Below are 57,370 nucleotides of genomic sequence, written 5' to 3'. Positions count from 1 at the left end.
GTACGCAGCGGTACGGCCAGAGCCACCGTCTTCCACGCTCAGGGGTTCCGGTGAGCCGATCAGTCCGTTGCTTTCGTCTTGGTCCGGCAAGTTGTTGGACTCGAAGATCTTCATACCGGCAATGCGAAGGCCGGTGTCAGCGTTACCGTTGGACTTGTCCTCACCGGTCTGACCCAAGAAACGCTTATCCAGCCATGCCATGTTGCCAAGGTCACCTGCCGCATTGGTCAGGGCCTCGAAGTCGTCCGGCTTCAGGACACACACAGGGATACCTGGGACGCTTGCCTTACGGAACTCGGTGCGGGCACGGTAGATGGCGTCCACGATTTGTTGACCACGGGTCATCGGACGGCCTGCCGCATCGGTTGCTCGCAGGGTAATGTTCTCGGTGAAGGTCTCGTCATCCAGTACGCCGTTCTCACCGAATTGAGCGATAGCCAGCTCTTTGTTGGTAATGAAGGCAGCCTTGGCGATGGTCCGGAAGACGTTCTTGTCGATCATGTTCGACAGCTCATAGGCCAGCTCACGGGCATAGTGAGAGCGGACCTCGAAGGTGCTCAGGTCTTCGTCTTGTTCTGCCACGAACACAGCAGCCACAGCGACGTCATCGACGGTGACAGTGCGCAGGACGTTCTTGATGCCACCAGCTTGGATCAGTTCGCCGGGCTTGTGGTACTTCGCATTGTGGCTCATGCCAAGTACAGGGAAATCGAATGCTTTGCCGCCCTTCAAGGTCATCACTCGGGTGGTGCCCAAGGAGACGCATTGATTGCGGAACATCGTCAGGACTTCACCAGCGAACAGCTTCATGAATAGGGCTCGGGTATCGCCTTGACCGTTGTTCTGACCTACATGGGTTACGTTTTGAAAAGTCGGGAAAGTGCCGTAAGCAGACATAGTTGTTTTTCCTTGTTGATAGGTGGATGGCCCTTCGGCCAAAGAGAAAGAGGGAAAGGGAGTCAGGACGTAGAGAAAGGGAGCCCGCAGGTTTCCCCACGGGCTGGTCCTTGAGTTACGCGCTTTGGAGCGTCCTCATACGTTCTTAGGTCAGGGAAATCCGGAGGGAGGCGAGAGGGGGATCGAGAGGGTGCAAATTTTGCGGATTCCGCATTTTTGGCAGGGGGATCGAGAGGGTGCCCGATTTTACGGAATCCGCATTTTCGGGCAGGGGGATCGAAAGGGTGCCCGATTTTCCTGATTCAGGATTTTCGGGCAGGTGGACGCTGGGTGTGTAGTTCCCCTGATTCAGGATTTTTACACAGTGCGCAAGGATGTCCTCGGGTCTGGCGTCGGGTGAGTAATTTGGCGGAATCCGCAATTTTACACAGTGCGCAAGGACGTCCTCGGGTCTGACGCGGGGGTCCCCAAAAGACAGACTCTCTTTTCAGGACCCCCTGTTAATCACTCGGTCTCCCAGGAATGAATGATCGCTTCCCGCTGCTGCATCACACGGGCGCTATAGACTGCCCAGCGACGGGCGTCCCAGACCATCACACGGCCTTCTGGTAAGTCGTGGTAGCTGATCACCTTGTTCTTCTTCAGGGTGTCGAAGAATGGCTGCCATGCTCCACGGGCTGCTTGCTCCACCAAGTCATAGATGCCGCTGATTCCAAAGGCGTCCAACAGCCCTAAAAGATCGACGCGACGGTGAAAGGCATTTGCTGCGAGTGTGTAGAGCGACGGCTTGTTAAACGACACGATGAACCAGCGGCCAGAATCGCTGCGTGCCTTTTTCAGCGTCTTGAATACCCCTGAAGGGTTCTTTTCGTCGAAGGCTTTCCGGATTGCCGCCACGAAATCAAGGTTACTTACGACGGCACCACCTGGGGCCTTGCTCTCGGGCCTGAAGTGTTCCTCTACATCTCCATGCACTACAAAACTTCCCTCGTTGCTGACTTCAATGGCATGGTAGATCTCCGTCGATCCTTTCGCTCCTTGTACTGTCAGCAGCACTCCTTTTTTCTCAAGGGCTTTCACTGTACGGTATACGTTCTGGCGTGGCGTCCCGTGTACTCGGCGCATGAAATCGAGCAAGTCTTTCATCGAGGGCTGCCAGTTATCGGATAGGAACCACACGATGTCGCGCTGGAGCTTTCCAGTCAGGATCTTGTCTTTCCCCTCGGTAGTGAGCACAGTACCAGCGGGTAGAAGGCGTGGTTGCTTTTTGGTCATTTGATGACTTCTCCTTATGGTTGTGACATCTATTGATTTAAATTAAACCAAAGCGGCATGTGCGACGCAATACTTGATGACACCCATAAGGCAGTGTCATCAACTCTTGGTGTGCGCAGATTTGTCCTTGGACCATTTTTGCGCAGACACACGCTGGGGTGAGGAAATTTGTCCCAAGGGCATTTTTCCGCAGGCAGACGCAGGGGTGAGCGGTTTTGCCCTCGGGCCATTTTCGCTCAGGGTCACATGGGGCTACCGGATTTGGGGATTCCCCATTTTCGGTAAGGGTCACATGGGACTACCGATTTTCCGGATTCCGGATTTTCGGTAAGGCAGACGCAGGGGGACTACCGGATTTGCCCTCGGGGCATTTTCGGTAAGTGGACGCAGGGGGGGGGGGGGCGCAGATTCCCTGATTCAGGTTTTTCGCGCAGGCAGACGCTGGGCTATCCTCGGGACAACATAGGGACTGACCTAGGGTGTGGGTGATTTTCGGGAATCCCGATTTTCAACCAGTGCGTCTTCAGGCCGTCCTCGGGGGGTTGGGATTTTTGCCTCAAGGGCATTTATCCCAAGGCGGCTTCAGGTCGTCCTCGGGCACCGCCAAATGCCGTTGGGACATTTCGCGGTCGTCCTCAGGACCTCTTCCGGTTTTCCCTGATTCAGGATTTTCCGGAACCTGAAGGATGGGCCTCGGGAATACGCCGGATTTGCCTCAAGGGGCATTTTCGGCGTATCGCAAGGCAGACCTCGGGGCGGTGCTAAAAGACAAACTCTCTTTTGGCACCACCTCCAGACGGACCTCGGGGGTGTCCAAAGGGAAATCCACCGTTTGGACACGGCTGGGCATACCTTTGGGGGAAGTGCTAAATGTCGTCACAGCATTTCGCACCACCTCCGGACAGACCTCGGGGGTAACATTTTCCTGATTCAGGATTTTTGTACCCCTCCGGACGGACCTCGGGGTGTCCAAAAGCCGTTGTGGCGTTTGGCTACCCCTCCAGACAGACCTCGGGGTACAGTTTTGGGCTTCAGCCATTTTTGTACCCCTCCAGACCCCCTTCCGGATTTCCCTGTGCATAGGGGCCACAGGATAAGTACCTACAGATTACCTCTAGATAACTCCCTCTCCTTCCCTTGCTTGGATGGACAATGTTGATAGGCGATAAAGGGCAGAGCGGAGGGAGACGCTGGGAGGTGTCCGGATTTGGGCTGGGACCATTTTCGGACAGTCCCAAGGTCAGACGCTTGGTGGTCGGATTCCCTGATTCAGGATTTTCGACCGGTCCTCGGGTCAGTCGCTGGGAGGTGGCCGGATTTGCCCTCGGGGCATTTTCGGGCAGTCCCAAGGTCCATCGCTGGGTACTCCATTTTTGCCTTCGGGGCATTTTTGGAGTAGTCCCAAGGTCAGTCGCAGGGTGCTGCATTTAGCGGAATCCGCAGTTTGCAGCAGGTGATCCTCGGGTCAGACGCTGGGTGGAGATTTTTGCCCATAGGCCATTTTTCTCCAGCCCCAAGGTCAGTCGCTGGGTTGTGCAATTTGCCCTTGGGACATTTTGCATAAGGTCATCCCTTTGAGCCTCATAAGGAACTTGCTATGTTCAACCTACGGATACTCTCGCTTGATCATCCTTACTAGCTATCTGTCCTTGTGTTGTCACTCGGTTGTCCTGGGGATGGTCAGTGGGAAGTCTGGAGGAAGCGACAACAGGACAGCCCGTGGGCCATCCTGAAGGAGTCGATTGGTAGACCTTGGATAGTCCTAGTGTGTCCTCGGGTAGTCTTAAAGATACCTATAGTAAGTAGTGTATAGAGAGATAGTATCTAGGGTATCTAATAGATGTCTTATAGATAGTCTTAGGGACGGGCGGAGGGAAGGAGAGAGAGGGGACCGGTCTTTCATTTCATTCAATGGTCAGGGTTTATTGTCTGCTAAAAGATGGTATCTTTTCGAGATAATCATCCGCCGCATTTGTGTTTATTAGAGATTTTAACTGCTGGTTGTATGCCGGATGTAATCGGTATGTGTTCCGTTGGTTATCGTCGGGATGGTCGTCGGGAATGCTGGCCTCGGGATGGACCTCGGGGAGTCGTCGGGTAGTCCTCGGGACAACAAACAGGGGCACTCAGACGAACAAGCCCAGAGTCGGCCCCAGCGTCTCCAAACGAAAAACCCCCAAGGTGTCGCGGTGAACAGCCTCGGGGGTCGATTGAAAGATTCGATCAAAGTGGGTCACTCGATCAGTTCTTTCTATTGGTCAGGGTAAATTAGCTTTCCCTAATGTACGTTGGGACAGCCCCAGTGATTGATCCTTTCGATGGTCCCAGGCTCAACCGATAGACACACTCGATCAACTCAGCTCCCCATCCTCTCGCATCCTTGTTGATAGGCGATGGACAGTTGCTCGGCTGACTCCATGAAGCGTAGCGATTTCCCGTAGGGACTTGCCGCCTTCCAGCAGGGTCGCCTTGATTGCATCCTCGTCGATACTCTTGGGCCTGCCTGTGTACTTCCCCGCAGCCTTAGCTTTGGCGATCCCTTCCATCTGGCGCTCCTTGCGTAGAGCCGTCTCAAACTCAGCAAAGGCACCCAGCATGGTGAACATCAGCTTCCCTTGGGCTGTCGTCGTCTCTAGGTTCTGGTCCAGTACACGCAGGGTCACGCCCTTGGCTTCCAGTTGTTCCGTAATGTCCAGCAGGTCAGCGAGAGAACGGCCCAGACGGTCCAGCTTGGTGATCACCACATCGTCCCCCTCTCGGACATACCGCAGGAGTTCGGCTAGTTGCTCACGGCCATCTGTGCTGGTCCCTGATACCTTCTCTTGGTACACACGCTCACAACCGGCCTTTGTCAGCTTATCCAGTTGAACATCCAGCGATTGACCGACAGATGACACACGCGCATAACCGATAACCTGTCCCATCACTCTCTCCTACTCAATCCACCAATGCCCAAGCTGTCATAGGGACTTTCCCCGCGTCGTAATGCTTTCCAGCAGCTATCTCTGCTTGCCGGTGGTCAATCGCTGCGATGACCTTCAGTTCCTCTTGGAAGCCCGTAGCAGCAGCCTTATCAAGCATCCTTGGGGCGACTCTATCCAGTGACTTCCTGTCCTTGAATCGGCGAAGCCTGATAACCAAGTCATTCATGCGGAAATCTCCTTCATCTTCTTCCTATTGCTTCAACGTGAGTCTTGTCGGTGTCACGCTGTCACATTAATGTCTAAATCCTATGAGACTTAGATTATGAAACATAAATGAGACAGTCAATACCCCCGTGTGAAAGAAGTTCATTAGGGTATACCTCAATGGGACGAAGAGGCGGGAAGAGAGACACAGCAGGAGGCAATAGGAAGACGCAGATGCTCGCCTGTGTGTTAGCAATAGGATGGTTTGGGGCAGGGACAAGGAGAGGGGCAGGCAGGCGCTCGGACGGAGAGAGAGAAAGAGGACGGGAAGGCTGTCTAATGGCTGGTTCTTGTGGGGGGGGGGGGGACGGGGGGAAATCGCGGGCGTTAAATCACTGAAGAGGGCGTTCAGATTTTTTCCAGAATTTACCGAAGGATCCTGCCCCACATGCAAAATGTGACCAGAGCCTCAAAGGTTCTATTGCTACGTCTTCTACTGTCACGTTCGGATTTGTCCGTGTGGCTTCATTTAAGCCCCTCCCTGTAGTGTGTTCTGCTCCCCAGTAGTTAAGGCAGGAAGTTGAACATGCAAAATGTAATTCAGAAGGGCGCTCCCACGACAACGGGCGGGGTTGTCTTGGAAGGCAATGATGGGATCTTGGTCGAGGGTAAAATCTTCACCTCAATAGGCCAGATGGCTAGTTGCCCCCAATGCAAACAAGGCCAAGGCCCTATAGTTCCTGATGGCCCACGCACAATAGATCTCCCCGCTGGCCCTGCTGCCTTGCATAACGATGTTGTAGCTTGTGGGTGTCCACCTGGCAGCAACAGAGTGATAGCCATGCAAGGTAGTACCTTCGGTGGTGCTCAAGGGGGCGGAGCTTCAGCAAGAGCTGCTAGCGCGTCTCCCGTTTCATCCGCGACTTCAACTCCAGCCTCTCCCAGTTCAGCCCCGACAATTGATGCTGCTAACGCCTATTGGCCCCCGTATGATTTCGCCCAAGGCAAAGAGCTTGAGGTTGTTTACACCCAAAACGTGATTGATGTAGCGATCATGAGCTTGCATGAGGCCAATGAGTTCTACACGAATTTGTGGGTCGAGAAGAACGGAAAAGACACTCTGAGCTACGGCAAGACCGGTTACGACATGGTTAAGTCCACCTTTGAAGGCGTTGCTCTTGCCAAGGGACTTGGAGGTCTAGGGGTTCAGGCTTACACCAAGAACATCAAAGGGGTGGATTACGTCATTATCAAGGGCTACAAGAAGCACTTAAAAACACTTGTAGCAGGCAACATTTGGAAAGCTAGCAATCCCAATGTGATCCGGCTTGGTCTTGGCACACATGGCACACGTTCTGTCATCAAAATGGGTGTCGTGGTAGACGTGACATTCGCTATTGCCAGTAACGCAGTGGATACGATAGTCAGGGATGATGCGGATTTCAGGGACTTCATTGGCAACACATCATCCGACATAATCAAAGCCCTGATTGTTACTGGGATCATGTTGGTCGCGGCTCCTCGAATAGCATCAGCAGTTCCCGCAGTTGCAACAGGTGTGACATTTGTCGCGGTATCTTTTGGTCTTGGTGAAGTATTAAACGTTATCGACCAAGAAATGCGGTTCACGGAGAAATTCAACGAATGGGTGAAGGAGAACATCAAGCATGAGCCATAAAGGGCGTTTAAGGGCTCTGCTGGTATTGTCGATCTGGGGTGTAGTGCTCTACTGCTTCAGCATCTTCGGTATGTGGAAAATTCTACTGGCCCCGTTCATGCCACTAGAAGAGAAGATCGCATTGAGGTCTTACTTCGCATACTCGGGGATCTTAGTTTTGGTGCCATTCTGTTTGTGGCACTCGGTTCACTTGATTCGGCAATTGTTAGCTGGTGTGGAATCTCCCGTACAAAGTAGCTGGGGTATGTTGGTTCCTGTGAGCGTCATTACATTATTCCTGCTTGGTTTTGCTCCCCGCTACTACCTGAGCAAGCGTCTTGATGCCGCAGGGTATGTTGAGTGTGCAAAAGAGTACCAATCAGGCTATAGAGGTGGGGCACATGTTTTTGCCGCAACCCCTGAGCTATGTAAGGAATAACTAGCCGCGCTCCTGCTTGAAATCTTGGCCCTTGTGGTAGAGATAGACCTTAAGATTTCACGTAGGAGCGCTTTTCGATGTGCATGGATCAGTAGACATAGCCAAACCTCGGGCCTGTCCTCCAGCCCTGAACACGGCCAGACCGCTTGTTCACCTTCCGGTACTCACCGCCCAGCAGTATCTCCCACACGCACCCATTCTCTCCCAGCACAGGAAATTCCTGGCCTTCAGCTACCCCTAGCCCAGCCTCCACGCACACCAGCATTTTACGCTCGGTCATCATTTCCGCTTACTCCGCTTGATACGATTCGGCCTTGGCTTCCGCTTCTTCTTCGGTGCCCGTGTGTCGTCAATGAGGACGCAGTGATTGGAACTCCCAGCCAGCTCTAGGCAAGTGGACAGCACTGCCAAATCAATGTAATCCAGTCCGGATTGCTTGGGGTTCGCTAGGGCTTCCTGTATGCGCTCAACGTCGAACGTGATCTTCATGGTTGCCCCCTCCCGAACAGAGCCTTCAGCTTCTCTAAGGAGCTCCTGTTGTGCTCTTGGCTGGCCTTCTGGCTGGCTTCCCACTCTTCCGGTGTCTTGGTGACTCGCTTGCGGTCGAACATGGTGAACTTACCCACAGACGAAGAAACGGGAGCGTGATCCTTGTTACTTTGTTTCTGTTTAGAAGAAGTCAAAGACTTAGCCGGACGCTTGGTGCTGGGGGTACGGAAAAGGGCTAGGAGTGCCGACCCGATGCGGTACACAGAGGCCAGATTCCAGTTGGCTATCTGGTCGTGCCTCCGGAACTCTGTCTTGAAGAAGCCGATGGACTCCAGACGGCGGAGGGAGTTGCGGACTGTGCGGGTGGTGCAACCGATACCCTTAGCGATGGTCCGCAGGTAGAGACTCGCAGCCCAGCCTTGGGCCTTGTTTAGGTGTCGTGCGATGAAGAGGGCGACTTCCTTGGTGTAGTGGGTCCCGAAGGTGGACACCGGCTGCTTGGCTATGGTGGCGACAAGCTGATCGCTGTGTTGTAGAATGGGGGATGCCATTTGGTCTGCCTCATGGTATGAAAAACACTATGAGCAGTCACTTAACCAATTGATTTATAAGGTTTTACGTAAATGGTAGTGGATCAGCAAGACCAAATCCGCCAGGATCAAGCCCATCTCGAGGCCGTGGTTGCCGAAGCCCTGGAGATAGCCAAAGGACTGGGCGCCTCGCTGGCCGAAGTCTCCATCAGCAAGCAGACCGGGTTGTCGGTGAACACCCGGGGTTGTGAACTAGAAAGCATTGAATTCAATAAGGATGGCGCCCTCGGCATCGCCGTCTATCGCGATGGTTGCAAGGGATCTTCCTCGACCACCGATCTGAGCAAACCCGCCATTCGTGCCGCCGTTGAAGCGGCCATCGAGATTGCCCGCCACACCTCGGCGGATGATTGCGCCGGTCTGGCGGACGCCGAGCTGCTGGCCTGGGATGCCCCCGACCTGCAACTGTGTCACCAAATCGAGCTGGATCCCCAGCGCGGCATCGATCTGGCCATCGAGTGCGAACGACTCGCTCTGGGTCGCGATATCCGTATCAAGCACTCCGACGGTGCCGGTTTCTCCAGCCATCTTGGCATCAAGGTCTATGGTAACAGCCACGGCTTCGTCAAAGGCTACGCGGCGTCGCGTAACTCCCTTAGCTGCGTGCTGATCGGCGAGCAGGATGGCGACATGCAGCGGGATTACGGCTACTCCTCCAGCCGTTCCCTCGACGGGCTCTGGAGCGCGCAGCGCATCGCCGACGAGGCGGTGGAGCGTACCGTCTCCCGTCTCGGCGCCCGCAAGATTTCTACCCGCCATGCCCCTGTGCTGTTCCACCCCGATACTGCCTCCGGCCTGTGGGGCCATCTGGTGATGGCCATCAGCGGTGGCAACCTCTATCGCAAGTCGAGCTTCCTGCTCGACAAATTGGGCAAGCAGATCCTGCCAGAGTGGCTCACCATTCAGGAGTTCCCCCACCTGCTGGGCGGGCTCGCCAGTACCCCGTTCGATGGCGAAGGGGTGCGTACCCGCGACATGGATATCATCCGTAACGGCGAGCTGATGAGCTGGCTGCTTACCTCCTACTCTGCGCGCAAGCTGGGGCTGACCACCACGGGTCATGCCGGTGGCATCCACAACTGGCAGGTCTCCAATACCGGCCAGGATTTTCAGGGCATGCTGAAAGAGATGGGTACCGGTCTGCTGGTGACCGAGCTGATGGGGCAGGGGGTCAATATCGTCAATGGCGACTACTCCCGCGGCGCTGCCGGTTTCTGGGTCGAGAATGGCGAAATAGCCTATCCGGTCGAGGAGATCACCATCGCCGGCAATCTGGCCGAGATGTTCAGTCATATCGTGGCGGTGGGTAGTGACGAGGATGAGCGCTCCAGTCTCAAGACCGGCTCGGTGCTGGTAGAGAATATGAAGCTGGCGGGTCACTGATCGCCGCTGCAGCGAGATCGATATCCATAAAAAGAGGGCCGCAATCGCGGCCCTCTGTCTTATTTGCCTGGCGGATTAACCGGCCTTGACGCTGCGGCGACGCTGCAGCCAGACGATCACCCCGAACAGCAGGAAGCCCGGGATCCACATCCACTCCTTGCGCCAGCGATCGGTGGGCGCCTTGACGGTGAGGATCTCCTGATCGAACTCCAGCCCCATGGTGGCGGCCGGGCTGCCAAAGGCGACGTTGTCGATCAGCGTCTTGCCATCCTGCTCATAGAGGCTCAGCCCCAGATTGGCCAGCCGCTCCTCGCCATTTGCCCCATCCGGTACGGCGACCAGCAGGGTGAACTTGCGTGGCTTGCCCACGGCATCTTCACCGAGGATCCGCAGCCGCAGGGTGCTCTCCGCCTCCACTTCACCCATGGTTTGGGCCAGCTGGGCAGGCGGGGTCTCGCGATAGGGGTCGTGCACCATGTCCATCCAGAAACCCGGGCGGAACAGGGTAAAGGCGACCAGCAACAGCAGCACGCTTTCGTACCAGCGGCTCTTCACCAGGAACCAGCCCTGAGTGGCGGCGGCGAAGATCAGCATGGCGATGGTCGCCACGATGAAGATCAGCACCCCGTGGGCGAAGTCCACGTCGATCAGCAGCAGATCGGTGTTGAAGATAAACAGGAACGGCAGCGCCGCGGTACGCAGGCTGTAGTAAAACGCCGTGATCCCGGTCTTGATGGGATCGCCCTTGGAGACAGCGGCAGCCGCGAAGGAAGCCAGCCCCACCGGCGGCGTCACATCCGCCATGATGCCGAAGTAGAAGACGAACAGGTGCACCGCGATCAGCGGCACGATCAGCCCGTTTTGCTGCCCCAGCGTCACCACCACTGGTGCCAGCAGGCTGGAGACCACTATGTAGTTGGCAGTGGTCGGCAGCCCCATGCCAAGGATCAGGCTCAGCAGAGCGGTTAGCAGCAGCATCAGCAGCAGGTTGCCCATGGAGAGGAACTCCACCAGATCCGCCAGCACCAGACCGACCCCTGTCTGGGAGACCGCACCCACGATAATCCCCGCGGTGGCGGTGGCAATGCCGATACCGATCATGTTGCGGGCACCGGCGACCAGCCCTTCCCGCAGATCCACCACGCCGTCAGCGACGGTGCCGTAGTCGTGCTTGCCGTCCTTGCGCAGCCAGTTGAGCAGCGGGCGCTGGGTCAGCAGGATGATCACCAGCATCACGGTCCCCCAGAAGGCCGACAGCCCCGGCGAGAGGCGTTCCACCATCAGGCACCACACCAGTACCACCACCGGCAGCAGGAAGTGCAGGCCGGAGAGCAGCACGGCGCGGGTGTTGGGCAACTCGGTGAGCGGCTTGTCGGGATCTTCAGCAGGCAGCGGTTCATTGCTGGCAGCGATCTTCAGCAGGGCCACATAGGCGGCAGCCAGCAGTACCGAGATCCCCGGCAGGGCGTAGTCACCCAGAGCAGGTTTGAGCCAGCCGAGGCCATAGTAGACCGCCAGTGACAGGCCGCTGATGAGGGCTGCGCCAAAGGCAAAACCGGTCAGGCGACGCAGCCAGGGTTTGGGTTGATGGTTGCCGATGGGCTGCATGCCCAGTTTCAGCGCCTCCAGATGGACGATGTAGAGCAGCGCTATGTAGGAGATGGTGGCAGGCAGGAAGGCGTGCTTGATGATCTCCACATAGGGGATGCCCACGTATTCGACCATCAGGAAAGCCGCAGCCCCCATCACAGGTGGCATGATCTGGCCGTTGACCGAGGAGGCCACTTCCACCGCCCCCGCTTTCTCTGAACTGAAGCCCACCTTCTTCATCATCGGGATGGTGAAGGTGCCGGTGGTCACCACGTTGGCAATCGACGAGCCGGAAATCAGACCGGTCAGGCCGGAGGCGACCACTGCTGCCTTGGCCGGGCCGCCGCGCAGGTGACCGAGCAGGCTGAAGGCGAGCTGGATAAAGTAGTGACCGGCACCGGCACGCTCCAGCAGGGCGCCAAACAGCACGAACAGGAACACGAAGCTGGTGGAGACGCCAAGGGCAATGCCGAACACCCCTTCGGTGGTGATCCACTGGTGGTTGGCCAGCGCGGTGAAACCTACCCCGCGATGTGCCAGCAGTCCCGGCATCCAGGGGCCCGCCAGGCTGTAGATCAGAAAGACGATGGCGATGACCGCCAGTGCTGGCCCCAGGGCGCGGCGCGCCGCTTCCAGCAGCAGCGGAATGCCGATGCAGGCGGTCACCAGATCGGCGGTGGTGAGGGTGCCGGGACGCAGCGCCAGCGCTTCATACATCACGAACAGGTAAGACGCGGCGCCTGCGGCGATCAGACCGAGGGCGATATCACCGAGGGGGACCCGATCCCGCGGCGAGGAGCGAAACGCCGGGAACACCAGAAAAGCGAGCAACAGGGCAAAAGTGAGGTGAATGGAGCGGGTTTCGGTGTCATTGAGTACGCCAAACCCCACCATGAAGGGGAGTGGCGAGGCGATCCAGAGCTGGAACAGGGACCAGGCCAGCGCCAGCGTGGTGATGATCCAGCCCAGCGGGCCCAGCGGCAGGCGAGCGCCCACATCCTGGGCGATCAGTTCCTCGGTAGATAGTTGTTTATCTTGCATAGGGTTAACTTGTGCCAACGAGTACAACAAGAGCGACACCCGCCCCCGCAATCAGGCGGCAGACGGGTGTCGAAGAGAGTGACAAAGGCCCCGGGGCCTTTAATCAGAGCCAGCCGCGCTCTTTGTAGTAGCGGGCAGCCCCTTCATGCAGCGGTGCAGAGAGACCCACCTTGATCATGTCGGCCTCTTTCAGGTCGGCAAAGGCAGGGTGCAGGCGCTTGAAGCGATCCAAGTTGTCAAACACCGACTTGACCAGCTGATAGACCACTTCCGGATCGGTTTTGGCGCTGGTGGAGAGCACCGCTTTGCCACCGATGGAGGGGGTCGGCTTGTCGCTGCCCTTGTAGATGCCGCCCGGGATCTCGGCCTTGCTGTAGTAGCTCTTCTCGGCCAGCAGCTTGTCGATGTCGGCACCGGTCACAGGTACCAGTACTGCATCTGTGGTGGTGGAGGCTTCCTGAATGGCGCCGTTCGGGTGACCGACGAAGTAGCTCATGGCGTCGATGTTGTTGTCACCGAGGGCGGAGGCCTGTTCGGCCGGCTTCAGCTCGGAGACCAGACCGAAGTCACCCTTCTTCCAGCCTTTGACCGCCATGATCTCTTCCATGGTATCACGCTGGCCGGAGCCCGGGTTGCCGATATTGACGCGCTTGCCTTTCAGGTCGTCGAAGCTGGCGATCTTGGCATCGCGGCGAGCCAGGATGGTGAACACCTCGCTCTGCAGGGAGAAGACGGCGCGCATGTCGTCCATGGCCCCTTCGGCCTGGAACGGCGGCAGCCCCTTCATCGCCTTGAACTGGTGGTCGGATTGCATGATGCCGAAGTTGAACTCACCGCTGCGGATGCCGTTGACGTTGGCAACACCGCCGCCACTGGCCGGGGCGTTGCACTTGATCTGGTGATCGGCGGCGCCGCGATTGAGGAAGCGGCAGATGGACTGGCCAGCGACATAGTAGACGCCGGTCTGACCGCCGGTGCCTATGGTCACGAAGCGCTCCTGCGCTTGCACCGGACCACCGAATGAAACACCGACCAGAGCCGCCGACAGGGCGCATGCCAAAGTTAATCCTTTCATTTTTTCTCCCTTTTCTTTGATTTTGTTTATCCGATCCCCGGATAAATTGATGGCAATCCCGTTCTGCGCCGGGCTTGCCCGCTCTTCTCGTTGCGCGAAAGCGGGGGAGTTGATTGCCCCCTTTTCCGGCGGTCACCCTCATCCTGTGGTGAGGCTACCGACCTCCTGTCGGTCGAAGATAAATTGGCCCCTGAGGGGCCAAATAAAAAGTTGCAAGCACTCCGATTAAGCACATTCACCCAACATAAATCAAACGAAATGGCAAAATCACGGAGTTTAATCTTGAGAAACATGACCTCGATCATTCATTTTCTTGCCGAAGATTAATTTGATATGGAGGGAAATGGAAGAGGGAAAAACTGCGAGAGGATTCTTATGCGGCCCTTGAATGACAAGGGCCGAGGTCATAATGGATCAGTTGGCCGGGGTGGCCAGATCCAGGATAAAGGCGTATTCCAGCGCGATATCCTCGTAGGCTTTGAAGCGGCCCGACTTGCCGCCGTGGCCGGCGTCCATGTCGGTGTTCAGTAACAACTTGTTATCATCTGTCTTCAGTTCGCGCAGCTTGGCGACCCACTTGGCGGGCTCCCAATACTGCACTTGCGAGTCGTGCAGCCCGGTGGTGACCAGCAGGTTGGGGTAGGCTTGCGCCTTGACCTGATCGTAGGGGCTGTAGCTCTTCATGTAGTCGTAGTAGCGCTTCTGGTTCGGGTTGCCCCACTCGTCATACTCCCCGGTGGTGAGGGGAATGGACTCGTCCAGCATGGTGGTGACCACATCGACGAACGGCACCTGCGCCACCACGCCGCGATAGAGTTCGGGCGCCTGATTGATGACGGCCCCCATCAGCAGACCACCGGCGCTGCCGCCCATGGCGTAGACCTGATCCCTGGCGCCGTAGCCTTGCTCCACCAGCGCCTTGGTGACATCGATGAAGTCATTGAAGGTGTTCTGCTTTTTCAGCAACTTGCCATCTTCGTACCAGTGACGGCCCAGCTCCTCGCCACCCCGGATATGGGCGATGGCGTAGACGAAGCCGCGATCCAGCAGGCTCAGGCGCGAGCTGCTGAAGTCGGGATCCATGCTGGCGCCGTAGGAGCCGTAGCCATAGACCAGCAGCGGATTCTTGGGCGCATCGGCCTGCTCTTTCTTGAACTTGTCCTTGCGATAGACCAGCGACACCGGCACCGATACGCCGTCGCGGGCGGTTACCCAGAGCCGCTCGCTGGCGTACTGGTCGGCCTTGAAGCCGGCCACCGGCTGCTGCTTGAGCAGGGTGCGCTTGCCGCTCGCCATGTCCAGCTCATAGGTGGAGGCGGGGGTTGTCATGGAGGAGTAGCCATAGCGCAGGGCGCTGGTATCCGGCTCCGGGTTGTAGGCGAGCCAGGTGACATAGGCGGGATCATCGAAGGCGATCTCCTTCTGCTCACCGCTCTGCCAGTTGACCTGACGCAAGCGGGTCAGCCCCTTGTTGCGCTCTTCCAGTACCAGCCAATCCTTGAACAGGGCGTAGCTCTCCAGCAGCACGTCCGGATTGGGGGCGATCACCGCCTTCCAGCGATCGACCGGGCTCTCTTTGGTCTCGTAGAGGCCGAAGTTCTTGCCATCCTTGTTGGAGCGGACATAGAAGCGGCCGCGGTAGTGATCCAGGCTGTATTCGTGATCCACCTGACGGGGCAGGAACAGGCGGGGGGCGTGCTCCGGCTGGTTGGCATCGATCAGCCGTGCTTCGCCTGTGGTGGTGCTGGAGAGGGCGATGACGATGAAATCTTCCGAGGTGGTGGCGTAGAGGCTGATGTAGAAGGAGTCATCCTTCTCCTCGTAGACCAGCTTGTCCGTGGCCGGATCCGTCCCGAGCGTATGGCGATAGACCTGATAGGGCAGCAGGGTCTGCGGATGCTTGCGCACATAGAAGACGGTCTTGTTGTCGTTGGCCCACACCAGATTGCCGGAGGTATTTTCCAGTTTGTCGGTGGCCCACTGGCCACTCTCCAGGTCGAGGAACTGGATCTGGTACTGACGGCGGGAGAGGAAATCTTCCGCCACCGCCAGCCAGCGGTTGTTGCGGCTCACCTCAAGGGCGCCGAGGGCATAGAACTCGTGCCCTTCAGCCCGCAGGTTGCTGTCGAGCAGCAGGCTCGCCTGCTCTTCACCGAGCTTGGTGCGCGAATAGATCCCGTACTCCTTGCCCGGCTCATAGCGGGTCTGGTAGCGGTAGCCGTTCTTCACATAGGGCACCGACTCATCCTGCTGGGGGATGCGGGCGACCATCTCTTTGTAAAGCTGTTCGCGCAGGGGTTGGGTCGGCTTGAGCATGGCCTCGGTATAGGCGTTCTCGGCCTTGAGATAGTCCAACACCTCGGGCTTCTGCCGCTCGTCGTCACGCAGCCAGTAGTAGTTGTCGATGCGGGTATCCCCGTGTTTTTTCAGAGTGCGGGGATGTTTGGCGGCCACGGGCGGCTGGATTGGATGTTCGCTTGTCAGCATGGCGGGCTCTTCATTGGCATAAGTGGGGGGGAGAACTGTCAGAAAGGCTAGCAGCAGAACTCCTCGGGAAAAGGTAAACATGTCGCATCCTTGGCGCTGGAAAGGGTTGGTAGACCTGAGCATCGGCTCCATGAATTGGCGTTAAATCTGCCCCTTGTTGCCGGTGGTTGCAAGCAATCCCTTGTTATTGCAGGAAATGTAATCAAAAAAAGCCGCTATCTCGCGATAGCGGCCCTCTTTCTGGCCATGAGCGGCAAGAGTCCGCTCAGGTGTGCCTCACATGATATGGGAGTGCCCTCTCATGGCCAGTTTTCGTCAGCCTGGGTAGCTCGACCAGCGGTTGGTCGCGCCCTCGTTGCTGATACTCAGTACCTCATAGGGATGGCCCGGAATATCCATGCCCGGCGCACTCTGGGGCATGCCCGGAATGGTCAGGCCCCGGATCGCCGGTTTTTCCCTGAGCAGCTTCTGCACATCGGCGGCCGGTACATGCCCCTCGATCACATAGCCATTTACGATACCGGTATGGCAAGAGGCCAGTTCCGGCGCGATACCGTATTGCTGCTTCACTGCGCCGAGCTGTTCGGTTTCGATGACTTCCAGTTCGAAGCCATTCTGCTCCATGTGCTCGTTCCAGCTTTGGCAACAGCCACAATATTTGGATTTGTAGACGGTCATCTTCTCGGCCGCGAGAGCCGAAAAGCTGACGGTACCGGCCAGCATGGCCAGTAACAGGGGTTTGTACATCACTCACCTCAGATTGAAAGAAAAGATGCCCGATACGGGATGCGTTTCAGGTCCGGGTGCGTGGGGGACGTTCGAGCCGCTCGCACGGAGCGTCCGGCATAAAGAGAGAGGGGGAGGCGAAGTCGGGGGTATCCGGTTCCAGCACGGCGACCGTCAGGCTGTCGCTGCCTACCAGCGTCATCGAGAGGGCGGTGGTAAAGCTGCCGCAGGGCATTGCTTTTTCCAGGGTTCGCTCGCTCTGGCTGCAGTGGGTGGTCAGGGTACAGAGGTCGGTTGCGGCCCGACTGCCAAACGACATCAACACCAGCACCAGACTCCACAAGGGGAGCCAGCGACGGGCGTGAGCGAGTTGGCGACGGGTGAGAACCATGGAATGACTCGAAAATAACAAGGGGCACATGGTAACCCTGTGCCCCGGGGGAGGGTCAAGCCCTCCCCATAGAGTCAGTCAGCCAGGATTAAGGTTGCTGACGGGTCGCCGCCAGCACGATCTCGCGCACGCAGACGTTGGCAGGCTGGTTCCAGGCGTAGAGCACGGCATCGGCGATCACTTCCGGTGCAATGACGCCGCCCATCTGATCTTTCCAGTCGTGGTAACCGGCCTTGATGCTCTCGTCAGTGGTGTGGCTGAGCAGCTCGGTCTCGACCGCACCCGGGGCAATGGTCACCATACGCACGCCGACATCGGCCACCTCTTCCCGGATGTTCTCGGTCAGGGCGTGCACGGCGAACTTGGTGGCGCAGTAGGCAGCATGGTTCGGGAAGGTCTTGCGACCGGCGATGGAGCTGATGTTGATGATGGTGCCGCTGCGGCGCTCCTTCATGCCTGCCAGCACTGCGTGGACGCCGTTCAGCACCCCCATCACGTTGATGTTGAGCATCTGCTGCCATTCGGCGGGATCCTGCACATCTGCCTGACCCAGCAGCATGACGCCGGCGTTGTTGACCATGCAGCCGACCGGGCCAAATTTGGCTTCTGCCTGCTGGACTGCGGCCTTCATGGCGGCGGTGTCGGTCACATCGACCCCGATGCAGAGGGTATCGGGCAGGTTCAGCGCCTGCATCGGCTCGACCCGGCGGGCCAGCAGCAGCAGCGGATGACCGGCGGCAGAGAAGGCACGGGCGATGGCGGCACCGATCCCGGCGGAGGCGCCGGTGATCACGACGAGAGATTTGGACATGGGTCTTTCCTTCTGATTCAAGAGTCGGTTTGAGCAAACAGGTGGCTGGCCAGCACGGAACCCAATCACTATAGTCACTGTATCTATAAGTGATAAATATTGTTTTCCGCTGGTTATCATCTGAAAAAACTATGGTTGGTTTATGCTGGACTTGAGATTGCTGCGTTTCTTCATCGCCATCTATGAAGAGAAGAACATCACGGCGGCGGCCGAGCGCTGCCACGTCAGCCAGCCCTCCCTCTCGGCGGGACTGCGCCAGCTGGAAGAGGCGCTCGGTGACAGCCTGTTTGTCCGGGGCAAGAAAGGGGTGGTGGCGAAAGATCCGGCCCACTATCTCTATCCTCACGCAGTCAAGCTGGTGGAGGAGGCGCGCCGTCTGCCGGAGCTGTTTCGCCAGAAAGCGACGCGTGCGAGGCTCAATATCGCCATCATGCCGGACTTGAGTCGCCGCCGGGTGGCCGGGCTGCTGCAGCAAGTACAGCGCGTGCTGCCGCAGCTGGATCTCACCCTCTCCGACTACGCTACGCCCGCCGATTGCCGCTTGACGCTGGATGTCCTGCGCCGGGAGGACGAGATCTTTCTGCCGCTGTGGGAGGAGGATTACGTGCTCTGCGTGCCGGTCGATCATCCCCTGGCCAGTCGCGAAAGGATCGAGTTGGCCGAGCTGCAACATTATGATTTTATTGAGTGCCCGCCCTGCGAAGCCCATCAGCAGACTATCGGCCTGCTGGCCTGTGACCGGCTTACCCTCAATCTGGTGGCCAAGGCCGAGAGCAAGGGGCTGGTGATGGCGCTGGTGCTGGCGGGGGTCGGCATCAGTTTTCTGCCGGACGGGCTGGTCGAGGATGAGGCGGGGCTCTGTACCCTGCCGGTGAGCGGGCCGCGGATGTTTCGCCGGATCGGGCTCTGCTATCCCGCCCACCAGACCCTCAATCCGGCGCTGCGGGAGCTGATCCCCGAGTTGGCAGGTTATGGCGCTTCCTGATAAGGTCGCTTTCCTGTGCACCTTTACGATGCAGCTCCCCAGACTCCCCTTTTCTGTTTACCGTGCCTTGCACTGCAAGGCTTTGTTCGGGTGATGTGGTCATGAAACGCATTCTGGTAATTTTTTCCCATCCCGCTCTGCAGAGCTCGCGGGCCAACAAGCAGCTGTTGCAGGCGATTGAGGGGCTGGAGGGGGTCACGGTTCACGACCTCTATCAGCACTATCCCGACATGTTCATCGATGTGAAGCGGGAGCAGGCGCTGCTCTGTGAGCACGATATCATCGTCTTCCAGCACCCGTTTTACTGGTACTCCTGTCCGGCCATCATGAAGGAGTGGATGGATCTGGTGCTGGAGTATGGCTACGCCTACGGCCCCGAAGCCCACGCCCTCAAGGGCAAGCAGTGGCTGAGCGCCATCACCACCGGCGGGGCGCCGGAGTCCTACTGCAGCGAGGGTTACAACAGCCGACCGCTGCTCGATTTTCTGCTGCCATTTCAGCAGGCTGCCACCTTGTGCGGCATGAACTGGCTGCCCCCCTTCGTGCTCCACTCCTTTCACAAGATCAAGGATCCCGCCGCCCTGCGCCGCTGTGGACAGGATTACCGCCAGCTGCTTTGCGCCTTGCGTGACGATCAGCTGACTCCAGAGCAACTGGCCGGGCGCCCTTATCTGCGCGACTTGCTGGAGGTGCTCTGATGAAACACGGACAGCTTGTTGGCCGAGCTTATGAGCCGGATCTGATGTTCACACGGAGGGCTGACTGATGGGCCACGGGATCCTGTTTGATGCCTTTATCTATCTCTCTGCCGCCGTCATCGCGGTGCCGCTGGCCAAGCGCTGGGGGCTCGGTTCGGTGCTTGGCTACCTGCTGGCGGGGATCATCATAGGCCCCTTTCTGCTGGGGTTGGTGGGGGAGCAGAAGGATGTGATGCACTTCGCCGAGTTTGGCGTGGTGCTGATGCTGTTTCTGGTCGGTCTTGAATTGCGTCCGGCCCTCTTGTGGCAGTTGAAGGGGCCGATCCTCGGCACCGGCGGCCTGCAGGTGCTGCTCACCACGGCGGCACTGACCGGCGTGGCGCACCTGATTGGTCTGCCGCTGCAACAGGGGCTGGCCATCGGCCTCATTCTGGCGCTCTCCTCCACCGCCATCGTGTTGCAGAGCCTGCAGGAGCGCAAGCTGATGCAGAGCGAGAGCGGTCGCTCCGCCTTTGCGGTGCTGCTGTTTCAGGATATTGCGGTCATTCCGATCCTGGCGATCCTGCCGCTGTTGGCCATGGCGCCGGTCGCTAGCAATGGTGGCTCCGAGCTGGCGGGTTGGCAGCATGGTCTGCTGGTGGTCGCGGCCATCTCCGGCATCGTGCTGGGTGGCCACTATCTGATGCGGCCGGTGTTTCGTGCCATCGCCCAGTCCCATATGCGGGAGATCTTCGTCGCCGCCGCCCTGCTGCTGGTGATCGCTATCGCTGTGCTGATGGAGTCGGTGGGGCTTTCGCCTGCACTTGGCTCCTTCCTCGCCGGTGTGGTGCTGGCCGACAGCGAATATCGTCATGAGCTGGAGGCAGACATTGAGCCGTTCAAGGGCTTGCTGCTCGGCCTGTTCTTTATGTCGGTGGGGGCGGGGATCGACTTCGGGCTGTTTGCCGAGCACCCCTTCCTGATACCCACTCTGGTGGTTGGCCTGATGGTGCTCAAATGGCTGGTGCTGATGGCGCTCGGCTTCATTATCCGCATCTCGCCGAGCCAGCGCTGGACCTTCGCGCTGGCGCTCGCACAGGGGGGCGAGTTTGCCTTCGTGCTCTTTTCGTTTGCCGCGCAAAACAGGGTGCTGCCCGGTGAGACCATCTCGCTGCTGACGCTGGTGGTAGCGCTCTCGATGGCGCTCACCCCACTGCTGCTGATCCTCAATGATCGGGTGATCCAGCCCTGGTTCGATTACCGTAACCAGAGCGATGCGCCGCAGCATGAGCAACCTGAGCTGGTGGAGCATCCGGTGATCATCGCGGGCTTCGGCCGCTTCGGTCAGATCGTGGGGCGTCTGCTGCATGGTCACGGCATCGGCACCACCATCCTCGAGCAGGATGCCAGCCAGATAGAGACCCTGCGCAAGTACGGCTATCAGGTCTTCTATGGCGATGCCAGCCGGATCGACCTGCTCCATGCCGCCGGGGCGCACAAGGCGAAGCTGCTGGTGCTCTCCATCAACGATCCGGCTACCTCGCTGGCGGTGATCGAGATGGTGCAGAAGCACTTCCCGCACCTGAAGATCCTGGCGCGAGCGCTGGATCGACCCCATGCCCACGAGATCCTGCGCCACGGGGTCGAGAGCGTACACCGGGAAACCCTGGGCTCGGCGGTCGATCTGGGGGTGGAAGCCCTGACCCAGCTCGGTTTTCGTGCCAACCAGGCCTGGCGGGCGGGGCAGACCTTCAAGCAGCACGATAACTGGCTGTTGCGCGAGCAGGTCAACTATCTGGACGACGAGCACACTTATATCAACAAGAGCCTGCAATACCGGGAGATCCTCTCCGATCTGTTGCAAGACGACGAGGAGGGGCAGGAGCGTATCCATGCCCATAACTGGAACAGCGGGTTACCCGACGACGACAAGGAAGCAAAATGATTGCCTATTACCCCATGTTTAAACACCTGCATATGACGCTGGCGCTGGTCAGTCTGCTGCTCTTTATCTATCGCTGGAGTCTGGCGCTGGCCGGCAGCGATCGGTTGCAGCAGAAGTGGCTGAAGATCCTGCCGCATATCAACGACACCTTCCTGCTGCTGTTTGGTGTGTTGCTGGCGGTGGCCTTGCAGTTGAGCCCGGGTCAACAACCCTGGCTGATGGCCAAGCTGATTGCACTGGTGCTCTATATCGGTCTGGGTGTCATGGCGCTCAAGCGCCCGGCCCGCGGTCAGAAGCTGGTGGCCGGTGTGGCGGCACTGGCGGTGTTTGGCTACATGGTCGGTGCGGCCATCACCAAGTCAGCCTGGTCGTGGCTGACGTGATTTGGCTGGGAGGGAGGATTGCCTCCCTCCGGCTATCTCAAAAGAATAGATTCAGAAAAATCCTACGCCCCTCTATGTTAGCCTGCCTCTCCACTTAGTTTTCTTCGATACGCTTAGCTTGTCTGAAAACGTCAAGTTAGCTGTGTTTATCCATATTTTTTCTTATAAATCATATATATACGTAGTTTTGTATGAAAATGGCGACAGTTGTCGCTACAAAACTTACGACATAGACTGTCGCAAGTTGCGACTAGCATACAGTCAACGCTAAACCAGTGAAGGCATGCACCATGAGTAAGAAGCTGTTACGACAACTGACCTTGGCGCGTTGCATCCCGCACCGCCCTTACAAGCTGACCGCCAGCCAACTTCAGGTAAAACTGGAAGAGGAAGGCATCCATGTCAGTCTGCGTACCGTGCAACGGGACCTGGAGGAGATGTCCGGCATGGGACTGTTCGACCTCACCTCGGACGAGCGCAGCAAACCCCATGGCTGGTGCTTCGAGCGCCACGGCCTCAACGACTTTGCCAATATCATGCCGCTCTCGCTGGCGGTGGCCCTGAAAACCTGGAGTGATCAGGCGAGCCAACTGTTGCCGGCGAGTGTACTGACTGAATTGAATCCGCTGGTCGACAAGGCGAGCCAGGTGATCCGCGACAGCCAGAGTGAACTGGCCGAACGCTGGCTGGAGAGTGTCCACCAGTCACCGCGCCCGTTTGCCGGCAACCCGGAGATCCGTCGCAGCACCCTGATCCGCGATGCGCTCTGGCGTGGTCGCAAGTTCAGTGCCGAGATCCAGCGCGTGATCAAAGAGCGCACCGTGTGGCTCTGCTACGACCGTATCAACCCGCTCGGCATTCTCAATCAGCCGGACGGGCCGATCCTGCTCTGCACACTATCCGAGCTGGATCCCAAGGTTTACGGCATCCCGTTTGACCATATCAAGAACGTGGAGCTGACCAACTTCAGCGCCACCCAGCCGAAGGATTTCAATATCCAGAAGCTGATCCGCGATCAGGGCTATCAGGATGTGAGCGGCCCGATCCGCTTCGTCGGCCGGATCGATGCCAACAGCCAGTCGCTGGTGGATAACCAGATCCCCGGCAACAATCCGCGCATGACCCGCTATGACAAGCGCAGCGTGGTGGTGGAGACCGAAGTGCAGGACACCCCGGAGTTTCGCAGCTGGTTGAACAACATCGGCGGTGAACTGGAGGTGCTGGCACCGGAATCGTTGCGCAAGGCCTATCTCAATCCGGCCAACCGCTTGAGCTGATTAAAAAATTGGAATGTTGAAGAGTCGAGCCTGGTCTCGGCTCTTTTTTTGCGGTTTTTTTAAGCATATTTATTCAACTAATTTTTAAGTCTTAACGTCAGGATTGAACCGTTTTCCTGCCCCGTTTTTGGGGGCGAAACCCGTGTAAGAGATCTGCCATAGCGACTGTAAGAGGCTGGCGCTTTGAGCCGTACGCGAAGCCATGCCAGAATGATCGAACTTTCCCGTGAAACTAAATAAATAACTGATATTAAAGGGTTAGTTTTTAAGTTTGTTTTTTGGGATGAGAGCTGCATCGGATCTTTATCATCGGATGGCCCTTGTTCGGGGGGCGCATTTCCTTAGTATGGGTCTCACAAGGACGGAGCTGGTCCGGCAGGATGCAGGGCAGCGCATAAAGATGGAATATTCCGCAGGATGTGGACAAGGAACACCGCGGGATGCGGCAGGACACTCTCGGGATGGGAGTAGAACGAACGGAACCTCGTTCTTCAGGATGAACAGGACCTCGCCGGATGCGAGAGGAATACTTCAGGATGAAGTGAGATAACCCGGATGGTTATCTGTCAGGAAGACGCAAGGAACCCCACAGGACGTGGTAATGGACACCTCCAGGATGGAGACAGGGAAGCAGTTCAGGATGAATTGCCAGGCCAGGAACGCCGCAGGACACGCCAACGGATTGGAAAGGGGATATTCCAAAGGATTAGGATAACGTCAGGGATTGCAGGGAGCATTGCAGTTCTACGGACAGGACGACACGACTCTAGGGGACGGCTACCGCCGTCCCCTTTTCTTTTATGGTTTGTCCGAGAGATTGCCGCGCTGGGCGGCGTTGACGATCTCTTGCAAGCGCTGACGAATGTCGACCATGCCAAACACGCCAAATATCAGCACAGTGACAAACTCGGCCTTGGTGACAGCGAAGTAGCGTTTGCAAGCTGCCTTGATCATGCTGGCCTGCAGCCAGTGCAGCAGGGCGACGATCACGCCGCAGACCGGCAGAAAGCCGTTGAGTTTGCCGGGCAGCGGGGCAATCAGGCTCATCAGCACACCAAACCAGAAGAACAATATCAGCCCCATCGCCAACAGATTAAAGACTCGCTTCATTGTTTACCTCTCTTAGATAGAGTTGATAGCAGACCTGACCTGCTTGTTTGTCCTTGAGTAGTTGCCAGCTGGCGGGCAGCGCCAGATCGGCCATCTCCTTCTCCCGCTCCAGATAGATGAGGGCGTCCGCTGCCAGCCAGCCGCGCTGCTCCAGCAGTTCGCACACTTGCGGCAGCAGCTCGCGGCGAAACGGCGGATCGAGGAACACCAGATCAAACGGCGTGGCCGGGCCTTGCAGCCAGCTCACTGCATCTGACTGGATCACCTGACCCTGACTGCTGCCGAGAGCGGTCAGGTTCTTCTTGATCTGGTCGGCGGCCCCTTTGTCCATTTCGATCAGGGTCACCTGCTCGGCATAGCGCGACAGCGCCTCCAGTCCGAGTCCGCCGCTGCCGGCAAACAGATCCAGGCAGCGGGTGCCGCGAATATGGGGGGCCAGCCAGTTGAAGATGGTTTCCTTGACGCGATCCGTGGTGGGTCTGAGCCCCTCCACATCCTTGACCGGCAATTTGCGGCCTCGCCACTGGCCGCTGATGATTCTTACAAAGCCCGATTTTCCTTGCGGGGCAGGACTCTTGCTCGGGTTGCTACGGCTGGATTTCACTCTGGGCATCGCGTTTCATCGTCAGAAAATAAAGTGGTAGTATAAGGCGGTTCATTTTTATGCCGACCCGCCAAGGGACGGCTATCTTAGCAGTCAGCCTTTGATGTGAGTATTTTTAGATGGCAAAAGGTTTGTTTTCCTGGCTGGGTTTCGGCCGCAAGAAAGAAGAGGCTGAGGCTGTCCAACCACAGACACCCCAAGCCACCCCCGTTACCGTTGAGCCCGAGGTCACTGCTACCCCCGCTCCCGTTTCCGATACCACTGTTTCCGATAGTACGCCGGCCGTTGCCCCCGAAGTGCCTGCCAGCGCCGAAGTGCCTGCCAGCGCACAGAATTCCGTTTTGCAAGATGATTGCTGCCTGCCGACCGAGCTGGACGACCACGGCCCACTGGTGGTGGAGGAGTGCGCTTCCGATTTGGAGCCGGTGATCGTCAACGAAGCGCTGATCGCCGAAGAGGAGCGTGCCGCTGAAGCCGCTCGCTCTGCCGCAGAAGCGCAAGCCGCTGAGGTCAAGGCAGCCGAAGAGGCTCGTATTGCTGCCGAAGCTCGCGCTGCGGAAGAGGCACGTATCGCTGCCGAAGCCCGCGCTGCAGAGGAGGCTCGTATTGCTGCCGAGGCTCGCGCTGCAGAAGATGCTCGTATCGCCGCCGAGGCTCGCGCTGCAGAAGATGCTCGTATCGCCGCCGAAGCTCGCGCCGCAGAAGAATCTCGCATTGCCGCCGAGGCTCGCGTCGCGGAAGAATCTCGCATTGCCGCCGAGGCTCGCGCTGCAGAGGAGGCTCGTATTGCCGCCGAAGCCCGTGCTGCGGAAGAGGCTCGTATTGCCGCTGAAGCCCGTGCGGCTGAAGAGGCTCGTATTGCTGCTGAAGCTCGCGCTGCGGAAGAGGCTCGTATTGCTGCCGAAGCCCGTGCTGCGGAAGAAGCTCGCATTGCTGCTGAAGCTCGCGCTGCGGAGGAGGCTCGCATTGCCGCTGAAGCTCAGGCTGCGGAAGAAGCCCGTATCGCCAAAGAGGCCCAGCGAGCGGAAGATATGCGCCTGGTCGCCGCGATGGAGGCTGAGGCTGCCGCACTGGCTGCCCTGCCGTTGGCCGCCAAGGTGGACGACGACACCCAGGACAAACCGCAGCGGGAGGGCTTCTTTGCTCGCCTCAAACGCAGTCTGGTTCGCACCAAGGAGAATATCGGTTCCGGTTTCTTCGGCCTGTTCCGTGGCAAGAAGATCGACGATGAGCTGTTTGAAGAGCTGGAAACCCAGCTGCTGACCGCCGATCTCGGTGTGGATACCACCACTCGTATCATCGAGGGGCTGGTGCAGCACGCGGATCGCAAGCAGCTCAAGGATGCCGAGGCGCTCTACGGTTTGCTCAAACAGGATATGGGCGAGATGCTGGCCAAGGTGGAGCAGCCGCTGGTGATCGACACCAGCAAGAAGCCTTACGTGATCCTGATGGTCGGCGTGAATGGCGTCGGCAAGACTACCACCATCGGCAAGCTGGCCAAGCAGTTCCAGGCTGAAGGCAAGAGCGTGATGCTGGCAGCGGGTGACACCTTCCGTGCCGCTGCGGTCGAGCAGCTGCAGGTATGGGGCCAGCGCAACAACATTCCAGTGATTGCCCAGCATACCGGTGCCGACTCCGCCTCCGTTATTTATGACGCCATCGAGGCCGCCCGCTCCCGCGGGGCTGACGTGCTGATCGCCGACACAGCCGGTCGCCTGCAGAACAAGAGCAACCTGATGGAAGAGCTCAAGAAGGTAGTACGGGTGATGAAGAAGCTGGATGAAGAGGCCCCCCACGAGATCATGCTGACGCTGGATGCCGGCACCGGCCAGAACGCCCTGAGCCAGGCCAAGCTGTTCAGCGAGGCGGTTGGCCTGACCGGCATCACCCTCACCAAGCTGGATGGCACCGCCAAGGGCGGCGTCATCTTCGCGGTGGCCGACAAGTTCCAGATCCCGATCCGCTATATCGGGGTGGGCGAGGGGATCGACGATCTGCGTCCCTTCGTTGCCAACGATTTCATCGAGGCGCTCTTCAGCCGCGATGAGTCAGCTCAGCCGTGATGATTAAGTGTTCCATACCCCGACTTCGGTCGGGGTTTGTCAATGTCAGGGAACCGTTATGATTCGTTTTGACAAGGTCAGCAAGGTATACAGCGGCGGCCATCAGGCGCTGCAAAAGGTCAGCTTTCACCTGCGCAAGGGAGAGATGGCCTTTCTGACCGGGCACTCGGGGGCGGGCAAGAGTACCCTCCTCAAACTGATCAGCGTGATGGAGCGTCCGACCGATGGTCGCGTCTTCTTTCATGGTGATGATGTCAGCCATATCCAGCGCAGCCAGATCCCCTATGTTCGCCGCCAGATCGGGATGATCTTTCAGGATCACCGCCTGCTGATGGACCGCACCGTGTTCGACAACGTAGCGCTGCCGCTGGTGATCGATGGTTACAGCCATGCGGACATCAACAAGCGGGTGGCGGCGGCATTGGACAAGGTAGGGTTGCTCGGCAAGGAGCGTTACCAGCCGCGGATGCTCTCCGGGGGTGAACAGCAGCGGGTCGGCATCGCCCGTGCCATCGTCAACAAGCCGCCGCTGCTGCTGGCGGATGAACCGACCGGCAACCTGGATCCCCAGCTCTCCATGGATATCATGCGGCTATTTCAGGAGTTCAACAATTTTGGGGTCTCTGTACTGATTGCTACTCACGATCTGGGGCTGATCGCCCGCATGCGCTATCGCACCCTGACCCTCAAGGCGGGTCGCATGTATTCGGCCGGGGAGGAGCTCTGATGGCTATTGTTCGTCATAAACAACCACCGCTGCGTCGTCTGATGATGTACGGGGTTGACCATGTGCGGCAGGCGTTTGCCAGTCTCGGGGAGCTGTGGCGAAATCCGCTCGCCTCCCTGATGACGCTGGCGGTGCTCGGTGTCAGTCTGGCGTTGCCCTCCTGCTTCCACGTATTGTTGAAAAACGCCGAGGTGGTGGAGGGGAGCTGGCAGAACAGCTCCCAGATCTCCCTCTATCTGCGCAAGGATCTGCCGGAGCAGAGCATTCTCGATCTGCAGCACAGGATCCTGCTCTATCCCGAGGTGGATTCGGTCACCTACCTGAGCCGTGACGATGCGTTGCGGGAGTTTCGCGAGATCTCCGGTTTCGGCGATGCCCTCGATTATCTGGACAGCAACCCGCTACCGCCGGTGCTGAGCGTCATTCCGGATCCGCGCTGGCAGAATCCGGAAGGGGCCGCCGAGTTGCTCGGCAAGCTAAACAATGAGGATGGGGTCGAGCAGGGCAAGCTGGATCTGCAGTGGCTGACCCGCCTGCAGGGGATCATGAACCTGCTGCGTCACACCATTACCGGTATCGCCGTGCTGCTGCTCTCCGCCGTGCTGCTGATCGTCGGCAACACCCTGCGTCTCAACATCCTCAACCAGCGTTCAGAGATCGAGGTGCTCAAGCTGGTGGGGGCAACCGATGCCTTCATCCATCGCCCTTTCCTCTATACCGGCATCTGGTTCGGGGTGATCGGCGGCATGCTGGCATGGTGGCTGACCGAGGTGATGGTGATCTGGAGCGAAGGGGTGGTGAAGGAGCTGGCGGGCTTGTATAACAGTAACTTCCGGCTGGTTGGCATGGGTCTGGTAGATGGGGTGAACCTGATCCTGCTGGGGGCCTTGCTGGGGCTGATTGCTTCCTGGTTTTCGGTTCATCGTCACATTCGAGATATAGAGCCATCCTGATTAATTTATTATCAAAGTAAATCGCTGGATTTTGAGAGGTGGATCAAGTAAAAGAGGCTCCGTTTCTGGCTTGACCCCCTTAGTCAGAGTATTCTGAATAGCGGCGATCTTCCGGATCTTTGCTGGATCCGTGGAACCTTCTGATTTATAAGCAGTCTATTAAGCTGAAGCATTTATACGAGTGTGGCCCCTCTGCCTTGCTCGTCAGACTTGGCAAGCATGTGAAGGTTGCGAGCTCCGCAACAATGGACTTAGCATGCTACTTTTCGGGGGTCCTTCATTGTGACCCCCTTTTTTTGACTGTTCATTCATGATTCATCCTGCAGGCTTAAGATAAGCCGGTCTAAAACTGGGCATGTTCTTTGATACACGCCGCAGAATGGCATCCGGTCAGTAGACAGACCCTCTCAGGGTGTTAGACTGATTCGATTGAAAAGTAAGAGGTAACAGATGGGAACTTCATTGCAGCGCACTATGGCTCTGATTCCGCAAGGTAGTCTGGAAGGCTATATCCAGGCAGTAAACTCTATTCCTGTGCTGAGCGCAGAGGAAGAGCGTGAACTGGCTGAGCGTTTGCAGCAGGATGGCGATCTCGAGGCTGCTCGTCAGCTGGTTATGTCGCACCTGCGCTTTGTCGTTCATGTCGCCAAGAGTTATGCCGGTTACGGCCTGCCTCAGGCCGATCTGGTTCAGGAAGGCAACATCGGCCTGATGAAGGCGGTCAAGCGCTTCGACCCGACGGTCGGCGTGCGTCTGGTCTCCTTTGCAGTGCACTGGATCAAGGCCGAAATCCACGAATATGTCCTGCGCAACTGGCGCATGGTCAAGGTGGCGACCACCAAGGCCCAGCGCAAGCTCTTCTTCAACCTGCGCAAATCCAAAAAACGTCTGGGCTGGCTGAACCACGAAGAGGTTCAGGCCGTGGCGGCCGATCTCGGCGTCTCTGCCGCTGACGTGACCGAGATGGAAGCGCGGATGGCCAACTACGATCAGGCGTTCGATCTGGTTGGTGATGATGAAGAAGAGGGCGGTTTCGCTCCGGTTCACTATCTGGAGGATAAATCCTCCGATCTGGCCGCGACCATCGAGAATGACAACTGGGACGATCATGCCACCCGTCGTCTGAGCTCTGCCCTCGCCACCCTGGATGAGCGCAGTCAGCACATCATCCGCGCCCGCTGGCTCGATGATGACAGCAAGACCACTCTGCAGGAGCTGGCCGATACCTACGGCGTCTCTGCCGAGCGTGTGCGTCAGCTTGAGAAAAACGCACTCAAGAAGCTGAAAGATGCCATGGAAGCCTGATGCTTCCTCTCATAAAAACAGGGCCTGATGGCCCTGTTTTTGTTTCGCAAGGATCTGGTCGGCCTTGCTTTGGTTACCCTTGAGTGTGTTATGTTGCCGCCACTGCCACATTAGGGAGAGCAGAAGTGAAACTGTTGAACGACCTGTTTACCAACAACCGTGAGTGGGCCGAACGGATCAAAGCCGAAGATCCCGCTTTCTTTGCCACCCTTTCTGCCCAGCAGGCCCCCGAATACCTCTGGATCGGTTGTTCCGACAGCCGGGTCCCCGCCAACCAGCTGATGGGGTTGCTGCCGGGGGATGTCTTCGTCCACCGCAACGTCGCCAATCTGGTTGTACATACCGATTTCAACTGCCTCTCCGTGCTGCAATACGCGGTAGAAGTGCTCAAGGTGAAGCACATCATCGTCTGCGGTCACTATGGCTGCGGCGGCGTCAAGGCCGCGATGCAGAATCAGGAGCTGGGTCTCATCGACAACTGGCTGCGCAACATCAAGGATGTCTACTTCAAATATGGTGAAGAGCTCGAGGCCATCGAGGATGAGCACGAGCGCTTCGACTACCTGTGCGAGCTGAACGTGGCCGAACAGGTCGCCAACGTCTGCCACACCACCATCATCCAGAACGCCTGGCGCAAGGGGCAGGAGCTGGCGGTGCATGGCTGGATCTACGGGATCAAGGATGGTCTGCTGCACGATCTCGATCTCTGCATCAGCGGCCCGGATCAGATCCCCGACGTCTACCGCGCCTGGCCGGATATGCGTCCGCCCCACCGTCGGCGCTAGGGAGCTTCATGGTGGCGCCAGCCCTCTATCTGCAGATCAAGCAGCACATTCTGGACGGAATCCGCGAACGCCACTATCAGGCGGGGGACAGGATCCCGACCGAAGCGGCCCTGTGCGAGCAGTTCACCGTGAGCCGGATGACGGTCAACCGGGCGTTGCGGGAACTGGTGGCTGAGGGGTGGCTGGTGCGTACCGCCGGTTCCGGCAGCTTCGTGGCGGACAGGCGAACCGAATCGCCGTTGCTGGCCATTCGCAACATCGCTGACGAGATCGCCGAGCGTGGCGGCGAGTACAGTGCCCGGGTGATCCGGCTGCAGCGGCTGGCCGCCGACGAGAAGGTGGCGGTACAACTGGGGCTGCGGGTAGGTGCTCCTATCTTTCACAGCCTGATCGTCCATCAGGCTGATGGTGAGCCGTTGCAGCTGGAGGAGCGCTTCGTCGATGCCGGGCGCTTGCCGGGCTATGGCGAGCAGGATTTTACCCAACAGACCCCCAACCGCTATCTGATGGATGTCTGCCCCCTCTCCGAGATGGAGCACGTGGTGGAAGCCGTGTTGCCGAGCGCCGGTGAGGCGGGATTGTTGCAGATCCGCGTAGATTCCCCCTGCCTGTTGTTGCACAGACGCACCTGGTCGGAGGGGCATCTGGTCTCCTACGCCCGTTTGCTCTCCCCCGGTTCCCGTTACAAGCTAAGCTCCAAGACTCAGCTGGAGTAAATGTCTATACAACTTGATTTTGCAAAGCCCACCTCCTGGTGGGCTTTTTTGTGCTTAAACTCTAAGTTTGATGCTGTTATCAGGATGTGAATTTCGCTCTTTCTTTCGTCATAGAGATCGACTATAAGAATATGTATATACATTTGAGGTCGCTATGAACAAGGAACTGTTGAACTGCGAGCGGGTCTGGCTCAACGTGACGCCCGCTACCCTGAATGATGAGCTGGCCGACTACGGCCTGCTGCCGCTCCACGCCATCGGCGTGAAGGATGGCAAGATCCACGCGCTGGTGCCGATGGCCGAACTGAAGGGGTCGTATCCCGCTCACTGGCAGGATATGCGGGGCAAGCTGGTCACCCCCGGCCTTATCGATTGTCACACCCATCTGGTCTTCGCCGGCAGCCGTGCCGAAGAGTTCGAGCTGCGTCAGCAGGGAGTGCCCTATGCCGAGATCGCCCGTCGGGGCGGTGGCATCATCAGCACGGTGCGTGCCACCCGTGCCGCCAGCGAAGAGCAACTGTTCGAGCTGGCGTTGCCGAGGGTGGCATCCCTGATCCGCGAAGGGGTCACCACGGTGGAGATCAAGTCCGGCTATGGCCTCACTCTGGCTGATGAACTCAAGATGCTGAGGGTGGCCCGCCGACTGGGAGGGGCGCTGCCGATCCGGGTCAAGACCACTCTGCTGGCGGCCCATGCGGTGCCGCCGGAGTATCGCGACGATCCCGATAGTTGGGTCGAGACCATCTGTCAGGAGATCATCCCGGCCGCCGCCGAGGCAGGCTTGGCCGATGCGGTGGATGTCTTCTGCGAGCACATCGGCTTCTCGTTGGCCCAGACCGAGCAGGTCTATCTGGCGGCGGATCAATACGGCCTGCCGGTGAAGGGGCATATGGATCAGCTCTCCAATCTCGGTGGCAGCACACTCGCTGCCAACTTTGGCGCCCTCTCGGTGGACCATCTGGAGTATCTGGATCCGGAAGGGATCCTGGCGCTGGCCCACCGTGGCGTGGTCGCCACCCTGCTGCCCACCGCCTTCTACTTCCTCAAAGAGACCAAGCTGCCGCCGGTCGCCGCGCTGCGCAAGGCGGGGGTAGCGATGGCGGTCTCCTCCGATATCAACCCGGGTACGGCCCCTATCGTCTCGCTGCGGATGGCGATGAACATGGCCTGCACCCTGTTTGGCCTGACCCCGCTGGAGGCCATGGTCGGGGTGACCCGTCACGCCGCCAAAGCACTTGGCGAGCAGGATCGTCTTGGTCAGCTCAGGGTCGGCATGGCGGCCGATTTCCTGATCTGGCACTGCGCCCATCCGGCCGAGCTGAGCTACATGGTCGGCGTCGATCAGCTGGCAGGCCGCATCTTCAACGGCGAGGAGACCCTCCATGGATAAGTTCAACCCGATCGACATGTCGCTCTGGCAGGGGCGGCAGGATCCGGAAGATGGCGAACTGGCCCTGCGCTGGCACGACAAGGTGCTGCCCTGGACCGCCGGAGCACAAGACTCTGCCGGTGTAGTACTGCTTGGTTTTGCCTGCGATGAAGGGGTGCGCCGCAACAAGGGGCGCATTGGTGCTGCCGGGGCGCCGCTGGCGGTGCGCAAGCTGCTGGCCAACACTGCCTGGCACCTGAACCGTCCCGTCTACGATGGCGGAGATGTGAGCTGTACCGATGGCAATCTCGACGCCGCCCACGGCCATCTGGCCGAGCGGGTCGCTGCCGCGCTCGATTTGGGCCACTTCCCGCTGGTGCTGGGGGGCGGTCACGAGGTGGCCTTCGGCAGCTGGAGCGGCCTCAACTTGCATCTGGCGGGTCAGGGGCGAGTCGGCATTATCAATTTTGACGCCCACTTCGACCTGCGCATGAAGCAGGAGCAGGCCAGCTCTGGCACCCCCTTTTTCCAGATTGCCGAGCAGTGCGCCGCTCAGGGCACACCGTTTCACTACGCCTGCCTTGGGGTGGCCGAGACCGCCAATACCCAAGCCCTGTTTGCCCGTGCCAAGGCGCTGGGTGTGTGGCATGTGCTGGACGAGGCGATGACCCAGACCGAGCTGCCAGCCTTGCTAAGCGGGCTGGACGCCTTTATCGCCGATTGTGATCACCTCTATCTGACCATCGATCTCGACGTGCTGCCCGGCGCCGTTATGCCGGGAGTGAGCGCTCCCGCCGCTCGCGGCGTGGAGCTGGCGGTGATCGAACCGCTGATCGCCCATATCCGGGCCAGCGGCAAGCTCAGGCTCGCCGATCTGGCCGAGTACAACCCGACGCTGGATCAGGACAACCGCAGTGCCCGCGTGGCCGCGCGACTGGTTCATCTGTTGACCCGTTAACCCTTTTGGCCGCCCGTCGCCGAAGGCACCCTATTGATACAACAAGGAGTGTGTATGTCTGTGCAACAGCAGGATCCCCGTCATGATCCTAACCGCGTGATCCGTGCCCCGCGCGGCACCGAACTGACCGCCAAGAGCTGGCTCACCGAAGCGCCGCTGCGGATGCTGATGAACAACCTGGACCCCGAGGTGGCCGAGCATCCCCAGTCGCTGGTGGTCTATGGCGGCATCGGTCGCGCCGCCCGCAACTGGGCCTGCTTTGACAAGATCGTCGAGGTGCTGACCCGGCTCGAGGAGGATCAGACCCTGCTGGTGCAATCCGGCAAGCCGGTCGGGGTGTTCCAGACCCACAAGGATGCGCCGCGGGTTCTGATCGCCAACTCCAATCTGGTGCCGCACTGGGCCAACTGGGAGCACTTCAACGAGCTCGATAAGAAGGGCTTGATGATGTACGGCCAGATGACCGCGGGCTCCTGGATCTACATCGGTACCCAGGGGATAGTGCAGGGCACCTACGAGACCTTCTTTGCGGTGGCCAATCAGCACTTCAACGGCGAACCCAAGGGGCGCTGGATCCTGACCGGTGGTCTCGGCGGCATGGGCGGCGCCCAGCCGCTGGCCGCCACCATGGCCGGCTTCTCGATGATCGCCGTGGAGTGCGACGAGACCCGCATCGATTTTCGTCTGCGCACCCGTTATGTGGACAAGAAGGCTCACAGCCTGGATGAGGCGCTGGCCATGGTCGAGGAGGCCAAGCAGAGCGGCAGCGCCATCTCCATCGGTCTGCTCGGCAACGCCGCCGACGTGTTCGCCGAACTGGTGGCCCGTGGCATCACCCCGGACGTGGTGACCGACCAGACCTCCGCCCACGACCCGGTGCACGGCTACCTGCCGCAGGGCTGGTGCGTGGCCAAGTGGCGCGAGCTGCAGCAGAGTGCCCCGCAGGAGGTTAATCTGGCCGCTCGTCGCTCCATGGCCCGCCAGGTGGAGGCGATGCTGACCCTGCAGGAGCGCGGCGCGGCGACTCTGGATTACGGTAACAACATCCGCCAGATGGCGCTGGAGGAGGGGGTGGCGAACGCCTTCGACTTCCCCGGCTTCGTCCCCGCCTATATCCGCCCGCTGTTCTGCGAGGGGATTGGACCGTTCCGCTGGGTGGCCCTTTCCGGCGATCCGGAAGATATCTACAAGACCGATCAGAAGGTGAAAGAGCTGATCCCCGACGATCCTCACCTGCACAACTGGCTCGACATGGCCCGCGAGCGCATCGCGTTTCAGGGGCTACCGGCTCGGATCTGCTGGGTCGGGGTCAAGGATCGGGTACGCCTCGGTCTGGCCTTCAACGAGATGGTGAAAAACGGCGAGCTGAAAGCCCCCATCGTCATCGGCCGCGACCATCTGGATTCCGGCTCGGTGGCGAGCCCGAACCGCGAGACCGAGTCGATGATGGATGGCTCCGATACCGTCTCCGACTGGCCGCTGCTCAACGCCCTGCTCAACACCGCTGGCGGCGCGACCTGGGTGTCGCTGCACCACGGCGGCGGGGTCGGAATGGGCTTCTCCCAGCACTCCGGCGTGGTGATCGTCTGCGATGGTTCCGATGACGCTGCCAAGCGCGTCGGTCGGGTGCTGCGCAACGATCCGGCCACCGGGGTGATGCGCCACGCGGATGCCGGCTACGAGATTGCCATCAACTGTGCCCATGAGGCGAAACTGGATCTGCCGATGATTGACGGCGCCAACGGTGTCAAAGGAAAGGTGTAACACCATGTTTGAATTGACTATTACTCCGGGCGAGCTGGATCTTGCCACCCTGCGCCGCGTCAGCCGCGAGCCGGTACATGTTTCACTGGATCCGGCCGCGCTGCCGGGGATCCACGCCTCAGCTGCTGTGGTTACCAAGGTGATCGAGCAGAACCGGGTGGTGTATGGCATCAACACCGGCTTTGGCCTGTTGGCCAACACCCGCATTCCGGTGGAGCTGCTGGACGAGCTGCAGCGATCCATCGTGCTCTCCCATGCGGCAGGGATTGGCGAGTACATGGATGACGCCACCGTGCGGCTGATGATGGTGCTCAAACTCAACTCGCTGGCGCGGGGCTTCTCCGGGATCCGGCTGACGGTGCTTGAGGCCTTGATGACCCTCATCAACGCCGAAGTCTATCCGGTGGTGCCGAAGAAGGGATCCGTCGGCGCCTCCGGCGATCTGGCGCCGCTGGCTCATATGAGCTGCCTGCTGATCGGGGAGGGCAAGGCTCGCCACAAGGGCGAGCTGATCGACGCCGCTACTGCCCTGAAAATTGCCGGGCTCGAGCCCATCGCGCTGGCGCCCAAAGAAGGATTGGCGCTGCTCAACGGCACTCAGGCCAGCACCGCCTTTGCGCTGGAAGGGCTGTTCCATGCCGAGGATCTGTTCGCTGGTGCCATCACCATCGGCGCCATGAGTGTGGAGGCTGCGCTCGGCAGCCGCAGGCCGTTCGATGCTCGCATCCACGCGGTGCGCGGTCAGCGTGGCCAGATCGACGCGGCCGCCTGCTATCGCCACCTGCTGGTGGATGGCAGCGAGATCGGCATGTCCCATCACAACTGCGAGAAGGTGCAGGATCCCTACTCATTGCGCTGCCAGCCGCAGGTGATGGGGGCCTGCCTGACCCAGATCCGTCAGGCCGCCGAGGTGCTGGTGTGCGAGGCCAACGCGGTCTCCGACAACCCGCTGGTGTTTGCCGATGATGAGGAGATAATCTCCGGCGGCAACTTCCACGCCGAGCCGGTGGCCTTTGCGGCCGATAATCTGGCGCTGGCCATCGCCGAGATAGGTTCCCTCTCCGAGCGGCGGATGGCGCTGCTGATTGACTCTCGGATGTCCGGTCTGCCGGCGTTTCTGGTCAACAACGGCGGGGTGAATTCGGGCTTTATGATCGCTCAGGTCACCTCGGCGGCGCTGGCCTCCGAGAACAAGACCCTGGCCCATCCCGCCTCGGTGGATAGTTTGCCCACTTCCGCCAATCAGGAGGATCACGTCTCCATGGCGACCTTCGCCGGTCGTCGATTGGCTGACATGGCGGAGAATACCCGCGGCATTCTGGCAGTCGAACTGCTGGCGGCGGCACAGGGGCTCGATTTCCGCGCGCCGCTGCGCAGTACCGAGCTGATCGAGCTGGCCAAGGGACGACTGCGGGCAGAGGTGAGCTTCTACGACAAGGACAGGTACTTCGCGCCGGATATCGAAGCGGCCGCCGCCCTGCTGGGCCGTGCCAGCTACAACGACCTGATCCCGGCCGGGGTGCTGCCCAGCCTGTAAGCCTTGATCACCCTTCTCCCCTGGCGGGAGAAGGGTGGGGGATGAGGGGGAAGCCGCTTCACTGGCACCGGTGAGAGCCGGGAGCAGATGACAAAAGACCGCCCAATCGGGCGGTCTTTGCGTTTCTGACGTTGGTTGAACGCGGTTATTCGTGTTCGAACATCAGGAACAGATAAACCACGAACAACACCAGATGGGTCGCACCATGGAGCACATTGGTGCGGCCGCTGCTGAAGGTCACTTTACAGACCATCAAGGTCGTGACCAGCAGCACCATATCGGCGGGGGAGAGGCCGAGGCGTACCTCCTGACCCAGCATGGAGCCGATAAAGAGCACGGCAGGCACGGTGAGGGCGATGGTGGCCAGCACCGAGCCGAAGTAGAGGTTCATTGCCCGCTGCAGCTGGTTGTTGAAGGCGGCCTTGATGGCGCCGACTGCTTCGGGAGCTAGCACGACACATGCGACGATAAAGCCGCCCAGTGCCGCGGGCGCGTCCATCACATGCACCCCGTAGTTGATGGGGATGGCCAGGGTCTTGGCCAGCAGGATCACTACCAGCAGGTAGGCGAGCAGCAGGATGGTGTGATAGACGTTGCTCTGCAGCGGGCCGTGGTGCTCCTCGTAATCCTCGTGATCGCTGTCGACGAAGAAGTGGCTGTGGCTGCGGGTCTGGATCAGCAGAAAGACCCCGTAGAGCAGGATCGAGATGATGATCAGCATCCACGACATGGCGCGCGACATACTGCCGATTGCACCACCTTCGGTGAAGTTGGGCAGCACCAGACAGAGCAGGGCCAGCGGGATGATGGCCACCAGATAGGATTTGACCCCGTCCAGATTAAAGCTCTGGGTGTGGTAGCGCCAGCCGCCAAACAGCAGGGTGAAGCCCACCAGACCGGTACTCACCAGCATCACTACCGCAAACATGGTATCGCGGGCCATGGTGGGGTTGGGCTCGCCGGTCAGCATCACCGAGGAGATCATCACCACCTCCAGCGAGATGACCGAGAGGGTGAGGATCAGGGTGCCGAAGGGCTCGCCCAGCTTGATGGCGAGGGCATCGGAGTGGCGCACTACCGAGAAGATAGCCCAGGTGACGATGGCCAGTAGTGCCGCCGAAACCGGAAGATAGATCCCGAGCGGAGTTGTCTCTGTCAGCAGGTCGCTCCCGATCGTCTTGAAAAAGAGCAGGGTCAGCAGGCCGACGGGCAGGGCAATCTCTTGCCGGATAAATGTCTTCATAGGCAATGGTTCTCATCTCGGGACGGCGCTGGCCGACAGGGATTGATGGGAGGCGTGCGTGAAGGTGCTCACGGTAGCCGAATGCTTATGATAAGGGTTCCATCCTCTCAGGGGCAGATCATTTTGTTGCTGAATGTAAATGGTGGTTCAAGGGCGATGAGCCAGGTCGTGGCAGAGGCTTTGGGAGTGTCAGCCTCTGTGCAAAAGGGTGCGTGTGCTCCCGGTGGGGGGAGCCCTGCCAGCGCTGGCCTGTGCAATATCGGTGTCAGCTCTCTTGCGAATATTGTGGAGGCCATGTCTGCTGCCAGATGGCAAGATCTGCCAGCGCCATGGGCCTGCCAAAGACGTAACCCTGGATCAGATAGACGCCGTGTTGCCGCAAGTAATCAACCTGTTCCCGCGTCTCAACCCCTTCCGCAATCATCTCCATGCCTGATTCCAGGCCAAACGTGATGATGGCATCCAGCACGCTGCGTTTGAGGTCGTTGGTGCCTATGGTATCGACGAACATCTTGTCGATCTTGATCTGGCGGATCCCGAGGCTCTGCAGGTAGGCAAAACCACCGTAGCCGGTACCGAAATCATCCAGTTTGAAGTGATATCCCATCTGCTGCAACAGGGTGATCTCCTCGGTAGCGGCTTTGATGTCGAGGATCGGCTTGCGTTCTGTCAGCTCGAAGGTAAGGCGCTCGGGCGAAGGGTTATGGTGTTCACTCAACATGTTGCGCAGCAAGGGTTGTTCGATATGGGTGGCCATCAGATTGACACTGATCCACTGCTCTGGTGGCAACAGCGGCAGATCCGTGATCACCTGCTCCAGCAACTGCCTGGTGATAGGCAGGATAAGTCCCTGATCTTCAGCATATTCGATGAAAGCGCTCGGGGGGATCAGCTCGTGTCCACGTTGCCAGCGTAGCAGCGCCTCAAAACCGGCAACCTGCCAGGTTCGAAGATCCACCACGGGTTGATAGAAGGGGATGAACTCCTGGCGCACCAATCCGGCCTGCAATAGCCCCTTGAGCGAGCGGCGATAGTTTCGCAGCGACCAGTAAGCGGTCACCAGCAGCAGGCCCAGGATAGTGCCGCTCCAGAGTGCGATTCGTCTGACTTGCTCGCGAGCATACAGGTCCAGTGCAGAACCGGCCCAGATGGTTTGTCGGGTCAGTTTGTCCTGATCAAAGAAGCTCAGGCTGCGGCTGCCCTCTTCCAGCTTGATGGTCCGGTCACCGCGCGGGAAGCGGGGGGTCATCGCTGCGGGATCCCGCTGGCTGAACTCCAGATAGAAACAGTCACTGCAGGGGAGCTGTAGCAGATCGTGGCTCCAGCTGTTATCGAGCACCCAGTAGGCAATGTTGCCGCCGTTTTTGTAGTAGGCAACCATCTCCTGTTCCGTATTGAAACTGGCCGTTGTAGCAGTCAGCCCCAGTTTGTCGGGGAGGGCGCCATCCTGGTTGGCGTTTTTGATGAGCGAAATACCCACACCCAGGCTTGAGCAGCTTTTCCCTGATGCCAGTTCCAGCCCCTGCAGACGAATATGGGTGTTGTAAAAGCGGGGATCCCGCAGCAGTGCCATGTCGTTGGCACCACAATCGAAATCAAACAGCGTCAGCTGCTCGCTCATGGCCTTGTCCAGCGTGTGATGGCGTATCGCCATGGCTCGCTTTATCTCGGCCACCTTCTGCTCAAGCAGGTGGTTGGCCATCGGTTTTGTTAGCCACAGACCGACGGACTGGCTTGCCAGGATGGGCAAGAGCAGTAGCAGTACAGTGATCCAGAGGGGGGGGATGCGTAACAAGGGCGCCTGCCAGTTTCACGAGACACAAATGGGTCAAGCCATCATAGTGCATTAGTACAATCAATTTGAGATCTACTTGTCACACTTATTGGATGATTTTTTAAATGTATGATTTTAAATGTTTTTATTATTAACCTTGAAAAGATTCAATCGCTGACCTGTCATAAATGACAATTGCTCAACTTATCCGAACTGCTTTAGAGTACCCCTGCGGTTTGACTCACCGTGTGTTCAATACTCCTGTATCTGTTTTTTGTCAGTAGCACAGAGTGTTAGTTTTGATATGAGTGTTCCTTTTGGTCCCTTTTGAGGGACCATTTTTCTGTCTGCTATCTTCCCCTGCTCCACCTGTGTACCTTCCTTGGTATTCTCCCGCTGCTTTGGGTATGCTGCCCCGCTTAAATTACAGAAGCGGGATCCCCGTCCATAGTGATGGCCACAGCGCCACTGCTACCATGAACTCCAATGGATGATGCCGGGCACACGGAAAGGCACATGAAACTCACAACACATCTTGTCTCGTTTATTACCTTGTGCGTGATCGCTGCCATGGCGACTGTGCTGATTGGCGGGGTGTTCAGCTTTCGCGAGCTGGGCATGGAGTTGCAGCAAAAGAAGGTCGATGCGCTGGTCGAGGTGATCGACAAGCAACTCGACGTTGCTCACGGTATGGAGGATATGAGCCGCTGGTTGCCCACCTTGCTGCGGGCGGCTCATGTGGTGGAGCTGGAGGTGCGCCAGAATGACCAGCGGGTCTACTGGTTCCGTGACGTACAGCGTCCGGTTGATGAACCGCTGCTGGTGCCATACAGCCATCCGCTGCCCCATCAGGCTGGCATGCAGGCTAGCTTCAAGCTGGAGCGCCCCTTCAAGGAGGCGGAGTACTCCATCAAGGCGATGTCGGGCATCTCGTTCGGGATCTTCATCGTGGTGTTCGGTCTCTGGTACTCCATCCGCTGGTTGCGTCAGCAGTTGCGCGGCGCCGAGCTGCTGGGCATTCGCGCCCAGCTGATCCTCGATGACAAGCTCTCCAAACTAAGCCATGATCCCGCCGAAGAGTGGCCGGTGGCCGCCAGTCAGGCCCTCGATCATCTGCTCGCCGAGCTGGCGGATGCCCGCAAGGAGCGCAGCCGCTTCGACAACTTCATTCGCAGCAACGCCTTCGTCGACAAGATGACCGGCATCGGCAACCGCCTCTTCTTCGATAACCGGCTCGAGAGCGCTATCATGGAGGCGAGCGTGATGAGTGGCGGTGTCTTGCTGATTGAACTCGCCTGTCTGGAAGAGCTGGAAGCGGAGCAGTTCGAGCTGCAGGGGCATGATCTGCTGCTGGAGGCGAGCGCCGTGATCAGTGCTTTTGTGCGCAAGCATAACGGTGCCTTGCAGGCTCGTTATGCCGGACATGTCTTTGCGGTATTGTTGCCCAACATGTCGGAGAGCGAGATGGTGGACAGTGCCAGCCAGCTGCTCAAGAGTCTGCAACGGCTACACTGGCCGCAGCAGGTCAATCCGGAGACGGCCATCTATATCGGGGCTGTCTGCTACCAGGCGCAAGACACTCTGCTCAAGGTGCAGGAGGAGGCCGAGCTGGCCCTCAAGAGTGCACGTCTGCAGGGGCACAACGGCTGGTTCCTCTACGAGAAGCAGCTGGACGAGGAGCAGAGCAGCAAGGGGACGGTGCGCTGGCGCACCCTCATCAGTCGCCGTCTTGAAGAGCAGGGGATCGATTTTTATACCCAACCGGTCCAGCAGGATCGGGATCAGGTGGTACTGCAGCAGGATCTGCTCACCTATATCCACGATGAGCAGGGGCGGGAACTGCAAGCAGGGATCTTCATGCCAATGGCGGAGAAGGTGGGCCTGCTGCTGCAACTGGATCGGCTGGTGGCGGAGCAAACGCTGGTGTTGCTGCGCCAGCGTTCCGAGCAGAGCTGTCCCATCACTCTGACCCTGAGTGCCCAGAGTCTGCTCAACCGCGAGTTCCAGCGCTGGCTCTTCTTCGCCCTGTTCCAGCTGCCGCGCAGCACCAACGAGCGGTTGATCCTGCAGCTCTCGGAGGCTCAGGTCACACGCCACTTCGAAGCACTCAAGCGGCCGCTGCGCTCCCTGCGGATGCTGGGCTGCCAGCTGGCCATCGATCATGCTGGCCAGGATGTGGTGAGCACCCAGTACATCAAGGAGTTCGAGATCAACTTCCTCAAGCTGCACCCCAGCCTGGTGCGGGAGATTCACGCCCGACAGGTGAACCAGATGGCGGTCCGCAGTCTGGTAGGCGGCTGCGCCAATACCCGCACCCGGGTGCTGGCTGTGGGGGTGGAGAGTGGCGACGAGTGGAAGATGCTGCGCCACCTCGGGGTGCATGCCGGGCAGGGGCCCTGGTTTGCCGAGCCCCAGCGGCTGGTGCTGGAACCGGCTGGTGATTGAGATAAACGAGAGAGGGTCGCCTTGGGGCGACCCTCTGTTGTTTGCGGTTGCCGTCAGGCGGGGATCACAGTCGCCCCTGCTCCCGCAGCCCGGCGAGCCCTTGCATGCCGCCAGTGTGGATAAAGACGATTTTGCTGCCGGAGGCGATGCGGCCCGCCGCCAGTTCGCGAAACAGCCCCCACATCGCCTTGCCGCTGTAGATGGGCTCAAGGGGCAGATCGGTCGTGGCGCTGAAATCCTGTACCCACTGCCAGAGGGCCGGGCTGAATTTGGCGTAGCCACCGTCGTGGTGATCGAGCGCGATGCGCCAGCTGGGGATATGGGCAGCGGCGGGATGGAGGCGACACACCTCGTCAGCGATAAAGCCGCCTCCTTTCAGTACCGCAATGGCGAGGATCTGCTCCCGGTCCTGTTTGCCAGCGATTAGGCCTGCCAGGGTGCCGCCGCTGGCACAGGGCAGTACCCAGAGATCCGGCGAGAAGGGTACCTCGCCGACCAGTTCGGCAACCCCGGGGATAGCCAGCGGGCTGCTGCCCCCTTCCGGCACGATCAGGGTATCGGGTGCATCGAATTGGGCCAGCCAGTCGGGATCCTGGCGACGGCGGTAACTCTGGCGGTCGACGAAAACGAGATCCATACCCCAGCGTCTGGCATCCCTCAGGGTGGTATTGCTGACGGCATCAGATTCGCCCCGTATGATACCGGTAGTTCGAAGGCCAGATTGGCACCCTGCTGCTGCCAGTGCATGGATGTGATTGGAGTAGGCGCCGCCAAACGAGAGTAGATGCCGTTTGCCGTGCTCTCTGGCATGAAGCAGGTGGTATTTGAGCTTGCGCCACTTGTTGCCGGAGATGGTCGGATGGATCAGATCATCCCGCTTGCACCAGAGTTCGACGCCGTAGCGGGTCAGCAACGGGTGGTGGAGGGGGTGCAGGGGGGAGGGCAGGATAGCTGACCCCTCTGGCTCGGCTGGAAGGCTGGCTTGCAATGGTGAGTCCGTCTTTTATATAGAGGCTAATCTGCTGTTTATGTTAATATTTCATACATTTAATCACTATTGATGGGCGGGCTTACATGAAAAAACTGTTCAGACGGTCGACGCCAAGCCGCCAGGTCGGGCTCTTGTTGGCCAATGACAGGATCATGCTGGCTGCAGTGGGCAATCCCCCCGTCTTCGCGATGCGCACCATCAACGGCCCACAGGAGTGGGCTGTGGCCATGAACGAGCTGTTCAGCCGTTATGGGCTGGCCAAGTCTAAAGTGCGGGTAGCCCTCGCCGCCAGCCTTTATCAACAGATCCAGATCGACAAGCCTGCCGTGCCTGACGCCGAGATGGCGGGGGCGCTCCCCTGGGCCATCAAGGACTATGTCAGCGAACCCGTGCTGCAACTGGCGATGGATTATGTGGACTTGCCCACCCCGCCTGCCGGTCGTCCGCGCATCAATGTGATCTGCCTGCCCAAGAGCCGGGTGCAACAGCTGGCCGATGCCATCAACGGCATCGCCACCCTGCAATCCATCATCAGCGACGAGCTGGCGCTCACCTCTCTCTATGAAGCGGATGACACTGTGCGCATGCTGCTGTGGCAGCCCAAGGGGCAGGATCTGCAACTGCTGGTCTTCCATCAGGGCGGGCTCTGCTTCTCCCGTCAGCTGCGCGGTTTCACCAGCCTGACCGGCGAACATGAGCCTGACGCCATGCTGCTCGATTCACTGGCGCTGGAGATCCAGCGCTCCCTCGACTATCTGGCGGGCCAGCTCAAATTGCCCGAGCTGGGGCAGATGCAGTTTGCCGTCGCTTCGCCCTTTATCGGTACCCTGGTGCGTCACATGGAGCAGACCTTCGGCTTTGCCGTCTCCGCCATGGCCAACAAGGCGGTGCTGGCCGGCGTCGAATACCTCTCGGCTTATGCTGCCGCATTGGGGGATGATCAATGAGAGTGTTATTCCCCCTTGCTGCCATGGTCAACAAGACAATGTTGCTGGCTGGCGTCGAATACCTTTCTGCCTACGCAGCCGCCATCGGGGAGGATGCGTGATGAAACGTCAGATAAACCTCTATGGTGCCGAGTTTCGTCCCAAGCGGCAGTGGGCCAGCCTCAATCAGATGGCGTTGGTATGGGGTGTTGCGCTGTTGCTGATCCTGCTGACGGCTATCGGTTACAGCTGGCAGCAGCAACAGGTCAGCCGGGCGCTAGCGCAACGCACCGCCGAGCTGGAGCTCAAGCGCAGCGAGGCCAGACGCCTCGATGCCGAGCTGGCGCGCCATCAGGCGGATCCCCGGCTGCAACAGCAACTGGTCAATAAACGGGATGAGCTGACCGCCAAGCAGGGGCTGATGCGTCAGCTCGGTAGCCTGTCTCTGCAAAAATCCCAGGGCTATGCCAGCGTGATGGCGGATCTCTCCCGCATTCGCAGCAGCAACCTCTCGTTGCAGCGCATCGAGATCAACGAAGGGCGGATCAACCTCTCCGGTTTTGCCGGACGCAGTCAGGATGTGCCGGCCTGGGTCAACCGCTTCAAGCAGACCCCGAGTCTGGTAGGCAAGGAGTTTGGTGAACTGACCCTCGGCCGTGACGAGGAGGGTCGTCTGACCTTCCAGTTGAGCGGCATCGCGCGGGAGAAACCCTGATGAACCTGAAAGCACAATGGCAGGCGTGGGGCCAGCGTATCGCCCGGTTGAGCCAGCGGGAGCGGGTGTTGATCCTGCTTACCGGTCTGGTTTTGCTGGGCGCTGGCAGCATCTACGGTTGGCTCGATGGCGCCGATACCCGCCTGCTGCAGGATCGCATGGCCCTGAGCGCCGCCGAGCGCGACCTCGAAATCATGGAGCTGGAGAACCTCGGCAAACAGGCTCGGCTCAAGCGGGATCCCAATCAGGGCGTTCGCGACCAGCTGGCGCAGGTCGAAGCGGATCTGGCCCGGATCGACGATGAGCTGAAGGCCCAGACCGTCGATCTGATCCCGGCGCACGAGATGCCGCAGGTGCTGGAGGCGCTGCTCTCCCGCTCCGCCAACCTTCACATGCTGGCGCTCAGTTCGCTGGAGCCGACCCCGCTGATGGCGGGAGAACAGAAGGTCAATCTCTACAAACATGGTATCCGGCTTCAGCTTGAAGGCGGCTATTTCGATGTGTATCAATATCTTAAAGCGCTGGAAGCCTTGCCGCGCCACTTTTACTGGAAGCAGTTCGACTACCGGGTCAAATCCTATCCCGGCGCGGTGGTGGAGATGGAGATCTACACCCTGAGTACCAGCAAGGAGTTTATCCGTGGCTAGAGTGTTTGCGTTGTGCTGTTGCCTGTTCAGCGTGCTGGTAAAGGCGGAGCAGGTCGAGGTATTGCAGGATCCCACCGCACCGCTGGCGGATGTGGCGATTGGCGCCCGTGCGACCGGCGAGAGCAACACCGGTTTACCGAAGCTGCAGAGTGTGGTGCTGGGCAATGGCCCGGCGCTGGCGGTGCTCAATGGCAAGAGTTATCGGGTCGGGCAACAGGTGGATGGCTATACGCTGGTGGCCATCACGGCAGATGCCGTGGTGCTGGAAAAGGCGGGCAAACGCCACGCGGTCACACTCTTTGCCAGCAAGATCCGGGTTTGAGTCGTGCTTGCCTTTCGAGAGGTGGAGCGGCTTTATCGAGTTTAATTGCAAGTCAGGGTGCTCTAATTACATGAAAAAACACCGTCTCTGTCTGATCACCATGGCCATGATGGCCGCAGGCTGTACCACGTATCAGCACCCCGAGCCGACCCAGGCCAAGGATGCTCTCAAACAGGCCATGAACGAACAGCAGAAGCAGGCTGCCCCGCTGACCGCCTTGCCCAAATCGGTGCAGAGTGAATTGCTGCAGCTGAACCGGCCGCAGATGCCGGTCGGCATGCCGGAGAAGCGGCTGCGCATCGCGGCTCACGACGTGGAGGCGGTGGAGTTTTTCGGTTCCCTGTTCAAGGGCTCCCGCTACAGCGTGGCGGTTCATCCCGGGGTGGCCGGGCTGGTCTCGGTCGAGCTCAAGGATGTGACCCTGCCGGAGGTGCTGGCGGTGGTAGGTGACATGTATGGCTTCGACGTGCAGCGCAAGGGCAATGTCTTCCACATCTATCCGGCGGGTCTGCGCACCGAAACCATTCCGGTCAACTATCTGATGATGTCCCGCCGTGGCCTCTCCCGCACCTCGGTCAGCACCGGCGGGGTGACTGCCAATGACAACAACAATGGCAGCAATAACAGCAGTTTCGACAGCGCGTCCAACAACAGCGGCAGCAACAGCTCCTCCAGCAACAACTCGAGCGGTGACAACAGCAACGGTACCCGGATCGAGACTGACACCAACAGCGACTACTGGACCGATCTGCGCGACTCCCTGCAGACCCTGATTGGCACGGGTGATGGTCGCGCCGTGATCACCAGCCCGCAGGCGGGTCTGGTCACTATTCGCGCCTATCCGAAGGAGCTCAAGGCGGTACGTGAATTCCTCAATCAATCCGAGAGTCACCTCAAGCGCCAGGTGGTGCTGGAGGCGCGGATCATCGAAGTCGCCCTCAACGAAGGGTATGAGCAGGGGGTTGACTGGAGCGGTCTCTCCGCCAGTTGGGATGGCGGCAAGGGTATTACCGGCGGTCAGTCACTTGCCAAGACCCAGCTGCCCACCACCCCCAACCAGATCTTCAGTGCGCTGGGCGGCGGCGCCGGTTTCACGATCTCTGATGGCAACTTCGAGGTGGCGGTCAACCTGCTCAAGACCCAGGGCGATGTGAATACCCTCTCAAGCCCGAGGGTCACTGCGACCAACAACCAGAAGGCGGTGATCAAGGTGGGGACGGACGAATATTTCGTCACCAATGCCTCGACCACTACGGTGACCTCGACCGGCACGGCCGAACCTATCGTGACCCCCAATGTGGAGCTGACCCCCTTCTTCTCCGGTATTGCGCTGGACGTAACGCCGCAAATCGATGAAGAGGGCAAGGTGCTGCTCCATATCCACCCTTCCGTTATCGACACAGAAGAGCAGAAGAAGACCATCAACGTCGGTACCGCCAAACCGCTGGAGCTGCCGCTCGCCAAGAGCTCGATCCGCGAGTCCGATACCGTGGTGCAGGCCAATAACGGCGACATTATCGTCATCGGTGGTCTGATGAAGACCGACAAGCAGGAGATCGTCAGCAAGGTGCCGCTGCTGGGAGATATTCCCTGGGTGGGCGAAGCCTTTACCAATCGTCGCGAGAGCACCAAGAAGGTGGAGCTGGTGATCATGCTCAAACCGACCGTGGTGGAGAAAGATACCTGGCAAAACGAGCTGCAGCGTTCCGCAGATCTGCTCGACAAGTGGTATCCGGCGAAGGGGTAAGCCATGAGCTGGCGATTGGCATCTTTCCATTCCGCCGTACTGCGGGCCGAGGCTCGCGGTCGCAGGTTCCCCGTACTGGCTGGTGAGCGCCCATGTACCTGAGCCACTTCGGCCTGCAGGAGGCGCCGTTCGGCCTCACCCCCAATACCGGCTTCTACTACGGCCTGCCCCCTCACGAGGAGGCGCAACAGGTGCTCAATTGGGCGCTGGCGCAAGGGGAGGGATTTATCAAGGTGACCGGCGAGGTGGGTACCGGCAAGACCCTGCTCTGCCGAAAACTGCTGAGCGAGCTGGGCTCGGAAGAGTGCCCGGTGCGGCTCGCCTGGTTGCCCAATCCCCACCTCAGCCCGGCCGAGCTGCGCACAGCGCTGGCGCTGGAACTGGGGTTGTCGGTGCGGGAGCAGAGTGAGCTGGATCTTACCGATCGCATCCATCGTCACCTGATCAGCCTGCACCAGCAGGGCAGTCGGGTGGTGGTGCTGATCGATGAGGCCCAGGCGCTGCCTGACGAGACTCTGGAGGCGATTCGCCTGTTTGGCAATCTCGAGACCGAATCGAGCAAGCTGCTGCAGATTGTGCTGTTCGGCCAGCCGGAGCTGGATATCAGACTGGCCAGGCCCCACCTGCGCCAACTGCGCCAGCGGATCGGCTTTTCATACTGCCTGCGCCCGCTGCGCTTTGACGAGACCCGCGCCTATCTGGAGCACAGATTGCAGGTCTCCGGCTACCGCGGGGCACCACTGTTTGCCGGCCGCGCCATGCGGATGCTGTGGCGGGCCTCGCGAGGGATCCCGAGACTTATCAACATCCTGGCGCACAAGTGCCTGATGCTGGCCTACGGTCAGGGGAGGCGCCGGATCGATAGCCGTCTGGTGAGGCTCGCCATTCGCGATACCGACGATGCCAGCCGCTTTGCGCCATTGCGCTGGTGGCCCCTGTTACTGTTGCTGGGGTGCGCCCTGGCTTATGGAGTCTGGCCATGAGCGTTATCAACCAGATGCTGAAAGATCTGGATCGGCGCCAGCAAGGCGCCGAGGGAACTGCCGTCTATATTGCCCCTGCGCGCCAGCAGGGGTGGTGGATGTTGCTGCTGACCCTGATCTGTGGTCTGGCATTGGGGATCCTCGGTTGGCGCACCTGGATCTACTGGCAGCAGACACACCCTGTCGTCGCCGCCAGCGAAGTGGTGGTTCCCGATGTGGTGACACGGGCCGCCGAGCCAGTCAATCCGCCCGAGCCGGTCGCAGTGGCCGCTGCGCTGCCGTTGCCGGGTGGGGATGAGAGAGTGGCTGATACCGCTGGCGGGCAGGTAGAGGGAGAGATGGCCGATGGTGCCCCCTTTGATGCCTCCAGCGATGTTGACGATTCGGAGCCGACCGATGAAGAGCTGCAGCCCGAGCTCTACGCCGAACTGGCGGCAGAGCAGCAGGCTGTCGCCAGCGCCCCGCGTAAACCGGGCATATTGAAGATCGAGACGGTCGAGCTGTCGGCCAAGGAGCTGGCGGCACTGGCGGAGCGCAAGGCGACCACCGCCATGGCCAAGGGAAGCCTGCGGGATGCGCAGGACAACTACTATCAGGTGCTGGCCCACGATCCCTATAACCAGGGGGCGCGCGAGCAACTGGCGGGGTTGCTCTACGGCGAGGGGCGCCTGACCGAGGCGCGCCAGCTGCTGGAGGAGGGGATCCGGCTCGATCCCCAACAGGCCGATTTTCGTCTGCTGCTGGCCCGTCTTGCCATCAACGAGGGGCAGCAACAGCAGGCGCTTGGCTGGTTGTCCGGTTATCAACCTGATCTTGCCAGCAACCTGGACTATTACGCCACTTGGGCGGGTCTGACCCAAGAGCTGGGTCAAAATGCCGATGCGGCGGCGCTCTATGTGAAGCTGCTGCGCCAGCAGCCGGATCAGGGCCGCTGGTGGCTTGGTCTCGGTGTCGCCGAGGATGGTCAGGGGCACAGCCAGCGGGCACTCGATGCCTATCGCAACGCCCTGCTGCACGGCAATCTCGGCGAGGCGTCGACCAACTGGCTGGAACAACGAATTGGCCAACTAACCCCTTGATAAACGCAGATTCGATGAGCGAAGACTCATCGGATGCGGCAACGGGTGTGAAGTAACAGATATCGGAGCAAACATGGCACAACCCAGACTGAAAATGCGCCTCGGCGACCTGCTGGTTCAGGAGCAGATCATCTCTGATGATCAGTTGCAGCTTGCCCTGCAGCAGCAGCGTCAGACCGGACGCAAACTGGGTACCACTCTGATTGACCTCGGCTTTATCAGCGAGGTACAGCTGCTGCAGTTCCTCGCTCGCCAGCTGGATGTGCCCTTCTTCGATCTCAATAACCTCACCATTGACGCCGCCGCGGTGCCGTTGCTGCCCGAAGTGCAGGCGCGCCGTTATCGGGCGCTGGCAGTCAACCTCACCGACAACAAGGTGACGGTGGCGATGTCGGATCCGGCGGACTTGAGTGCGCTGGATGCCATCGCCGCCCTGCTGAGCCCGCGGGAGATGGTGCTGGCGGTCGCGCGGGAAGGGCAGTTGCTGGACTATTTTGACCGCCTCTATCGCCGTACCCGCGAGATTGAGAGCTTCGCCGAACAGCTGCAGGAGGAGTATCAGGACTCCGGCTTCGAGTTGGGTTCAGGTAATCTGGGGGCCAGTGACGAGGGGGAGGCGACGGTAGCCAAGTTGCTGCGTTCCCTGTTCGAGGATGCGGTACAGGTGGGCGCGTCGGATATCCACATCGAGCCGGACGAGAAGGTGCTGCGCATTCGCCAGCGGATCGACGGCATCCTCCACGAGAATATCCTCAACGAGGTACGCATCGCCCAGGCGCTGGTGCTGCGCCTCAAGCTGGTGGCCGGGCTCGATATCTCCGAGAAGCGGCTGCCGCAGGATGGCCGTTTCAACATGAAGGTGCGCGGCCGCGATGTCGATGTGCGGATGTCCACCATGCCGGTGCAATATGGCGAGTCGGTGGTGATGCGTCTGCTGGATCAATCCTCCGGCATTCTGTCACTGACCGAGACCGGCATGCCGCCGGAGATCCTGACCCGTTTCCGCCGTCAGCTCAAACGCCCGCACGGCATGATCCTGGTGACCGGCCCGACCGGGAGCGGCAAGACTACCACCCTCTATGGCGCGCTCTCCGAGCTCAATCAGTCCAGCAACAAGATCATCACGGTCGAAGATCCGGTGGAGTATCGTCTGCCCCGTATCAGCCAGGTGCAGGTCAATCCCAAGATCGGTCTCACCTTTTCCCATGTGCTGCGTTCCACCCTGCGCCAGGACCCGGACATCCTGCTGGTGGGTGAGATGCGGGACAACGAGACGGTGGAGATCGGTCTGCGTGGCGCCATCACCGGTCACCTGGTGCTGACCACCCTGCACACCAACGATGCGGTGACCAGTGCCCTGCGTCTGATCGACATGGGGGCGCCCGGCTATCTGGTGGCGAGTGCCCTGCGGGCTGTGGTCGCCCAGCGGCTGGTGCGGCGGGTATGTGAGCACTGCGTCGAGGAGAAGGCGCTGGACGAAGGGCAGGCCACCTGGCTTACCGTGCTCTCCGGCGAGGCGCCTGGCCAGCATACCTATCACAAGGGCCGGGGTTGCCAGAGCTGCAACTTTACCGGTTATTCCGGCCGGATCGGGGTCTACGAGCTGCTGGAGCTGGATCAGCCGATGATGGATGCCCTGCGCCGCAACGATGCGGAAGGGTTCGCCAAGGCGGCCCGTCAACACGAACACTACCGGCCGTTGGCCCTCACTGCCCTCGATTATGCCCGTCAGGGGATCACCTCGGTGGATGAGGTGCTGCGACTGGCCGAGGATCTGGGGTAAGCGATGGCTAACTTTGCCTACAAGGGGCGTGACAGCCAGGGCAACGCGACCAGTGGCGTGGTCGAAGCGGCCAACGAGATGGCGGCCGCCGAGCAGCTGATGCGCCGCGGCGTGATGCCCACCGAGCTCAAACCGGGCAAGGCCAAGTCCGCCGCCATCGACTGGTCACTGTTGCTGGAAGGGGGCGTCAAGCTGGATGAGCTGGTGATCTTCAGCCGCCAGATGTATGCCCTGACCCGGGCCGGGATCCCGATCCTGCGTGCCATCGCCGGGTTGGAGGAGAGTACCCACAGCAAGCCGCTCAAGCGGGCGCTTCACTCGCTGGGGGAAGATCTTGGCAACGGTCGCCCGCTCTCCAGCTCGATGCAGGCGCACCCCAAGGTATTCAGCAGCCTGTTCGTCGCCATCATCCATGTGGGTGAGAACACCGGTCAGCTGGAAGAGTCCTTTTTGCAGCTCGCCAACTATTTCGAGCTGGAGCTGGAGACTCGCAAGCGGATCAAGACCGCGATGCGCTACCCCAGCTTCGTGATGATCGCCATCGGTATCGCCATGGTGATCCTCAATATCATGGTGATCCCGGTGTTTGCCGGCATGTTCGCCAAATTCGGGGTGGAGTTGCCGCTGGCGACCCGCATTCTGCTCGCAACCTCGCACTTTTTTGTCAACTACTGGTGGCTGCTGCTCGCTATTCTGGCGGGGATGGTGTTCGGTTGGCGCCGCTGGGTTGCCACCACCAAGGGCAAGCTGACCTGGCACCGTTGGCAGCTCAAGTTGCCGATCGTCGGCACCATCATAGAGCGCTCCCTGCTGGCCCGTTTTGCTCGCAGTTTTTCCATGATGCTCAAAGCCGGGGTGCCGCTGAACACGGCGCTGACCCTGGTGGCCGATGCGGTGGATAACGCCTGGATGGCGGGGCGGGTACGGGATATGCGCGCCGGTATCGAGCGGGGCGAGAGCCTGCTTCGCACCGCCAGCAGCAGCGGCCTGTTCACCCCGCTGGTGATGCAGATGATCGCCGTGGGGGAGGAGACTGGTCAGGTCGATGACCTGCTGCACGAAGCGGCCGAGTATTACGAGCGCGAGGTGGATTATGACCTCAAGAGTCTCACTGCACGGATCGAGCCGATCCTGATCGGGATCGTGGCGGTGATGGTGCTGATCCTGGCGCTGGGCATCTTCACACCGATGTGGGACATGATGAGGGCCGTAAGAGGCAAGTAACCCCGTATCTTCACGCCAGAATGGTGGGACATGATGCGAGCGGGATGTGAGTGGTTCGTAGCAAGTAACTCGGCATCTTCACACCTGAGTGGCTGGGCATGATGAGCGTCGTAAGAGGCAATAGGGCGAGGGAGTCGAGGAGTGGATGAACAGACAGACACAACAGGATGATCGCTGGCTGGCCGGATATCGGCAGATCGCCGTGATAATCCTGCTGATGGTGATCGTCACGACCCTGGTGCGCAGCTATCAGATCAACCGGGAGGAGGCGCAACAGCTTTCGCTCACCCTGCTGGGGGAGCAATTTGCGGAGCGGGCACAGCGTTTGCACGGGATCTGGCTGAATGAACGGCGCCCCGACACCCTGCATAGCGCGGGTCATGGTTGGCAATTTGATGAGCGTGGCTGGCCACTCGGACTGTTGCCCCTGCAATCACCATCAGAAAATTGTCGTCAGTTGTGGCTGGCGTTGGTGGGAGAGACGGAGGGGGGCATGCCACCCTTGCAGTTTCTGGCCCGCCCCGATGGCAGCGGGTGCGAGATGGGGTGGGATGGTTATTGGCTGGTTTATCTGTTTTCCGACGGGCGAGTGATTAAAAAGCCTTGAATGAGGCTAATCATATGACCCAACTACATGATTTTTTTAGGTCTGCATGAAATAATATCGGCCATTACCAAGGGAGCATGAAAATGAAACCAATGGCACCATCAATGCCAAATAACGGGATGACAAGAGTGACCGCCGGCTTCTCCCTGATTGAGCTGGTGATCGTTATCGTGATCCTGGGGATCCTGGCGGTAACAGCGTTGCCCCGTTTTCTGGATGTAACCGACGAGGCGAAAAAGGCCAGCGTCGAGGGCGTCTCGGGTGGTTTTGCAACAGGAGTGTCGCTAGTGCGGGCCCAGTGGGAAGCGGAAGGGCGCGCCAAACAGGATAGCCTCAATACCGTGCTCTATGACGGCAGCCGCTTCTATCTGACCACGCCGACCGATGCCCAGATCAGCAACGGCGAGTTGTCTCCCGGCTATCCCATGGATACTGCGGCCAGCGGCAATCCGGATGTGGATCCGGCCAATCTGAGCGCAGAGCGTTGTCTCAAGATTTGGGAGGGGTTGCTGCAAAACCCGCCCAAGGCTACGGCCAACTTCAATGAAGTACGCGGTAGCGGCAATGACCTGAAATACTATGCCACTGTGAGCAGTAATGGACTGGATTCGGTCTGTCGTTACTATCTGGTCAATAGTTTGAGTAAGGGCAGCGATGGCAAGTATCAGGATCCGCAAGGCAGTACTGATGCATTCATGAGTTTCAGTTACCGTCCGGCGTCCGGTCAGGTGACTACCAACATCAATTGACAGAGGAAAGTGAAATGAAAAAACAGGCGGGTTTTACCCTGATCGAACTGGTTATCGTGATCATTATTCTGGGTATTCTGGCGGTCACCGCTGCACCCAAGTTCCTGAATCTGCAGGATGATGCGCGTAAAGCAGCTGCTGATGGGGTCAAAGCATCACTACAGAGTGCGGCTCAGATGATTTACAGTAAGGCGGCTATCCAAGGTATTGAAAACTCTTCTGCGGCAGTCTCTGTTGCTGGCACTACCGTCGATGCCAAGTATGGCTATCCGACAGTAGGTACCATTGCAAACGCCGTTACTTTAGATGGGTGGGATGAAGTATCTGCATCCAAAGGGACCTTCAAGCCCAAGGCGGCTGGCAATAACGCTAATTGCCAAGTTAAATACAATGAGGCCACTTCAGCCGCTGCATTCAGTGTTGATGTGACAGGTTGTAGCAACTGATTGAATTATCAAGCGAGGCTTTGGCCTCGCTTTCTTCTTTCCCCCTATGAGAAAAACCATGCCTGCAACCAAGGGCTTTACCCTGATTGAACTGGTTGTGGTGATCCTGTTACTCGGGATTCTCGCCGCCTTTGTCGTGCCCAAATGGCTGGGCAAAGGCGGCGTTGAAACTCAAACTGTGCGTGATGAACTGCTGACCCGTCTACGGTTGGTACAGACCGTCAATATGCATGAGCCTGCCAACCGCTGTACCCTGCTGGTGGTCGCCTCTCCCCGTTTTGCCCACCGTACTTATGCGGCGTGTCCCGCCAGCGATGATCTGGGCAGTGGTTGGACCGATAACCTGCGCACCCGTGGTCGGCTGGTGACCGCCTCTGACGGAATCACGCTTTCCCTGAACAGCAACAGAAGCTTCGTACTCCGCTTCGATCAGATGGGCAGACCGCTAGGCAGCTGTGCCAACGGTTGTACCTTGCTGGTGAGTGATGGTCGCGAAACCAGCCGCATCCAGATTGAGTCTGAGGGGTATATCCATGAGATCCCTTAAGCGCGGCTTTACCCTGATTGAGCTGATCGTTGGCATAGTGCTGCTGGCGGTGGCCTTGACCGGCATATTGGGGTTACTCATCAATCAGGCGCCGCAGGCGGTAGACCCGGTGCAGCAGGTACGCGCCGCCCAGCTGGCCCAGCGCCTCTCCGGCGAGATCCTGCAAAAGTCGTTTGATGAACATTCGGATCATAATGGTGGCCGTTATCGTTGTGGCGAGCAGGTGGCGGGGGTGAACATAGCTCCCTGCTCCGGCAGTTATGGCCCCGATGGTGAGCCGGCTCCCTACGCCTATAACGATGTGGATGACTTCGATACTGCGGGAAACTGGCGGGATGCCAGCTGGTTTACCCAGACGGCGGCGGGGATCAGCGGCGAGGAGTATCGCAACTATCAGGTCAGGATTGCGGTCAGCGCCGTCGATTTTAGCGATGGCACCTTCAAGAGTTGTACCGCACCCTGTTCTGTGGGCAAGCGGATTGATCTGCAGATCAAGCTGCCGGATGAGAGCGTACTCGACTTCTCCTTCTACCGGGGGAACTACTGATGAATCGTTCCGCTGTCGGGTGTTGCCTGCCTGTCCGAAAGTCCGCTCCTGTAACCACTTCCGGCTTCCGATTATGTCTGGCGGCTAGTCGAACTTACCGTAAACCTGGGGGTAACAGTGGCTTTACCCTGGTCGAGCTGGTGATGGTGATCCTGCTGCTGGGCATCATGGCGACATTTACCAGCCAGTTTATCGGCATCGGCAGCCAGATCTATGGTGATGCCAGCAGTCGTGAACAGTTGATGAGCGATGCCCGTTTCGCCATGGAGCGGCTTAACCGCGAACTGCGCGATGCGGTGCCAGGATCGGTGCGGATCGAGACGCTTGATGGTACCTGGGTTGACTCGGGGGCTTGCCTGCGGTTCTGGCCTATCAGCACCTCCAGCCGCTATCTGGCACTTAACCGTGCCATGTCGGGGAGCACGGCTACCCTTGAGCTGGTGATGGCGACTCCGGCTTCTGCTGCCAGCCCGTCGAGTGCAGATCCGTTAGCCGTCGGCAAAGGTGACTGGATGATCGTTTTCCCGGTACCTGACCCAAGTGCAGGGTCGCTGCTGAGCAATTGTGAATATGGCCGCTGTGTGGCCAGGGTTGCTGATGTGCTGGCGCCCGTCTCCGGCGCACAAACGATCCGCTATACCAATAGCGAGAGTCTGGCTGGCCTCTCTCCCGGTAGCCGTGTCTACTTTGCCAATCAACAGGTACGTTATTGCGTTGATGGGGGCACCCTCACTCGTGCCAGTGCCGCAATCGGTGCTCCTTTACCTGCGCAAGGCGTGCTGATGGCAGAGTCGCTCCGCGCTGGCGGTTTCTATCGGGAAACATCGGCATTCAACGCGGAAGGGGAGTTTGGCATGCGGTTCTTGTTCGAACGCAAGGGGGAGTCGGTCACCTTTAGCCACAAGATCGAGGTGTTCAATGTCCCGTGATGCACTCCCGGCAGGACGGATGCGTGGTAGCGCCCTGATGATCGCCCTGTTTGTGATCGTGGTGATGGCGCTGCTGGCGGCCGCCATGGGCCGTTTTCTGGTCGACAGTAGCGAGAAAAATACCGTGGAGGTACGCAGTGTGCGTGCTCTGCTGGCCGCCCAGAGCGGGCTGGAGATTGCTCTGTATCAGCTTTTTCCGAACCGGCCTGCTGCGCCATCTCCCCAGGATCGTTGTGACTGGATCAGCCCGACCCCCTCGTTCACCGGCGTTACCGGTCTGGTGCAGTGCCAAGTTGCTGTGCGTTGCACTCAGATTCCGGTGACCTATAACGGTGCCGTGACTAATGGCTATCGTCTCGAGAGTGTCGGAACCTGTGGTTCCTCTGAACTGGATAGTGCGAGTCCCGATTTTGCCGTGAGCAGAACTCTGATGCTTGAAGCGTATGACGGAGGCGGACAATGAAATGGCTATGGGCGCTTGCCCTCTTTACTGGCCATGTCTGGGCCTTCGACCCTATCGACACAGGCA

At 59.3% G+C, this 57,370-nt stretch carries 52 protein-coding genes and 1 pseudogene (2 of these 53 only partly in view); 37 read left to right on the top strand and 16 right to left on the bottom strand.

Features of this window, described 5'->3' with window-relative positions; genetic code table 11:
- From G5229_RS07630 to G5229_RS07615, 4 genes are all read right to left on the bottom strand, one after another.
- Positions 1-897: the 5' portion of a capsid protein gene (locus G5229_RS07630; RefSeq protein ID WP_421208901.1), read on the bottom strand. Its footprint begins 189 nt before the window's first position; the window shows 897 of its 1,086 coding nt (coding positions 1-897); it begins with the start codon at positions 895-897; its stop codon lies off the left edge, out of view.
- A 504-nt stretch (positions 898-1,401) separates the two neighbouring features.
- Positions 1,402-2,172 carry a hypothetical protein gene (locus tag G5229_RS07625; protein ID WP_421208900.1) on the bottom strand — a complete coding sequence of 257 codons (771 nt, stop codon included), beginning with the start codon at positions 2,170-2,172 and terminating at the stop codon, positions 1,402-1,404.
- A 2,351-nt stretch (positions 2,173-4,523) separates the two neighbouring features.
- On the bottom strand, positions 4,524-5,096 hold the full coding sequence (locus G5229_RS07620) for a recombinase family protein (RefSeq protein ID WP_017779893.1): 573 nt from the start codon (positions 5,094-5,096) through the stop codon (positions 4,524-4,526).
- A gap of 13 nt (positions 5,097-5,109) precedes the next feature.
- Positions 5,110-5,322, bottom strand: a complete 213-nt coding sequence (locus G5229_RS07615) for an Hha/YmoA family nucleoid-associated regulatory protein (RefSeq protein WP_024941646.1) — start codon at positions 5,320-5,322, stop codon at positions 5,110-5,112.
- A 564-nt stretch (positions 5,323-5,886) separates the two neighbouring features.
- Here G5229_RS07615 and G5229_RS07610 point away from each other — a divergent pair.
- The 3 genes and pseudogenes from G5229_RS07610 to G5229_RS07600 form a co-directional block, all read left to right on the top strand.
- Positions 5,887-6,105: pseudogene (locus G5229_RS07610) on the top strand (PAAR domain-containing protein); the annotation flags it as partial.
- Between the two features lie 36 nt (positions 6,106-6,141).
- Positions 6,142-6,978 (top strand): hypothetical protein, encoded by an 837-nt coding sequence (locus G5229_RS07605; RefSeq protein WP_421208943.1) that lies wholly within the window; start codon positions 6,142-6,144, stop codon positions 6,976-6,978.
- Entirely contained in the window at positions 6,968-7,396 is a 429-nt protein-coding gene (locus tag G5229_RS07600; protein ID WP_421208899.1) for a hypothetical protein, read from the top strand. Before G5229_RS07605 ends, G5229_RS07600 begins: the two co-directional genes overlap by 11 nt.
- A gap of 485 nt (positions 7,397-7,881) precedes the next feature.
- Here the strand turns inward: G5229_RS07600 and G5229_RS07595 are convergent, their stop codons facing one another.
- Entirely contained in the window at positions 7,882-8,436 is a 555-nt protein-coding gene (locus G5229_RS07595) for a hypothetical protein (protein ID WP_421208898.1), read from the bottom strand.
- A gap of 78 nt (positions 8,437-8,514) precedes the next feature.
- Here G5229_RS07595 and pmbA point away from each other — a divergent pair, with 78 nt between their 5' ends.
- Positions 8,515-9,858, top strand: a complete 1,344-nt coding sequence (gene pmbA / locus G5229_RS07590; RefSeq protein WP_216979642.1) for a metalloprotease PmbA — start codon at positions 8,515-8,517, stop codon at positions 9,856-9,858.
- Between the two features lie 75 nt (positions 9,859-9,933).
- On the opposite strand, the gene G5229_RS07585 is transcribed toward pmbA, so the two are convergent.
- The 6 genes from G5229_RS07585 to G5229_RS07560 form a co-directional block, all read right to left on the bottom strand.
- Complete coding sequence (locus G5229_RS07585) at positions 9,934-12,489, bottom strand: TRAP transporter permease (RefSeq protein WP_421208897.1); 2,556 nt, start codon at positions 12,487-12,489, stop codon at positions 9,934-9,936.
- 103 nt (positions 12,490-12,592) lie between these two features.
- Positions 12,593-13,564, bottom strand: coding sequence for a TAXI family TRAP transporter solute-binding subunit (locus tag G5229_RS07580; RefSeq protein ID WP_005339950.1), 972 nt, complete (start codon positions 13,562-13,564; stop codon positions 12,593-12,595).
- A gap of 414 nt (positions 13,565-13,978) precedes the next feature.
- Positions 13,979-16,132: a S9 family peptidase gene (locus G5229_RS07575; protein WP_368194872.1), complete on the bottom strand. Its 2,154-nt coding sequence runs from the start codon at positions 16,130-16,132 to the stop codon at positions 13,979-13,981.
- Between the two features lie 234 nt (positions 16,133-16,366).
- Positions 16,367-16,798, bottom strand: a complete 432-nt coding sequence (locus tag G5229_RS07570; RefSeq protein ID WP_005339953.1) for a DUF411 domain-containing protein — start codon at positions 16,796-16,798, stop codon at positions 16,367-16,369.
- A gap of 46 nt (positions 16,799-16,844) precedes the next feature.
- Positions 16,845-17,168 (bottom strand): hypothetical protein, encoded by a 324-nt coding sequence (locus tag G5229_RS07565; RefSeq protein WP_204420131.1) that lies wholly within the window; start codon positions 17,166-17,168, stop codon positions 16,845-16,847.
- 88 nt (positions 17,169-17,256) lie between these two features.
- Positions 17,257-17,979, bottom strand: a complete 723-nt coding sequence (locus tag G5229_RS07560; protein ID WP_005348556.1) for an SDR family oxidoreductase — start codon at positions 17,977-17,979, stop codon at positions 17,257-17,259.
- Positions 17,980-18,121: 142 nt separating this feature from the next.
- Here G5229_RS07560 and G5229_RS07555 point away from each other — a divergent pair, with 142 nt between their 5' ends.
- The 5 genes from G5229_RS07555 to G5229_RS07535 all read left to right on the top strand — a co-directional run bounded on the left by G5229_RS07555 (position 18,122) and on the right by G5229_RS07535 (position 23,246).
- Positions 18,122-18,964, top strand: a complete 843-nt coding sequence (locus tag G5229_RS07555; protein ID WP_199416573.1) for a LysR family transcriptional regulator — start codon at positions 18,122-18,124, stop codon at positions 18,962-18,964.
- 101 nt (positions 18,965-19,065) lie between these two features.
- Positions 19,066-19,662, top strand: coding sequence for an NAD(P)H-dependent oxidoreductase (locus G5229_RS07550; protein WP_005339958.1), 597 nt, complete (start codon positions 19,066-19,068; stop codon positions 19,660-19,662).
- A gap of 67 nt (positions 19,663-19,729) precedes the next feature.
- Complete coding sequence (locus tag G5229_RS07545; protein WP_128816427.1) at positions 19,730-21,586, top strand: monovalent cation:proton antiporter-2 (CPA2) family protein; 1,857 nt, start codon at positions 19,730-19,732, stop codon at positions 21,584-21,586.
- On the top strand, positions 21,583-21,969 hold the full coding sequence (locus tag G5229_RS07540) for a SirB2 family protein (protein ID WP_421203295.1): 387 nt from the start codon (positions 21,583-21,585) through the stop codon (positions 21,967-21,969). The genes G5229_RS07545 and G5229_RS07540 overlap by 4 nt, the downstream gene beginning before the upstream one ends.
- A gap of 290 nt (positions 21,970-22,259) precedes the next feature.
- Positions 22,260-23,246 (top strand): helix-turn-helix transcriptional regulator, encoded by a 987-nt coding sequence (locus G5229_RS07535; RefSeq protein WP_005339987.1) that lies wholly within the window; start codon positions 22,260-22,262, stop codon positions 23,244-23,246.
- A 798-nt stretch (positions 23,247-24,044) separates the two neighbouring features.
- On the opposite strand, the gene G5229_RS07530 is transcribed toward G5229_RS07535, so the two are convergent.
- Positions 24,045-24,356: a DUF1145 domain-containing protein gene (locus G5229_RS07530; protein ID WP_042052536.1), complete on the bottom strand. Its 312-nt coding sequence runs from the start codon at positions 24,354-24,356 to the stop codon at positions 24,045-24,047.
- A complete protein-coding gene (gene rsmD / locus G5229_RS07525) occupies positions 24,340-24,969 on the bottom strand; it encodes a 16S rRNA (guanine(966)-N(2))-methyltransferase RsmD (protein WP_124930360.1) in 630 nt (209 codons plus the stop codon). Before rsmD ends, G5229_RS07530 begins: the two co-directional genes overlap by 17 nt.
- A gap of 110 nt (positions 24,970-25,079) precedes the next feature.
- Between rsmD and ftsY the strand changes: the two genes are divergently transcribed.
- The 10 genes from ftsY (at position 25,080) to hutH (ending at position 37,137) form a co-directional block, all read left to right on the top strand.
- Positions 25,080-27,023, top strand: coding sequence for a signal recognition particle-docking protein FtsY (gene ftsY, locus G5229_RS07520; protein WP_421208896.1), 1,944 nt, complete (start codon positions 25,080-25,082; stop codon positions 27,021-27,023).
- Between the two features lie 58 nt (positions 27,024-27,081).
- On the top strand, positions 27,082-27,750 hold the full coding sequence (gene ftsE / locus G5229_RS07515; RefSeq protein ID WP_005339995.1) for a cell division ATP-binding protein FtsE: 669 nt from the start codon (positions 27,082-27,084) through the stop codon (positions 27,748-27,750).
- A complete protein-coding gene (ftsX, locus tag G5229_RS07510) occupies positions 27,750-28,703 on the top strand; it encodes a permease-like cell division protein FtsX (protein WP_005342860.1) in 954 nt (317 codons plus the stop codon). Before ftsE ends, ftsX begins: the two co-directional genes overlap by 1 nt.
- Before the next feature lie 450 nt (positions 28,704-29,153).
- Positions 29,154-30,008, top strand: a complete 855-nt coding sequence (rpoH, locus tag G5229_RS07505) for an RNA polymerase sigma factor RpoH (protein WP_005339997.1) — start codon at positions 29,154-29,156, stop codon at positions 30,006-30,008.
- Between the two features lie 125 nt (positions 30,009-30,133).
- A complete protein-coding gene (gene can, locus G5229_RS07500; RefSeq protein ID WP_005339998.1) occupies positions 30,134-30,793 on the top strand; it encodes a carbonate dehydratase in 660 nt (219 codons plus the stop codon).
- An 11-nt stretch (positions 30,794-30,804) separates the two neighbouring features.
- Positions 30,805-31,509 carry a histidine utilization repressor gene (gene hutC / locus G5229_RS07495; protein WP_041202413.1) on the top strand — a complete coding sequence of 235 codons (705 nt, stop codon included), beginning with the start codon at positions 30,805-30,807 and terminating at the stop codon, positions 31,507-31,509.
- Positions 31,510-31,663: 154 nt separating this feature from the next.
- Positions 31,664-32,899, top strand: a complete 1,236-nt coding sequence (hutI, locus tag G5229_RS07490) for an imidazolonepropionase (protein WP_227341531.1) — start codon at positions 31,664-31,666, stop codon at positions 32,897-32,899.
- Positions 32,892-33,836 (top strand): formimidoylglutamase, encoded by a 945-nt coding sequence (gene hutG, locus G5229_RS07485; protein WP_421172666.1) that lies wholly within the window; start codon positions 32,892-32,894, stop codon positions 33,834-33,836. The genes hutI and hutG overlap by 8 nt, the downstream gene beginning before the upstream one ends.
- Before the next feature lie 54 nt (positions 33,837-33,890).
- Positions 33,891-35,600, top strand: coding sequence for a urocanate hydratase (hutU, locus tag G5229_RS07480; RefSeq protein ID WP_421208895.1), 1,710 nt, complete (start codon positions 33,891-33,893; stop codon positions 35,598-35,600).
- Positions 35,601-35,604: 4 nt separating this feature from the next.
- Positions 35,605-37,137 carry a histidine ammonia-lyase gene (hutH, locus tag G5229_RS07475; RefSeq protein WP_227341528.1) on the top strand — a complete coding sequence of 511 codons (1,533 nt, stop codon included), beginning with the start codon at positions 35,605-35,607 and terminating at the stop codon, positions 37,135-37,137.
- A 145-nt stretch (positions 37,138-37,282) separates the two neighbouring features.
- On the opposite strand, the gene G5229_RS07470 is transcribed toward hutH, so the two are convergent.
- Entirely contained in the window at positions 37,283-38,380 is a 1,098-nt protein-coding gene (locus tag G5229_RS07470; RefSeq protein ID WP_421208894.1) for a calcium:proton antiporter, read from the bottom strand.
- A 265-nt stretch (positions 38,381-38,645) separates the two neighbouring features.
- Positions 38,646-40,175 (bottom strand): EAL domain-containing protein, encoded by a 1,530-nt coding sequence (locus G5229_RS07465; RefSeq protein WP_421208893.1) that lies wholly within the window; start codon positions 40,173-40,175, stop codon positions 38,646-38,648.
- Between the two features lie 495 nt (positions 40,176-40,670).
- Here G5229_RS07465 and G5229_RS07460 point away from each other — a divergent pair, with 495 nt between their 5' ends.
- Positions 40,671-42,599, top strand: coding sequence for an EAL domain-containing protein (locus G5229_RS07460; protein ID WP_421208892.1), 1,929 nt, complete (start codon positions 40,671-40,673; stop codon positions 42,597-42,599).
- Positions 42,600-42,663: 64 nt separating this feature from the next.
- Here the strand turns inward: G5229_RS07460 and G5229_RS07455 are convergent, their stop codons facing one another.
- On the bottom strand, positions 42,664-43,587 hold the full coding sequence (locus G5229_RS07455) for a 1-aminocyclopropane-1-carboxylate deaminase/D-cysteine desulfhydrase (protein ID WP_421208891.1): 924 nt from the start codon (positions 43,585-43,587) through the stop codon (positions 42,664-42,666).
- Positions 43,588-43,673: 86 nt separating this feature from the next.
- Between G5229_RS07455 and G5229_RS07450 the strand changes: the two genes are divergently transcribed.
- From G5229_RS07450 to G5229_RS07370, 17 genes are all read left to right on the top strand, one after another.
- Complete coding sequence (locus G5229_RS07450; protein WP_421208890.1) at positions 43,674-44,537, top strand: MSHA biogenesis protein MshI; 864 nt, start codon at positions 43,674-43,676, stop codon at positions 44,535-44,537.
- Positions 44,538-44,637: 100 nt separating this feature from the next.
- The gene (locus G5229_RS07445) at positions 44,638-45,231 is read left to right on the top strand and encodes a PilN domain-containing protein (RefSeq protein ID WP_128834786.1); all 594 of its coding nucleotides are present in this window, start codon (positions 44,638-44,640) and stop codon (positions 45,229-45,231) included.
- Positions 45,231-45,878 carry a type 4a pilus biogenesis protein PilO gene (pilO, locus tag G5229_RS07440; protein WP_421208889.1) on the top strand — a complete coding sequence of 216 codons (648 nt, stop codon included), beginning with the start codon at positions 45,231-45,233 and terminating at the stop codon, positions 45,876-45,878. Before G5229_RS07445 ends, pilO begins: the two co-directional genes overlap by 1 nt.
- Positions 45,871-46,200, top strand: a complete 330-nt coding sequence (locus G5229_RS07435; protein ID WP_106844136.1) for a SctD/MshK family protein — start codon at positions 45,871-45,873, stop codon at positions 46,198-46,200. Before pilO ends, G5229_RS07435 begins: the two co-directional genes overlap by 8 nt.
- 70 nt (positions 46,201-46,270) lie before the next feature.
- Positions 46,271-47,947: a pilus (MSHA type) biogenesis protein MshL gene (mshL, locus tag G5229_RS07430; protein WP_216952745.1), complete on the top strand. Its 1,677-nt coding sequence runs from the start codon at positions 46,271-46,273 to the stop codon at positions 47,945-47,947.
- 92 nt (positions 47,948-48,039) lie between these two features.
- On the top strand, positions 48,040-48,930 hold the full coding sequence (locus G5229_RS07425) for an ExeA family protein (protein ID WP_421208888.1): 891 nt from the start codon (positions 48,040-48,042) through the stop codon (positions 48,928-48,930).
- Positions 48,927-50,009: a tetratricopeptide repeat protein gene (locus tag G5229_RS07420; RefSeq protein WP_266134568.1), complete on the top strand. Its 1,083-nt coding sequence runs from the start codon at positions 48,927-48,929 to the stop codon at positions 50,007-50,009. Before G5229_RS07425 ends, G5229_RS07420 begins: the two co-directional genes overlap by 4 nt.
- Positions 50,010-50,082: 73 nt before the next feature.
- Positions 50,083-51,792, top strand: a complete 1,710-nt coding sequence (gene mshE / locus G5229_RS07415; RefSeq protein WP_421208887.1) for an MSHA fimbrial ATPase MshE — start codon at positions 50,083-50,085, stop codon at positions 51,790-51,792.
- Positions 51,793-51,795: 3 nt separating this feature from the next.
- A complete protein-coding gene (locus tag G5229_RS07410) occupies positions 51,796-53,016 on the top strand; it encodes a type II secretion system F family protein (RefSeq protein WP_111900319.1) in 1,221 nt (406 codons plus the stop codon).
- Between the two features lie 145 nt (positions 53,017-53,161).
- Positions 53,162-53,623, top strand: coding sequence for a hypothetical protein (locus tag G5229_RS07405; protein WP_421208886.1), 462 nt, complete (start codon positions 53,162-53,164; stop codon positions 53,621-53,623).
- 77 nt (positions 53,624-53,700) lie between these two features.
- Positions 53,701-54,372 (top strand): prepilin-type N-terminal cleavage/methylation domain-containing protein, encoded by a 672-nt coding sequence (locus G5229_RS07400; RefSeq protein ID WP_106844142.1) that lies wholly within the window; start codon positions 53,701-53,703, stop codon positions 54,370-54,372.
- A 14-nt stretch (positions 54,373-54,386) separates the two neighbouring features.
- Positions 54,387-54,818, top strand: coding sequence for a prepilin-type N-terminal cleavage/methylation domain-containing protein (locus G5229_RS07395; protein WP_319920144.1), 432 nt, complete (start codon positions 54,387-54,389; stop codon positions 54,816-54,818).
- Between the two features lie 58 nt (positions 54,819-54,876).
- Entirely contained in the window at positions 54,877-55,365 is a 489-nt protein-coding gene (locus G5229_RS07390) for a type II secretion system protein (RefSeq protein WP_128834795.1), read from the top strand.
- Complete coding sequence (locus G5229_RS07385) at positions 55,352-55,912, top strand: prepilin-type N-terminal cleavage/methylation domain-containing protein (RefSeq protein ID WP_106844145.1); 561 nt, start codon at positions 55,352-55,354, stop codon at positions 55,910-55,912. The genes G5229_RS07390 and G5229_RS07385 overlap by 14 nt, the downstream gene beginning before the upstream one ends.
- A complete protein-coding gene (locus G5229_RS07380) occupies positions 55,912-56,841 on the top strand; it encodes a PilW family protein (RefSeq protein ID WP_421208885.1) in 930 nt (309 codons plus the stop codon). Before G5229_RS07385 ends, G5229_RS07380 begins: the two co-directional genes overlap by 1 nt.
- Before the next feature lie 37 nt (positions 56,842-56,878).
- Positions 56,879-57,304, top strand: a complete 426-nt coding sequence (locus G5229_RS07375) for an MSHA biogenesis protein MshP (protein WP_144716014.1) — start codon at positions 56,879-56,881, stop codon at positions 57,302-57,304.
- Positions 57,301-57,370: the start of a DUF6701 domain-containing protein gene (locus G5229_RS07370; RefSeq protein WP_421208884.1), read on the top strand. The gene runs 3,587 nt beyond the window's last position; 70 of the gene's 3,657 nt are visible here — the first part of the coding sequence; its start codon is at positions 57,301-57,303; its stop codon lies beyond the right edge, outside the window. The genes G5229_RS07375 and G5229_RS07370 overlap by 4 nt, the downstream gene beginning before the upstream one ends.

It is taken from the genome of Aeromonas sp. 602396, assembly GCF_049173735.1.
Taxonomy (GTDB): Bacteria; Pseudomonadota; Gammaproteobacteria; order Enterobacterales; family Aeromonadaceae; genus Aeromonas; species Aeromonas veronii_A.
Note: the sequence above shows the minus strand (reverse complement) of the source record. Positions and strands in the feature narration are given on the sequence as shown.

What these genes read in the sequence shown, in the direction of transcription:
- G5229_RS07625 (WP_421208900.1), bottom strand. Translation starts at nt 2,172, where the DNA reads ATGACCAAAAAGCAACCACGCCTTCTACCCGCTGGTACTGTGCTCACT.
- G5229_RS07620 (WP_017779893.1), bottom strand. Translation starts at nt 5,096, where the DNA reads ATGGGACAGGTTATCGGTTATGCGCGTGTGTCATCTGTCGGTCAATCG.
- G5229_RS07615 (WP_024941646.1), bottom strand. Translation starts at nt 5,322, where the DNA reads ATGAATGACTTGGTTATCAGGCTTCGCCGATTCAAGGACAGGAAGTCA.
- G5229_RS07605 (WP_421208943.1), top strand. Translation starts at nt 6,142, where the DNA reads ATGCAAGGTAGTACCTTCGGTGGTGCTCAAGGGGGCGGAGCTTCAGCA.
- G5229_RS07600 (WP_421208899.1), top strand. Translation starts at nt 6,968, where the DNA reads ATGAGCCATAAAGGGCGTTTAAGGGCTCTGCTGGTATTGTCGATCTGG.
- G5229_RS07595 (WP_421208898.1), bottom strand. Translation starts at nt 8,436, where the DNA reads ATGGCATCCCCCATTCTACAACACAGCGATCAGCTTGTCGCCACCATA.
- G5229_RS07585 (WP_421208897.1), bottom strand. Translation starts at nt 12,489, where the DNA reads ATGCAAGATAAACAACTATCTACCGAGGAACTGATCGCCCAGGATGTG.
- G5229_RS07580 (WP_005339950.1), bottom strand. Translation starts at nt 13,564, where the DNA reads ATGAAAGGATTAACTTTGGCATGCGCCCTGTCGGCGGCTCTGGTCGGT.
- G5229_RS07575 (WP_368194872.1), bottom strand. Translation starts at nt 16,132, where the DNA reads ATGTTTACCTTTTCCCGAGGAGTTCTGCTGCTAGCCTTTCTGACAGTT.
- G5229_RS07570 (WP_005339953.1), bottom strand. Translation starts at nt 16,798, where the DNA reads ATGTACAAACCCCTGTTACTGGCCATGCTGGCCGGTACCGTCAGCTTT.
- G5229_RS07565 (WP_204420131.1), bottom strand. Translation starts at nt 17,168, where the DNA reads ATGGTTCTCACCCGTCGCCAACTCGCTCACGCCCGTCGCTGGCTCCCC.
- G5229_RS07560 (WP_005348556.1), bottom strand. Translation starts at nt 17,979, where the DNA reads ATGTCCAAATCTCTCGTCGTGATCACCGGCGCCTCCGCCGGGATCGGT.
- G5229_RS07555 (WP_199416573.1), top strand. Translation starts at nt 18,122, where the DNA reads ATGCTGGACTTGAGATTGCTGCGTTTCTTCATCGCCATCTATGAAGAG.
- G5229_RS07550 (WP_005339958.1), top strand. Translation starts at nt 19,066, where the DNA reads ATGAAACGCATTCTGGTAATTTTTTCCCATCCCGCTCTGCAGAGCTCG.
- G5229_RS07545 (WP_128816427.1), top strand. Translation starts at nt 19,730, where the DNA reads ATGGGCCACGGGATCCTGTTTGATGCCTTTATCTATCTCTCTGCCGCC.
- G5229_RS07540 (WP_421203295.1), top strand. Translation starts at nt 21,583, where the DNA reads ATGATTGCCTATTACCCCATGTTTAAACACCTGCATATGACGCTGGCG.
- G5229_RS07535 (WP_005339987.1), top strand. Translation starts at nt 22,260, where the DNA reads ATGAGTAAGAAGCTGTTACGACAACTGACCTTGGCGCGTTGCATCCCG.
- G5229_RS07530 (WP_042052536.1), bottom strand. Translation starts at nt 24,356, where the DNA reads ATGAAGCGAGTCTTTAATCTGTTGGCGATGGGGCTGATATTGTTCTTC.
- rsmD (WP_124930360.1), bottom strand. Translation starts at nt 24,969, where the DNA reads ATGCCCAGAGTGAAATCCAGCCGTAGCAACCCGAGCAAGAGTCCTGCC.
- ftsY (WP_421208896.1), top strand. Translation starts at nt 25,080, where the DNA reads ATGGCAAAAGGTTTGTTTTCCTGGCTGGGTTTCGGCCGCAAGAAAGAA.
- ftsE (WP_005339995.1), top strand. Translation starts at nt 27,082, where the DNA reads ATGATTCGTTTTGACAAGGTCAGCAAGGTATACAGCGGCGGCCATCAG.
- ftsX (WP_005342860.1), top strand. Translation starts at nt 27,750, where the DNA reads ATGGCTATTGTTCGTCATAAACAACCACCGCTGCGTCGTCTGATGATG.
- rpoH (WP_005339997.1), top strand. Translation starts at nt 29,154, where the DNA reads ATGGGAACTTCATTGCAGCGCACTATGGCTCTGATTCCGCAAGGTAGT.
- hutI (WP_227341531.1), top strand. Translation starts at nt 31,664, where the DNA reads ATGAACAAGGAACTGTTGAACTGCGAGCGGGTCTGGCTCAACGTGACG.
- hutG (WP_421172666.1), top strand. Translation starts at nt 32,892, where the DNA reads ATGGATAAGTTCAACCCGATCGACATGTCGCTCTGGCAGGGGCGGCAG.
- hutU (WP_421208895.1), top strand. Translation starts at nt 33,891, where the DNA reads ATGTCTGTGCAACAGCAGGATCCCCGTCATGATCCTAACCGCGTGATC.
- hutH (WP_227341528.1), top strand. Translation starts at nt 35,605, where the DNA reads ATGTTTGAATTGACTATTACTCCGGGCGAGCTGGATCTTGCCACCCTG.
- G5229_RS07470 (WP_421208894.1), bottom strand. Translation starts at nt 38,380, where the DNA reads ATGAAGACATTTATCCGGCAAGAGATTGCCCTGCCCGTCGGCCTGCTG.
- G5229_RS07460 (WP_421208892.1), top strand. Translation starts at nt 40,671, where the DNA reads ATGAAACTCACAACACATCTTGTCTCGTTTATTACCTTGTGCGTGATC.
- G5229_RS07450 (WP_421208890.1), top strand. Translation starts at nt 43,674, where the DNA reads ATGAAAAAACTGTTCAGACGGTCGACGCCAAGCCGCCAGGTCGGGCTC.
- G5229_RS07445 (WP_128834786.1), top strand. Translation starts at nt 44,638, where the DNA reads ATGAAACGTCAGATAAACCTCTATGGTGCCGAGTTTCGTCCCAAGCGG.
- pilO (WP_421208889.1), top strand. Translation starts at nt 45,231, where the DNA reads ATGAACCTGAAAGCACAATGGCAGGCGTGGGGCCAGCGTATCGCCCGG.
- mshL (WP_216952745.1), top strand. Translation starts at nt 46,271, where the DNA reads ATGAAAAAACACCGTCTCTGTCTGATCACCATGGCCATGATGGCCGCA.
- G5229_RS07425 (WP_421208888.1), top strand. Translation starts at nt 48,040, where the DNA reads ATGTACCTGAGCCACTTCGGCCTGCAGGAGGCGCCGTTCGGCCTCACC.
- G5229_RS07420 (WP_266134568.1), top strand. Translation starts at nt 48,927, where the DNA reads ATGAGCGTTATCAACCAGATGCTGAAAGATCTGGATCGGCGCCAGCAA.
- mshE (WP_421208887.1), top strand. Translation starts at nt 50,083, where the DNA reads ATGGCACAACCCAGACTGAAAATGCGCCTCGGCGACCTGCTGGTTCAG.
- G5229_RS07410 (WP_111900319.1), top strand. Translation starts at nt 51,796, where the DNA reads ATGGCTAACTTTGCCTACAAGGGGCGTGACAGCCAGGGCAACGCGACC.
- G5229_RS07405 (WP_421208886.1), top strand. Translation starts at nt 53,162, where the DNA reads ATGAACAGACAGACACAACAGGATGATCGCTGGCTGGCCGGATATCGG.
- G5229_RS07400 (WP_106844142.1), top strand. Translation starts at nt 53,701, where the DNA reads ATGAAAATGAAACCAATGGCACCATCAATGCCAAATAACGGGATGACA.
- G5229_RS07395 (WP_319920144.1), top strand. Translation starts at nt 54,387, where the DNA reads ATGAAAAAACAGGCGGGTTTTACCCTGATCGAACTGGTTATCGTGATC.
- G5229_RS07390 (WP_128834795.1), top strand. Translation starts at nt 54,877, where the DNA reads ATGCCTGCAACCAAGGGCTTTACCCTGATTGAACTGGTTGTGGTGATC.
- G5229_RS07385 (WP_106844145.1), top strand. Translation starts at nt 55,352, where the DNA reads ATGAGATCCCTTAAGCGCGGCTTTACCCTGATTGAGCTGATCGTTGGC.
- G5229_RS07380 (WP_421208885.1), top strand. Translation starts at nt 55,912, where the DNA reads ATGAATCGTTCCGCTGTCGGGTGTTGCCTGCCTGTCCGAAAGTCCGCT.
- G5229_RS07375 (WP_144716014.1), top strand. Translation starts at nt 56,879, where the DNA reads ATGATCGCCCTGTTTGTGATCGTGGTGATGGCGCTGCTGGCGGCCGCC.